This is a genomic window from Fortiea sp. LEGE XX443 (assembly GCF_015206815.1).
Taxonomy (GTDB): Bacteria; Cyanobacteriota; Cyanobacteriia; order Cyanobacteriales; family Nostocaceae; genus Nostoc_B.
Genome location: NZ_JADEXZ010000004.1, coordinates 115,344 through 173,014, shown reverse-complemented (window position 1 = coordinate 173,014; position 57,671 = coordinate 115,344). Strand labels below are relative to the sequence as shown.

Genomic DNA, 57,671 nt, shown 5'->3' with positions numbered 1-57,671 from the left:
TCTTTCCCACGAAGGGGTAAAAGAGTGCCTGCGCTTCATGTTAGCAGAAGCAAGTCGCAGAGCAGCAATGGCTGGTCTTTCACCTGTAGCACTTTCGCAGTTAAACTCTGGCAAAGATATTCTTGCTTGGTGCGAGGAAGCATGGAATAGCAGCAATAATCTAGAGTTACGCTATCTGTTGCGTGAGTTAGTGTTGTTTGTACGTGCTTATGGTTCTTATGGAGAGGCGATGTGCGGCGGACACTACCAAATTGATCATGCCACAGCCCGTGAGGGATTACAGCTGGCGGAACAGCCGATGGCTATCCAAACTCTCAAGTTTCAAGACTTACCACCAGCCCATATTCGCTTACCCAGTCCACCCCAAAGGCTACCAACAAAGCTATTACAAAACAGCTTCCCACTAATTCGCCGCGTCGATATTGAAGTCCAAATATCGCGGGAAATTTGGGATGTTACAGGTGCTTCAGAATTTATTCTGCTTGATTTTCCGGGGTTGGGTGCTGCTAATTCTGGTGCGAGGGATACTTTTTTATCGTTGCGAGAATTGGCAGAAGTTCAGACAATTCTGATATTGCTCAATGGTAAATCTCCGGGAAGCGATCGCGCCAATAAAATTTTCACCATGATGCAGCAGCAGCGACCGGGACAAGACCTCAAAGATTTAATTCTTGTGGCTGTCGGTCGTTTCGACCAGCTACCTCTAGAAAGTGAAGGTGGCGAACGAGAACTCGACCAACTCATCGCAGACAGCACAGCCAACACTCCTTTATATGAGGACAATGTTTGTCAAAAACTCAAAGTTCTCCAAACAACCATCGACGGTGCAGGTGCATTTACTACCCAAAAAGACCGCATCGTTTTGTTGTCCCCTCTATTAGGACTAGCGGAATTAGCTAAACGTTCGAGTAGTGTGAAAGCGGGTTCACCAGAATTTTTAACTAATTTAGACTATCCTAATTATTTGGAACGCTCAAAGCGATTACAACAAAAATGGACACGCCTAAGCGAGAGGCTATTAGAAACTGACGCACGCAGTCATTTAGGTAGACAACTGGGTTATTTTGCTCAAGACGGAGGTGTCGCCAAACTACGAGAATTAATTCAAAACCACGTTGCAACTCACGGTCTTAAGCAACTGTATGAAGATACTCGCCGCGCTGCTGATAGTGTCCGCCAACAACAAGAGAACCTAAAAAATATCATCGAAGAACTTCACGAACAAGGCATACCAACCATCGATAGCCCAATTTTAATTGAGTTGCGTAATGCCATTGATAGTTTAGATAAAACCTACCACAGCTTTCAAAAAGAATTAGGCAAAGAACCACTCAAAGACCGCCGGGGAATTGTTGTTAGTGATGTGGTGAAAGACGAACTCACTTTTAAAATTCTCAATTGGAGTCAGTGGACTTTATTATTTAACAAAGCTAACAATGGTGCTATCACCATCGCAGAATCGAAAGGTGCAGCCGGGAAGTTATTTGACAGAGGAAATAAAGTTAATAACGCTCTACCTACTAAAAGTGATGACTTTTATCCAGCCTTTGAAAAAACTGTTAAAGAAGTCGAAACATTTGCCCGCGATCGCATTCGTCAAGCAGTGGTAGATTTATTAAGTAAACTATCCAATCAAGTCACCGAAGCCAGAGACTATCTCAAGACAATTCTCACTCCCGAAATGGAACAAGAAATTGAAACGGCTTTCGGCGGAGAAGAAGCAGATTTATTTTACAAATTACTGTTAGGATGCGACCCTAATCAGTGGAAAGAAGCTATTATTTCGGAAATCAATAGTAAAGACAAAGAAATTGCTCCCGAAATCATGTTTCCCTTGGCACGTCAAGATGAAAAACACAACATTGGTCAAATCTTTGATTGGTCACCAGAAAGAAGCAAAAATTCACCCAGAGCAACACATCATCAAATGTTTGTGCTGCGCCTAAGAGATGAAATTACTGCTAGTGCCAGTTTACATCTTGTGCAGTATGTCAGCGAAGTAAATCAACAAGTAAACTCTGAAATAGAAGGCATTTTAGATCAAATTATTCCCACACTGCAAAATCTTTCCAAAAAAGAAGCATTGCTGAGACACCTTGCTGCTGGAGATGCGCCGCCTAAACTTGCTATTCCTACTTGGTTAAATATTCTCTCAGAAATAGCTACGATTTCGTATTCAGAATTTATTTAATTTAAAAAATCAAGGAAAAGCAAAAATGCCTGTAGAAATTCGGCTACCACCACGCTTTCAAATCCAAGTTAACGAAAACGAATACTTGGAACTTCCCACCATTCAATTAGTTGCTGCGGGGAATAATGTACCTCACATTGCTCGCATAAACTTCTCTGTTAAAGGTACTCCCTCTGAATTAGCAACACAAATCCAAAAAGCATATAAACCCTTCGACGCAGTTACACCAAAAATTTCGCAAATCGGGCAATTAGAACAATATCCTTGTAAATTAGAGCAGCCTTTAACAGAACCAATCAACTGTACATTACAAGTAATTGTTGAATATTTTGATTCTGATTTTTCTGGAGAACCACTACTATATGAAACTAAACAAATTAAAGCAGCTTGCTATTTATGGACTCCATCAATTACTGAGCAGCAAACAATTAAATCTGATATTTCAATGAACCCTTTCCAATTACCAAATTATCTAGAAAAAGAACAAAATAATCAACCAAAAAAAAGATTTCCCGGATGGTTCGCTTTAGATTTTGGTACATCAAATTCTACTGTGACACTTTTTGATCCCATCGAGATTCCCATTGCCGAAATTTTACCACGAGAACAAGAATTGCGATTGCGCGATCGCCTGGCAAAATGGCTAAATTCTCCTGCTTATGAAGCATTACCAGATATCAGTGAAGGTGAGTGGTACAAGTTCATTGCTGATATTAGTAAAAATTTGGAAATAGATCCCAGCCACTTAAGCGAAGTTTTTGAAAATGATAACAAAGAAAGATTCTTAGAAGCCATCCGTCAAATAGAATTATGCCTAGGTAATAGCGATAAATTTCGCCGTGCAGTCAGTAAAAAGCTTTATGAAATATACCACGAAGTCTTCCGCGTTCCCACATTAGAATCGCAGAATTTAATTCCAGTAGTTCTTGATATTGATCGCCGTGATACAGAAATTCCTAGTGAGTTAGAAATTGCTAACTTAGAAGTATTAAAACTTAGAATGGGTAGAGAAGCTAGAGATAACAGAAAAAAAGCGATCGCCCAAGGAACCAGCAGTTCTTTAAAAGAAATTATTAGCCGTTTTCATCACTCACCCAAACGCTATTTTGGTCAAGATAGAACATTCCCAGTAATTTTAGAAGCTGGTGAAGCTGCAATTAATGTTAACCAGTTAATTCAAGCAGCTTGGGCGCATTTAATTGAGTTAACTGAAGATTATCGCCAACGAGCTAGACGCAGATTTTCAGAAGGTGATTTTTTAACAGCAGTTGTTACCTATCCTACTGTTGCACCCCCAGTAGTACGTAAAGAAGTTAGGAAATTAGTTGAGCAATTGGGCGTTGATGATGTCCAAACAGCTTATGATGAAGCTGTTTCTGTAGCAATATTTTTTCTGTGGCGAGAGTTTGGCGGTAATCTCAATATTGGAATTGAATCTTTTAAAACCCGTTGTCATCGAGATGGCAATAAATGGTCACAAAATGTATTAGTTTTAGATATTGGTGGCGGGACAACAGACTTAGCCTTAATTGAATTAACTTTAGAAGATAAAACCCCCTTCTTCGCTGATCATGAAGACAGAGGTTTAGGCGGACGTTATTATAAATTGACTCCAAAATTATTAGGTTCATCGGGGCATTTACAGTTAGGTGGCGAGTTAATTACACTGCGAGTATTTAGGTTATTAAAAGTTGCGATCGCAGATTTTCTCTTAACAGCAGTTACCAGAGGTGATATCGACAGCGAAAAGCTAGAAGATTTAATTAGCTCTGAATTAAACGAGCGCTTTCTAGAACAAGGTAAATTCAAAACTGGCAGTTTATTGAAATGTTTAGATAGAGAAAATCCCGAAGGTGAAGCAGCTTATAAAGATGCCTTAGATACAGCCGAAAAAGTATTACCTACCCGTTGGCAACAAGCACCCCAACGCCTACAAACTTTTTACACTCTCTGGGATCATGCAGAAGTAGCTAAACTCAAACTTGGACAAAAATCACCAGCAGATAATTCACCTTTAACCTTTACAATATCCGAGCAACAAATTTCTGAAATTCTCACCCAAAGCGCGATTAAATTCCAAGCGCGAAACCCTGAAAGTATTTCTGTCACCCTAGATAATCAACAATTTGAACGCGTCGCTACTTCTGCAATTAAAGAAGCAATTGGTATTGCTAAAGGATTGATGGAAAGTCGTTTACGTCCCCAAGAAAGCACCACAGATTCTTTGAACACCCACAAAGTTGACTGGTTAATTCTATCTGGAAAAACTTGCAATCTCGACTTAGTAAAACGCCACATCTATCAAGAATTTAGCAAGTCTCCCTATTTCGTTTGGAATCCCGAACGCATTACCTTTGTTTTAGAATTCACAAAACTAGCCACCTCCGCAGGTGCATGTTATGCAGAGAAGTTACGCAGACTCAGATTTGATCCTGAAGAATCTAAAGGATTGCTAAGAAAAGGTGCTAACCAATTAGAAATTGATGTTAAAAATCTGTTTTATTATTTACCTTGCAACTTCAAACGTAAAACCCAAAGCAACGAACTCTTACCAATATTCAAAGCAGGACAAGAACTCTATCAACTTGCACCTTGGGAAACAGTAGCAAAAGTGCGTACAAACTGGCAAGGAATACAGTTAACTAATATTATCTATCGCCAAGATTATGAAGCCGGAGATTTAAGACTTTGGGGAAGCTTCGACGGTAAACATCTCATGGAAAAATTAGGGATGGATGAAGGAGAGTTTCTCAGAAAAATTAAAGTTCAGTTTGAGATTGACCAGACACTACAATTTAGTGTATTACTGTGTCAAGGAAATCCTCATTATTCAATTGATGTTCCAGGTATTGATGTGGGTTCAGCAATATCAGCAGCTTCTGAAACATCCACACTATTTGCTGACGGTAAATTGAAATGGAACATTGCCGTAGAACGACCAAATAAAGACTTAACTGATGGTGATATTGCCGTTAATGTAATTGAATCAGCAACGGTTGATCAACCAAATGCCTATCATTTAGTCTTTGAAGTAGACCAAAAAGATAGTAAATCCCTCCACGAATTTCACTATTTGCGGGATGGTTCACCCCAGCCAGGAATCGGTTTAATTAGCAACCCCTTACCTCCCTTCCCGCAAACGGCTCAACATACTTTTTATGTTTATCAAACCGACACCGAAACCAACCGTAAAAAATGGATACGCATTGGCGCACTCAGTAAGCCAGATATCACCACAGATTACCCTTGTCAATATCGCGTCACCCTTGATAACAAAGGTATCCTACGGATGCACCCTGGTGAGGTTCCTTACTGGACATCGACAAGTCAAGAATGCCTCAAGCAAGAAGGTTGTGTTTATCGTGCAGAATTAGAATTGCAGCCTAATGAAGTAGATAAAGAACGCGATCCTTTCTGTGGCATACATTAAATCACGCAAAGGCACTAAGTAAAAAATTTAAAATTCGTAGCGAATTTACTCTACGTTCCTCTGCGTTTAAATAAAACATTCTCCGCATCTCCGCGCCTCTGCGTGAGATAAAAAAAGGTGATATTCATGCAGCATCTACGTCAGCTATTAGAAATAGACAATTCAGAGTTAGCTAGATTACTGCGGTGTAGCCTGTGCGGACTAGAGGCTGCTTTAAATCAAGCATGTACAGAATTACCAGAAGATCCCGGTGTAGAGGTATGTAATGGAGTGCTGCAAGAAATTCAAAGTTTGTTGCAGCTTCCACAGCCAGAAATTGATGAAAAAGAATTGATTATCATCCAATCTCCAGATGAGTTAAAACTTAATCATCTCCGAGATGCTTTTGATTCTGATCCAGAACTAAGTTTATATTTAGGAAGTTCACCACTGCAAAGTCAGACGGACGCTGATTTATGGCATGAAATTCACCATAAGCTGCTGCGAGTTCCAGAAGATTTAGCTGCATTTTGGCGACAACAGACTTTAGATTTAGTTCAAGAAGTTGGCGCAATAGAAGATAACTCCAACCTCTATCAACTTCCCTTCATCCGAGATGAAATTATTTACCCCGGAGTTAGTGGTGCTGTTCATATTCAGGGTTTGTGTTTATCTCAGAAAACGCTATTAAATTCAGAATTTGCTCTAATTAATGACTCTGAAAATTTACAATTACTAGCTGGTTTCTTGAGTTTATATCTAAAATTTATCGAAATCGATCCAGACTTACATCATGCTTTAAAGAGTGTCTTTAGTTTTGATGTTATGCCTTTAAACTCCAAACTAGAACAGCGAATTCAATACATTGAAGCTCTAACAGACCGTTTCCACCGCACCCAAAAAGCTGAAGAAAATACCGAAGCCCTAGCAATTTTACGTGCTTGGATTGATATGGATGAAGCCATACATTCTTTAGTATTTGTACCACCTGCTGAACGTTATTCTTGGTGGGGCAAATTACAGCAAGAATCACGACGAACCCTCAAAAAAGTTGCTGACAAAGCAAATCAAGCTGGACATAATATCAGAATTCGCCAACTATCAGGACTCTATGCTGATATTTGTGCTTTCTCAAAAGATGATTTGCAACTAGACTGTGGTGGTATTCCTGGGGAAGTTTTAACTTGTCTGCGAGTCTATGCGCGAATTAATCAAGAAGAATCTCCAGGACGTGTAATATTTCGATCATTACGGTAGTTTCTAGAAAATATTGCCTACAGTTCTACTTCAATGCTTTATAGCAATAAGATTGAATTTTTCGTATTAATAACTTAGCTAGGTAATTCTTTCACTCTTTAAACTTCCAGAGTTTTTGTCTGCAATAACTTTAAATTAAATTCGGGTGTTTTGCTGATCACTCATGAATTAGCTCAATGTTAGTTTTGAGATGTGGCAAAAACAAAAAGTTTGGAAGAGACGCTCATGAATAGCAATATTGCTAAATTTTTATTCCCTACGGTAGCTGGTACTTTTATTGGATTTTCTACAATCCTAGGTTCATTTGGTACAGCATTTGCTTTACAGTCTACAGTTATCACCAGCCCTGTTAAACAGGCAATATCCAACGTTGTCCTTTATCTCCAAGACAGTTCAGGAAATTTTATTAAGGTAAAAGTAGATAATTTTTCTGCTCTTCCAGAGACTAAAACCTACGATCCGACAAGCGTTTTGCAAAAGTATTCCGGCTATACACTGGTAGCTTATACAGTCAAAGCCGGAAATAATAAGTCATCTGGTATGGGATCGGGTGAAGGAGAACTATTCATAATTAGTTCAGGAATACAACAGAATCAACTGCCAACGTACAATACTACTGATGCAAATACGTATCAATATAAGTCAGTTTATAGCACTACTACTGCTGCTAGTAGTACAACAGCTACTAATACTACCAGCGCTAACACAACTGCTACTACTACAAGCTCTGTTGATAGCAGCGTTAATACTGTTAGCTCAGAAACTAGCGGTAGTACACAACCAGCACCAGTCAATGAATCTACGGTTGTTAGCGCCGAAACTGGTAGTGAGACTCCATCAGCCCCACTCAATGAATCTGCGGTTGTTAGTTTAGAAACTAGCGGTAGCACACAACCAGAAGCAGTCAATGAATCTACAGTTATTAGTTCAGAAACTAGTAGTGACACTCAATCAACACTAGTCGCTAAATCCACTATTGTTAGCTCTAACAATATTAAAACAACTCAACCAGTTTCAGTTCCTGAACCTGGTACTATCACGGCAATAGCACTATTTGGTTTAGGTAGTTTATTCACCAAGAAGAAGCTAACATCATCTTCTAAATAGGTCATTAGATTTATGTCATTTGGAAAATTGCTGATTTTTTCAGTTGTGAATCTAAATGCTTTAAAATTCAGGGTTTGCTCTCCAAAATACTCTAGTAATCATAAATATAATTTACGTCCTCTTGCGTTGCGATCGCAAGGGGCGTTTTGCTTATAGACCAATAACCCTAGTTTTTATGTTTCACTATCAGACAAAAACTGAGGTAAGATAAACGCGGCAATAATTCCACCCAGTGCGATCGCCTCAATACAACATAATTATGCTCAAAAGTCCGCTTCGCTACCCTGGTGGCAAATCGAAAGCGCTAAAGCAAATTGCTGAATACTTACCAGATAATTTCTCTGAATTTCGAGAACCTTTTGTAGGTGGCGGATCTGTATTTATTTACTTAAAACAAAAATATCCTAATTTGAAGATTTGGATTAATGATTTAAACCGTGAGCTATTCCTATTTTGGAAAATTGCTCAATCCGATATATTTCAGTTAATTAAAGAAATATATCAAACTAAAGATAAATATACAGATGGTAAATTATTATTTACAGAATTAAGCAGTGTAGATGTAAACAGTTTATCTGATTTAGAAAGGGCAGTGCGCTTTTTTGTTCTGAATAGAATTACATTTTCAGGCACTATAGAATCTGGTGGTTTCTCGCAAGAAGCTTTTTATAAAAGATTTACATATTCATCCATTGAGCGACTGGAAACATTAGGCGGCATTTTAACAAGTGATATCAAAATCACTAATTTAGATTATAGTCATCTCTTGAATAATGAAGAAGAAAATGTATTTTTATTTTTAGATCCCCCCTACTTTAGCGCCACAAAATCAAAACTATATGGTAAAAGGGGTAACTTACATACTGCTTTTGACCATCAAAGATTTGCCGAAATTTTAAGCAAATGTTCTCATGATTGGCTAATTACCTACGATGATTGTCTACAAATCCGTGAAAATTTTAAATGGGCGAATATTTTTGAGTGGGAATTGCAGTATGGCATGAATAACTACAAACAGAATGGTGCTGCCAAGGGAAAAGAATTATTTATTACTAACTATGAAGTTCTGAGAAATTTAGAGAACAATAACCAAAGTCAAAATTATATGAATCCGGCTGTGCAGTTAAGTCTTGATATGTGAAACCAACTAATTTTTGATAGCGGCTCATTTTCCGGTAGGATAACTGCCATGTCCCCTTTTTCAGGAAGGTTTGGGGATAGGCGAATCGCTTTTCATCACACAAAATCTAGTTATGACAACTTCCCCAGAATTATCTACAAGTTGGTATATCCTGCTACAGCAATTAATAGATGGTCAATCTTTGTCTCGCCCCCAAGCCGCCGAATTAATGCAAGGTTGGCTCAGTGAAGCAGTTCCTCCAGAGTTATCAGGAGCAATTTTAACAGCCCTGAATTTTAAAGGCGTTTCTGCCGAAGAATTAACCGGCATGGCTGAAGTACTACAATCTCAATCTAAATCACTCAGCACTCAGCACGGGCTAAACGCCCCGCTTCCGCTAACAGCACTCAGCACTCTCATAGACACCTGCGGCACTGGTGGCGATGGTTCATCAACTTTCAATATTTCTACGGCGGTAGCTTTTGTTGTCGCGGCTTATGGTGTACCCGTAGCAAAACATGGCAATCGTTCCGCCTCCAGTCTGACAGGCAGTGCCGATGTTTTAGAAGCTTTGGGTGTAAACTTGAATGCCTCTAGTGAAAAGGTACAAGCAGCATTACAAGAAGTCGGGATCACCTTTTTGTTTGCGCCTGGTTGGCATCCAGCCTTAAAAGCAGTGGCTCAGTTGCGGCGAAATCTCAGAATTCGGACGGTTTTTAACTTACTGGGGCCGTTAGTTAACCCCTTGCGTCCGACTGGGCAAGTGGTAGGGTTATTTACACCCAAGCTTTTAGAAACTGTGGCTCAAGCTTTACATAATTTGGGCAAAGAAAAAGCGATCGCATTACATGGGCGTGAAAAAATCGACGAAGCAAGTTTAGGCGATTTAACTGATTTAGCGGTGTTATCTGATGGCAAGATACAGTTAACTACCCTAAATCCCCAGGAAGTTGATGTCACACCTGTTTCTATAGATGCCTTAAGGGGTGGAGATGTACAGGAAAATGCGGCAATTCTCAAAGCGGTGCTGCAAGGCAAAGGAACAACGGCACAGCAAGATGCTGTAGCGTTAAATGCTTCCTTAGCGCTACAAGTGGCAGGTGCGATCCCGCTACTAAATCATGCCCAAGGTGTGAGTGTAGCTAAGGAGATTCTAAAGAGCGGTAGTCCTTGGGAAAAGTTGGAACAGCTAGTTCAATTTCTACAGAATTGAGTTCCGATCGCAATTGGGGACGGAATTCGATCACATTACGTTTAATAGTGACATCATAATTGCCAAAAAAGTCATGTCCTAAAAGGCCGGTTTCCAATTCTACCCCAGCGATCGCTACTGGTACTCTGTTCACCCTGACCCCACTTACTGCCATTGAATCAACATAACCAACGGAAAATTCCACGGCTTTGGAACTGGCAGTGTTAGCTTTGGCTTTGCCCACAGGTATGATCCGCAAGTCGTTAGCCATCTGTTGAGTAATTACAGTCCCACTGGCTCCTGTATCCACAATCATGTCAAATTTCTGCTGACCGTTGAAAGTGACTTCAACAATCGGCGTACCACCAACTCGCCGTTTAATTGGGGCAATAAACACATCTTTTTCGGGAGGCAGAATTTCTGCTGAGGAAAAAACGCGCTGCTCTGGTGTCTGTCTTGTTGAGACAGTCGGCGGCGGCGTAAATTTGGGTACAGCTTTTGCTTGAGGAACTGCCACCACTATGTTTTGTGACCGCTGCGGGCTAGGATTAGCTTTTTGCAGGGCGTACTTAACTTGACGCTTGTATTCCGTGATTTTTCCTTGAGCAGACACAAAATTGGGACTTTGGCGGCTGACTTGTTCCATGAGAGCGATCGCCTCTTGAAACTGATGTGCCACTAAATTCCAATCCTGAAACGATTGAGCCGATTGACTAATACTCACGGCTCCTGCGGCTTTGTCCAGTCCCAGTTCAAAAGAACTTGGCTCAAGTTCCGACGGCGGCAATGCTTCAGGTTCTGGGCTAGTTGCTGGATCTGCTGATTCGACAGAAGACTGTACTGATAAATCGTCAGTCACCACGGATTGTTGATTACTAACAGTCTCAGTAGTCTGTTTATCTTCACTACAGGCAACACCCAAAACGGCTAAAGCGCTTGAGAGAAAAATCAAGGTTGTACGAGATAAAAAAGACTGAAGCATAATTGATATCTATTTTACCTACCCAAACAACTGCAAATCCACTTCTGCCACCGATAACCCTGAAAAAATTATGAAGTATGAATTATGAAGGATGAAGTGTAAGACTTTGCACTTGATGATTTACACTTCTTTAGATAAAGACTCAAAGTTGAGTATGAAGTATGAATATATAAAATTTCAGACTTCAGACTTCACACTTCATACTTTTCTAATCCCTAATCTATCGCTTATGTCTCTGTCTGACGCAATACCTGCTCTACTTGTCTTGGCAGATGGAACTGCTTACCGTGGTTGGTCTTTCGGTGCGACGGGAACCACAATCGGGGAAGTGGTGTTTAACACTGGTATGACCGGATATCAAGAAGTGTTGACCGATCCTAGTTACTGCGGTCAAATTGTCCTTTTTACCTATCCTGAATTGGGGAATACGGGCGTTAATCCTGAAGACGAGGAATCAGTGCGGCCACAAGTGCGCGGAGCGATCGCTCGCAATATTTGTCATAAACCGAGTAACTGGCGATCGGCACAATCCTTACCAGACTATCTCAAACAACACCAAATTCCAGGTATCCACGGCATCGATACCCGCGCCCTGACCCGCAAAATTCGCCAATTTGGAGCAATGAACGGTGGTATTTCCACAGAAATTCTGGATGAGGCGGAACTGCTAGAACAGGTGCAGGAATCTCCCAATATGGCTGGCTTAAATCTGGTACGGGAAGTCACTACCCCCACTGTTTATGAATGGTTAGAACCGACAATTGCCGATTGGGAATTTAACCCCGAATCTGTAAGCAATGGCGGAGAAACCTTTACCGTTGTAGCCATTGATTTTGGTGTCAAGCGCAATATTTTGCGTCGTTTGGCTAGTTACGGTTGCCGAGTAATTGTTGTTCCTGCCAACACACCAGCAGCAGAAATTCTCAACTACAACCCAGATGGCATCTTCCTTTCCAACGGCCCAGGCGATCCAGCCACAGTCACTGACGGCATTGAAACAGTCAAAGCACTTTTAGAAAGTCAAAAACCCATGTTTGGTATCTGTATGGGACACCAAATTTTAGGACAAGCTTTAGGGGCAGAAACTTTCAAACTCAAATTTGGCCATCGGGGTCTAAATCAGCCCGCGGGTTTACAACAACGGATAGAAATTACCAGCCAAAATCACAGTTTTGCCATCAACCCAGATACTTTACCTGGGTCATTTGTGGAAATCAGCCACCTCAACCTAAACGATCGCACCGTCGCGGGAGTTCGCCATAAGTCTTTGCCGATATTCTCAGTACAGTATCACCCAGAAGCCAGCCCTGGCCCCCATGATGCTGACTACTTATTTGAGCAATTTGTACAATCAATGCGATCACTACGCACAGTTACTAACGCTGAGGTTAGGTAAAAATATAAAAAGTGCCTGATGAGAGAAGTAAGGACTGTGAATTGAAGGTCAAAAGATGAAATTTCAGACTTCAGACTTCAGACTTCAGACTTTCCTCTTCCCCAGCAGGTTGTAGACAATGTGCATAAAAACCATTTATACTTGAGCGTTCACTTTAACCATGAGGAGGGAATTATTGCTGAGTCACTTAATCTAACCGTAAGCCTCAGAGGCACTCGTGAAGCCCGGGATAACTTTCAGCTATTCCGCCTCACAGGTTTGTTAGATGCCTTTTCTGAACCGACATTTCGCAAGGTACTGGGCAGTAAAATTGAAGAAGGCCCAAAGCATATTATTCTGGATCTCTCACAAATTGACTTTGTTGATAGCTCTGGCTTGGGCGCTTTAGTACAGTTAGCCAAGCAAGCTCAAACTGCTGAAGGCACCTTGCAAATTGTCACTAATGCCCGCGTCACTCAAACGGTCAAACTTGTCCGCTTAGAGAAGTTTCTCTCTCTGCAAACCACAGTGGAAGCGGCTCTAGAAAACATCAAGGACTCTTGATAGCTTGACCGGAGGGTGAGATTCAGCTATCCGATAGTTTATCTGGATAGCTTAATTTTTATCAAAGCTGGACGCTAACCTCTCTCTTCGTGGGAGAGGTATAAAAACCAGCACTATTGGCATATTAAACTTAAATTTTAGTCACTAAAACTTTCAGTATTGTGCTGATTTGATTGACATTTTGATTTCATCTATAAGGCATTCAAGTCATTTTGAGTGCAAAATAGCAATTAAAAAAATAAAATTAATTGAACAATTTTGATAGTATATATTGTGCTACGTAAAATTTTCAAAGCATTTTGAAGAAAAAATAAATCGCCTAAATGTATTGTGTTAAGGAATGATGAATTTGTGAAGTCCCAGGGGGAAGAGCCGTTAGATAGACAAGATGAAATTCCTGCATCTGATTCATCTTGGACTCAAACCTTTTTAGCAAACGCAGCACTAATACACCAACAAATTTCCCCAACACAAGTGCAACAAATTTCTCCTGCTGCTCTAGCATATGTAGGAGATGCAATTTACGAGCTTTATGTTAGAATACTGTATCTATTGCCATTACAACGACTAGAAACATACCACCGTTTGGTAGTAGCTCAGGTGAGAGCGGAAACACAAGCTCTACATTTGCGATCGCTAATTCCTCATCTGAGGGAAGCCGAATTAGAAATTGTCCGCAGGGGGCGTAATGCTGCCACAGGACGACCTAAACGGGTTGCTCCCGAAATTTATCAACAGGCAACTAGTCTAGAAACATTAATTGGATATCTGTATCTTACAGATATCCCGCGCTTAACCGAATTGTTACAAAAACTTCATCTCGAACAAGAGTGAGAAATTTGACCTCATAAGCAAAAAATTGGTGTTTTCGGTTTAGCATCTCAAAGAACTCAGGATGCCTCCTTAATAAGCTCATAAATTGAAACTCATTATGACTAGCAAACCCAAAAAGCTCCAGACATCTGGTGAACCCAATCGTGGGCGAACCGTGAAAATAAAAAGCAAGCGTTTGATTGGTAATCCGATTCGGAAGGCCAAACCTGGAGAGCGAGATAACTATTCGGCTCCCAGTAATTCCCACCCAAATCGTCACATCTCTCTTCCATCCCCTGTTCTCAAAAATCCACAAGATAGCGACCTGATCTACGGTCGTCATCCAGTCTTGAGCGCATTAGAAAATCAACGTGAACTGAATCGGATTTGGGTAACATCTCGGTTACGCTACGATCCCCGCTTTCACAATTTACTGCTACAAGCAAAAGATAGTGGCACAGTTATTGATGAAGTAGAACCCAAGCGCCTAGACCAGATTACAGAAGGAGCAAATCACCAAGGTATAGCAGCCCAAATTGCTCCCTACTCATACATCGAATTACCAGACTTAATCGCCAAAGCAAAATCCGTCAATGATCCCGTCATTGTAGTAGCAGAAGGGATTACCGATCCACACAACTTAGGGGCAATTATTCGGACAGCTGAAGCAATTGGCGCTCAGGGGTTAGTCATGCCCCAAAGAAGAGCAGTGGGGATCACTTCTACCGTAGTCAAAGTGGCCGCAGGGGCTTTAGAAAACTTCGACGTAGCTAGAGTAGTTAACCTCAGCCGCGCTTTGGAAGAACTCAAAGAAGCTGGCTTTTGGATTTATGGAACCGCCGCCACTGGTAGTGAACCCATACATACAGTGCGTTTTAGTGGCCCTGTGGTTTTAGTCATTGGCTCAGAAGGTGAAGGCTTGAGCATGTTAACCCAACGTGCATGTGATGTTTTGGTGTCAATTCCCTTACAGGGAAAAACGCCTAGTCTAAACGCCTCAGTTGCAGCAGGGATGGCACTTTATGAAGTTTATCGCCAACGATCTTTGAATACTTTGTATCTGAATAAGTTACAAAAACCTCTTTGAAAAAAAAGACCAAAAGAGTATAAAGAAATGTAAATCAAACAAAATAGCAACGTACTATCTAACAACCACTACCAGATTGATCAATCGGCAACTACCATGAAAACCATCGGGTACAACATGAAAGAAGCTTTAATCAACATATTTAATAGTTTCGGATTAGCTTGGTGGGTAGAAATTGTAACACAAAACCCCCGTTGCACTTACTACTTTGGGCCATTTCTCAGTTCTGCTGATGCCAAATTAGTCCTAAAAGGCTATGTGGAAGACTTAGAACTTGAAGGCGCACAAGGAATACAAGTAAATGTGAAGCGCTGTAAACCAGACGACTTGACTATTGCTGAAGACCTGGGGGAACGTTTTGACCGCAAAGTAAAGCCTGCCTTTAGCGGTCAGATGTAAGTTAGGCGATTGAAGTATGAAGTATTGAAGTATGAAATTACATCTTCACTTCATCCTTCATTCTTTTTGAGTTTCTTTCTTTTTACTTTTCACTTTTGCCTTATTACTTGAGGATGCGCTTCTAACCAGTGGTCAATGTCAGCCAATACTTGATGAGGAATTTCCCACGGGAAAAGATGTGCAGTATTGGGGTAGCATTGCCACTGGCTATCTTTTAGGTGTCTAGCAGTTTCTAAGCTAGATTCTACTGTGATATGGCGGTCTTCAGAGCCAGCTAGTATTAGACTAGGGCAATTAAGTTGCTCTATTTCTGTTAGACAATTGTATTTAGACCGTAAAGCAGTGAACAAGGCACTGGTAGCAGCAGAGGAGGTTTGCCAATAAGCGGGTACAGCTTCTTTGGCAATGTATTGATAGGCAGTAGCTGTATGTTGTTGAATGAGATAACGAAACAGCGATCGCTTACCGAATGTATCAATATTCCACTGCCAACTTGGTTTAATCAAATTTACTAGGCCAGCAATGCCTGTATAAAGGTTATCTTGCCATGTAATTGGGGGATGACTGCCATAAGGTCTAGCGGCTGTCGCTACCAAAATTAGCCCAGTGATGCGATCTGGCAACCTTAAAGCAAGTTCCATCGCCAAGATTCCACCCAGCGACCATCCCAATATCAAAAATTTTTCAATTTCAAAGCGGTCTAGAAGCGCTTCTAAGTCAGTTAAATGATCTGTCATAGCAAAATTACCTTGATAGCGACTTCTGCCGTATCCACGCAAATCTGGGGCAAAAGTTTGAAAACGTTTTGATAAGTGATTGGTAAATACTGAGAGACTACGACCAGAACCCGGATGACCATGTATCGCCAAAATGGGAAATCCTTGGCCTTGAACGTAGGTGTTAAGATTTACAGCAGCCCCGGTTTGAATGTAGCGATCGCTCATAATAATTATGTCAGATTAAAAATTTGTCATTAAGACCGCAGGGGGACAAGGAGCAGGGAGCAGGGGAAAATTAGATCCCCATTATTGTGTATCAAACATTTGGTGAAATGTTATGACTCCCGACTTTAACTTAGGTGACTTGAAAATTAAAGTTAAAACTAGCCCAATTATTCACATCTAACATGTAAGAATCGCTGGCTATGCCATTCGTCTCGTCTGTGGCTGTGCTGGCGTTATGTAAGTCTTGTAATAGAGTTTGGACTATTTCCCAAGGATTAACTAATGCTCCTATGGGTTGTTGATCACCTGTGGGATATTTAGCCATTTCTAAAGCTTTGAGGGTGGTGCTGAAAGGTGCGATGCTCAGAATTAGTTGGTGTTCGCATTCATAAGCTGGCCCTGAAATTGCCCATCCAGATGTGGCAGTATTGTGTGGTAAGGTGACAGTCTCACCAGGCGCAATTACTACTTGTTGGAGTAGAGGTTTAGTTTCTGAAGTATTTGGTTCTTCAGGGGTTTGCCAAGGATAGAAGGCGATGGCAGTTCGATGATTTTTCAAACCTAGTAGCATTAAGTATATTGAGCGATCGCCTTTATTTTGTATTCGGTATTGGATGCGACTCCCAATCGGTATAGTGGGAGTGCTGAGTTGAAAGTGCTGAGTGCTGAGTGATTTTTTTGCAAGTTTTGTGTCAGTAGTTCGCAAGGTTTCCCGTTGTACGATTACCTTGGGGGATATGCTGTTAACTATCTCTAAACTTCCCTTAACTGGTAGCCGCGAAGAACCCTCATTTTCTGTGAGTCGCCATAACTTTGCTGCTAGAAGATGGGGTAATTTCATTGCTAACCGCATGACTGCAACTTTTACTGCTTCCCCAACTTCACCTGTACTATTGGGAATTAGCTGTCCACCTGGAGTAAATAAACCGTAGCGGCTGGGAGTTTGCGCGAGTTTAGCAAACACGTAATCAGATGGTTGTTCTCCAGTCACAATACTAGCCATAGATGCCATTGCGGCAAAGGCGCTAGTAGCATCTACCCGTTCAATTCTTTCCAATCCAGAATCTAAGGCAATATTTAAATTGATATTTCGGGGTAAAACCCTGACTGCTTCTTGGACAAGTTGCCCAACTTCCACAGGATTTGCTGCTTCTAGACTAGAGATTTGAGCTTTTGCAGTTAACCCGGTGCGCGATCGCAATATTAGCTGTTTTCCACTGGCAGATGTTAACCGAGAATTTACACCGTAATATTCCAGCACTTGTGGTTGTAGCCCTCCTAACCACAATTGAACTGTTTTACCGTCTTCTTCTGTGGCGATAATTACTCCCTCTGCGCCAATATTTTGATCTAACAACAAATTTTCGTTAGTTAATACTTTTTTACTATTGACTAAACTTGGCTGCTGTTTGCTACCCAGTTTGTACATGGCGCTGTCTACATGAGAGAGGCTAAATTGAATCGTCGTGGCTGGGGTAGTTTCCCAGAGGTATTGAGTTAACGCATAAGTAAACAAGCCAGCACTAAATCCAGAAAACAGCGCTTCCTTAGCTACTTGTTTGGGATCGGAAGTGGCAGATAAGATGACAGCGGTGTTGAGTGAAGTTTTAGTTTTGAGTTGTTGGAGAAATTCGATTTCTGCTGTTGCTAACTGTGCTGTTGCTAACTCCTGACGAGCGCGAATTTGCAGCCCTGCTGGTTGAATTTGACTAGGAGCATCATAACTGGTATCTAAGACTGCTGTAACGCGTTCTGTAGGCAGCGATCGCAATAATAACAACAGAGTTTCTTCTAAGAGATAAGTGGCTATCTTCTCATCTTGAATTTCTAAATTTTCGTTTGTTGGCACTAAAGCGTTGTGTAGCGTATCCTCTGACTCATTTAATTTGATGCGAGTACCGTAACCGCTAAAGTGAAAAACGACGACATCATCAGATTTAACTTGTTTACCAAAATGATCTAAAAAAGCGGCCTCAATAAATTCCCGGCTGGCTTGTTCATCCGTTAATGTCAAAATATTGGCAGCTAAGAAGCCAAACCGATGAATCAGCAGTTCTTTTTGCAGTTCGACATCGGTGAGACAACCACTTAGGGGGGGACTTTTGCGGTATTGATTGATGCCTATTAATAAAGCTAATTTCCGGGGAGTGGGTTGTGCTAAAGCTTGGTAATAGCGAGCGCCCAAAGTCCACCACTCAGCCTCAGTTATACCCAATACTGCGAGTATTGAGCCAATCCTTTGTAAAAAAGTCCGACGCTTCATAAATTAGCTATCAGTCCTTAGCCTGTCAGCTAACAGCTTAAAGGGCAGAAGTCTTGAGTGTAAAGTCAAAGTTTTTACTATATTATCCCTTGAGCAACTACACCAGTGGCTAGTTTAGCTAAAATCTATCGGTGCAGACAGACTCAGAGAAGTGGAGACTTGGGGAAGAACTCTTCTGATCCCCGTGTCCCCCTATCTCCTTATCTCCGTGTCCCCTTACTAAATCAACGCCGGGACTGAAATTTGCATCGCCCGCGCCAATTCTGCTGCAACTTCCGGGCGGGAGAATTCTGGTGGTGGTAATTCACCCCGACGCAGCATTTCTCTAACTTTTGTTCCTGATAGGTGAATGCGTTCTTCTGGTTTGCTAGGACTGGTTTTAGTCGTCGCCATTTGCTTAGTACGTGTGCAGTAGAACGCGTGTTCAAACTTCATCGGGACAATCCCAATTTCACCCGGCTCAAATTCATCAAAGATGTATTGAGCATCATAAGTGCCGTAGTAGTTGCCAACACCTGCATGATCCCGTCCAACGATAAAGTGAGTACAACCGTAATTTTTGCGAACTAAAGCATGGAAGATGGCTTCACGGGGGCCAGCATAACGCATGGCGGCGGGATTGATGGCTAAAATCACGCGATCGCTAGGGTAATAATGCTCTAGCAAAATTTCATAGCAGCGCATCCGCACATCGGCGGGAATATCATCATCTTTAGTTGCGCCTACCAATGGGTGCAAAAATAGAGCGTCTACTGTTTCCAAGGCGCACTTTTGGATATATTCATGGGCGCGATGGATGGGATTACGAGTTTGGAAACCAACAATAGTTTTCCAGCCATTTTCCCGAAACATTTGCCGTGAAGCGGCGGGATCAATTTGATAAGCGGGAAACTGAGGATGAGGTTGTCGTTGCAACAGCCAGATATCACCAGCCAGATTTACAGAACCTTGGTTATAAATTACTTGCACCCCAGGATGATTTGCGTCATCGGTGCGGTAAACATTGACAGCCTCGCGGAGTTTATCGTAGCTATATTTTTGCGTCAGTTGTAAAACCCCAATAAATTGACCTGCGGGGTTATCTAAGCGGATCAAGTCACCTTCTTTGAGCGAAGCAGCCGCTTCTTCTGCTACAGAAAGTGTAATCGGAATTGACCATACCAGACCGTTAGCGAGACGCATTTCTGTAACCACGCGATCGTAGTCTGACTGGTTCATAAAACCAGTGAGTGGACTAAAAGCACCGATCGCAATCATTTCGACATCAGAAACCGCACGTTCATCCAGTTGTACGCGGGGCAGAAATTCCGCCTTAGAGAGAAACTCTTCTCTTAGTTGCGGCGTGGCGATGCGATTAACCAACTCTCCACCGTGCGGCGCAATGGCATCTTGATGGTGACTCAACGTAATCCCCTCTTAGCGATAACTGTAATTGTTGCAAACTATGTACTAACTTATCAAAATGCTGGTACAGAGAGAAAAAATAGTTTGGCGATCGCTCTTTGGGGATCTCAACACCAACCGCCCATGATTTTTTCAAATTTTAGGCGATCGTACTTCATTAAGTAGTGGTTCGAGTATTGCAATCCAACTGTTCGGGAAAAAAGATCCCCGACTTTTCAAAAAAGTCGGGGATCTGAGTAGAGACGCGAAATTTCCCGTCTCTACAAACCACGCAACGGAGTCCAGTTACCAGAAGGAAGAAAAGCCGCCCAATATTGCGGATGCTCATACTCCTGACTATTGAGCAAGTCTAACTGTGCAGAACGTAACGCTTCATGTCTCCCCTTACCCACTTTTAAATTCTGGTAATACTTCACCATTAAATCCTTAGTCGCCGCATCATCCACCAGCCACAGACTTAACACCTGAGTTTGGGAACCAGCAATTACCAAAGCACGACGCAAGCCATACACACCATCGCCAACTTTGATATCGCCCTTACCAGTATCGCAAGCCGATAGCACAACTAACTCAGTGGAACGCAAATCTAAACCAGCCACTTCCAACGCTGTTAGTACACCATCATCATTATTGTTTGTCGCTTGCTTACGTTGATTAAATCCAGCCAACGCCAAACCAGAACGTAACAAGGGATTTTCAACTTGTAGAATCTTCGGTTGACGTGGTGTTAATTCTAAATCTGATGATGCGTTGAGATTTTGTTCGACATCGGTAATGAAGAAACCGTGAGTAGCCAAGTGCAGAATACTCGGACTTTGTAGTTGTTTGACTGCGGTTTCTGTCGCATCTTTACCTAACAGCACTTTTGCATTGGGTAAAACCTTTTTAATGGCTGCGGCTTCTTCTTTAGTAGCAGCTAACGGGTCAAATATCAAGTTTGCCAAATCACCAGAGCGACGATTTTGTAAACCTCTCACACCAGATGCTTGAGCAGCAACTACAGTTTGTTTTTGGTTATTGTAGTCAATATCTGCCAGCACCACAGGCGCAGAAGCATTGTTAACATTTGACTGGAAGCCTAATAAATCTCGTCCACTGGTGAGGTAAGAAAAAGCGTAACGCTGAATCAGAAATTTATCTTGCTCATCCTTTAATGCTTCAAAGGGAATTAATGTTAATTGCCCATCGGGAGAGATTAAAATATGACTGGCATCACCTAATAAAGGACGGATGGGTGCGATTAATTTTTCATCTAAAGTGCGGGCGAGTTTTTTAAATGATCTTCCAGTGGCTAAAGCTGCACGGAAATCAATGGCTAATTTATCAATTTCTGCGGCTTCACCTAAATCAAGCAACTTCGGTTCACCTGTAGAGCGTAACACCGCCGCTGCATAACGCGGTTTCCCAAATTTTTCAGCATCTGTCTTGGCTTTGGCGTTGAATGGGTAATATTGGACAATTTCTACCAAAGCTGCATCTTTGGTTATTTTAGCTTGAATTGCTCCTAGTTCTACTGGTTGTGTTTGCTGACGGAACTCAGCACTTTTAGTACTGATAGCGGCTTCTATTTTTTCTCTTTCGGCTTCCAGTTGTTCTAGTTGAGTTTTCAGGTTAGCAGTTTGTTTTCCTGAATCAGAGAAGACTAATGCTGAGAGTTGCTGTTGTACTTGCAACCATTGAGTGAATAATTTTTGAGTTTCGGGGTTTTTGTCTAGTTTACTACGTAAGATTTGAATGCTGTCAGCTACAGCATCTAACACTAGCCCTTTGCGGCGAAGTACAGTTGTTAGGGCGAGAGATGCGGCGGCTGAATTATTGCGGGCTTCTTGTAGAGATAGGGAAACAGTAGTATTGGTTGTGTCTGAAAAAGTTCTAATGTAATCTTGTTTGCTTTTTTCGGAGCCGACTGCAAAAATTAGATTGAGATTTTGTGCTTCAACTTCTAGCCCACGCCGTAAGAAATCAACAGCACGAGTAATATCACCTTGTGAGAGATACAGGATAGCCAAATTATTCAAGCTAGTGGCAACATCAGGATGTTCTTTCCCCAGCACTTTCTCAAAGATAGCAAGAGAGCGTTGTAAAAAAGGTTCGGCTTGTTGATATTTCCCCTGTACGCGATACAGTTCTGCCAAATTATTCAAGCTTTGAGCGATGTCGGGATGTTGTTGACCCAGCACCTTCTTTCTTATAGCCAGAGAGCGTTGATACAATGGTTCGGCTTGTTGATATTTTCCCTGTGCATAATACAGTGCAGCCAAATTATTCAAGCTAGTGGCGACATCAGGATGTTCATTTCCCAGCACCTTCTCTCGGATAGCCAGGGAGCGTTGATACAATGGTTCGGCTTGTTGATATTTTCCCTGTGTGCTATGCAGAAAAGCCAAATTATTCAAGCTAGTGGCGACATCAGGATGTTCTTCCCCTAGCACCTTCTCAAAGATAGCCAGGGAGCGTTGATACAATGGTTCGGCTTGTTGATATTTTCCCTGTGCGTCATACAGTGCAGCCAAATTATTCAAGCTAGTGGCGACATCAGGATGTTCATTTCCCAGCACCTTCTCTCGGATAGCCAGGGAGCGTTGATACAATGGTTCGGCTTGTTGATATTTTCCCTGTACGCGATACAGTGCAGCCAAATTATTCAAGCTAGTGGCGACATCAGGATGTTCATTTCCCAGCACCTTCTCTCGGATAGCCAGGGAGCGTTGATACAATGGTTCGGCTTGTTGATATTTCCCCTGTGCGTCATACAGTTGTGCCAAATTATTCAAGCTAGTAGCGACGTTGGGGTGTTCCTTGCCAAATATCTTCTCAGCAATAGCGAGGGAACGTTGGAAAAGCGGTTCCGCCTGTTGATAATTATCCTGTGCTAAATAGAGTAAAGCCAAATTATTCAAACTAGAGGCAACATTGAGATGTTCTTGACCCAGCACCTTCTCCCAAATAGCTAGAGCGCGGAGATACAATGGTTCGGCTTGTTGATATTTTTCCTGTGCGCGATACAGTTCTGCCAAATTATTTAAGCTAGTGGCGACAGCAGGATGTTCCTTCCCCAGTACTTTCTTTCGGATAGCCAGGGAGCGTTGATACAATGATTCGGCTTGTTGATATTTTCCTTGTCTCTGATACAGAAAAGCCAAATTATTCAAGCTAGTGGCGACATCAGGATGTTCCTTCCCCAGCACTTTCTCTCGAATAGCCAACGCGCGTTCTGCTAAAGGGATAGCGGTAGTGTATTTACCTTCTTGATATAACTTATCTACCTGTTGATTCAGTTCATCAGCTTCCTGTAACGCTGCTTGCTCCTCTGCTGAATATGTCGGTGTCTGCTGTTGCGCTATTCCCTTGACTGGCATACTCAAAAATAACCCTGTTGTCATTGCACCTACTACTATCCAAGGTGCAAGACACATACCCGCAGCATTAATCGCACTGAGTAATTTTTTCACAGTCAACTCACAAGCTTGTATAGTTCAGTTATCAGTTATCAGTTATCAGTTATCACGGTTTCAGTTGGAGATTTGACTCTTGTTGACTACCACTTTTTAGAAGTGAGGGACTTCAAAATATATTGCTGATTACTGTTCACTGTTCACTGATTACTGTTAAGTAAATCATGCCGGACTCAGCACTTTCCGCAAAGCAATTGTGATAAAAGTCAAAAACTTTCTTATTTTTCTCTGCGCTTCTGGGCTTCTGCATGAGATGATTCAAGATACAACAACACCCAACGCAGAAAATTTCCTGACACTTCGACCTCAAAGCTTCACCTTTCACCCTTTGAACCTCAACGTTCAAGCAAAAAGCCTGAAATTTTACCCTCAGAACTCCAACATTTGAGCAAAAAGCCTCATCTTTTACTTTTTAAACCCCAACGTTCGAGCAAAAAGCCTGAAACTTTACCCTCAGAACTCGAACTTTCACCCTTTGAACATAAAACTTGAGTCTCAGAACTCGGAATGTCGAGTTCTGAGATGGCTTCTGATGATTGGTAATAAAATTGTCAAGCTGTGTGTGAAAGAATTGCCAAGGGCAAGAGCTATTGAAATAATCTTAATATGGATATTTGGAAGATAATAACGACTCGGAATAAAATTTTTTAGTATTATTGTTTGCGTTCGCTATTTTAAAACTATTGTTTTTCAGCGTGTAAATATTCCAGAAGCAACAACCGCAAATAATCTAACATCCTCAGATAATTTTTCATTTGTTCATACTTGTCATTACTGTCGAAGAAGAATCTCGCAACTTGAGGCACATTTAAAATTCGCATTGCGTGTAGTTGCTCAACTGCCTCGACTGCATTGGCTATTTGACCTGTGAATTGAACTTGACTTGCATAACCTCTGAGATTTACTGTTAAAAGTTCAATTTCTTCTAATAGTGAAAACTCTTCATCTTCTGGAGGAAACTGAGTAGTAATTTCTTGGCGATCGCTCTTTGTTTTCTGATAAGCATTTGTCAACTGTACTAATAATTGTTCAATGTTTTTTTTTGTCAGTTCTTGCTGATTTAAAATTGCTTCAGTCATCATTAACTCCATAAGTAATACCAATTCACGAAAATCTTGATACAAATTAATGGTTTTTAATTCTTTCCCCCTGCTCCCTGCTCCCTGCCCCCCTGCGACCTACTTGTATCAAACTTAAAGTGAAACGGTATAACTATCTTTTCAGTGCCATATTTATCAGGTCTGACAATTAGATATTCATTACCTTTACGATATACAGCCGAACCATCTCCACGATATCCAGTTTTTGGAACTCTGATAGCTCCTTTTTTATGAAAATTATGAGCTTTGCGTAGATACTTTAATGGCTCAATTCCTTTTCTATTAGCATGATCCAAGATACTTTGGGTAGTACTTGTATAAGTAGCCGCGTCCCATTCATTTATGTACTGTTGAATCTCGGCTGCTTCTGTCGAGTTATAGCCTTCTAATAGTTGTATTAAAAACAGGTCAGAGATTGGCTCGTCTTCTGGCATAATTATCTAATTAAAAAAAATTACTCTCCTGGCAAGCGAGGCTACGGTGTACACAGAAGTCGAATTACCCCCCTTAATCCCCCCTTGTCAAGGGCTACAGTGTACACACATCTCGGATGAGAAGCCAAAACTCGGCTTGATCCCCCTAAATCCCCCTTAAAAAGGGGGACTTTTGATCCTGTTCCCTCCTTTTTAAGGAGGGTTAGGGAGGATCGGTTCAACTTGTGTATACACGGTAGCTTGTCAAGGGGGGAAACCGGACAATCTAGTTCCCTCACCTTGACAAGGGGAGCCACTGCGCTGGGCGGCTCTGCCGACTTGTACCCCTACGGGGAAGCAAGCTACGCGCAGCGTCTCCGACAGGAGAAGCATGTGACGTGAGGGTTAGGGTGGGGTAAAAGCCAGATAAATCAAAATTTGGGTGGAATTTAACTAAACTGCTCAATAATTCCGCCGCCTAACACTTTTTCGCCGTCGTACCACACCGCTGCTTGTCCAGGGGTAATGCTGAACTGTGGTTCATCAAAAACTAAACGGACGCGGGAATTCTCCAAAGGTATTACCGTTACTGGTACGGGGTGAGAACGATAGCGGATTTGCACTTCGGCGTGAATTGGTGTGGCTGGTTCAGCGATGGAAACCCAGTTGACTCGGCCTACTGTACATTCTGGCTGAGTTACCTTGGTGCGATCGCCTACAACTACACGATTATTTACAGCATCTAATTCAATCACGTACAAGGGTTCAGCCGCCGCTACTCCCAAACCTTTGCGCTGTCCGATGGTGTAGTGATGAACACCATCATGCTGTCCCAAAACTTTGCCTGTGACATCGACAATATCGCCTTGTTTGGGGGCAAGATACTTATCTAAAAATGCCCGCATGGAACCGTTGCTTTCGACTAAGCAAAGGTCTTGGCTTTCTGGCTTGTCCGCGGTTTTCAAGCCGTATTCATTGGCGATGCGACGGGTGTCAGCTTTTTGCAATTCCCCTAAAGGAAATACAGAAGCTGCTAGTAAATCTTGAGACAAATCATACAAAAAGTAAGACTGGTCTTTATTGCGGTCAATTGCTCTTAATAATTGGTAACGCCCGGTTGCTTCGTCGTAGCTAATGCGGGCATAATGACCAGTGGCAATGCGATCGCATCCCAATTGTTCACGGGCATATTCTACCATCGGCCCAAACTTCACCGTTTTATTACACTGGGAGCAAGGCAACGGTGTAATCCCGACGCTGTAACCAGACACTAAATAATCAACAATATTTGTCTGAAAGACATCACGAATATCCACAACCTGATGAGGAATCCCCAGTTGTTCGCAAATATCAGCCGCGTCGATCATTCCTTCAGAGCAACATTGCCCTTTGCCTTTCATTAGCCAAAGGGTTAAACCAATCACTTCATAGCCCTGATTGTGCAGAATAGCAGCAGCGGTGGAACTATCAACGCCACCGGAAAGACCAACGACGACTTTTTTCATATCTCTAATTGTTTTAAACTAGCAGCTGCTGGTAACAGAGATTAATCCCAAATTTTCACTTTATTCAGCAGTAAGGCAGGACTCAGATTGCATACAACATGGCAGCTGCGTGGCTGCTCAATTGTAGCACATATATCTCGAACCCTTGCTAGTCAAGCACTTGAGTTACTCAGTGAATAATTCGGAATTCGTAATTGACTAAAGAAACTTGTTTTGCCGCGTCACCGCGTTTTTTTAACAGTGGCTGAAATTTTGTAGGTATGTATCCATTGCCACCTAGCTCTGCTGATTTTAAGCTTACATTATATAGTTTGAAAAATCTTGTTACTACTATGTCCATGCAGTTATCAGCTCAGTCTATCGCCTTGCCCATAACATCCCTATTTTTGGGAGGTTACTTAGCACTGATTTCCCAGAGTCAGCCAGCGCAAGGGCAAATCAACGGTAATAATGTTTTGGTGGCACAACAAACAGTGATTGATACCTTACCGCCACTGCCAGATGCCCCAATCATTTTTGATAATCAGCAGGCTTTACCCCAAGTACAACCAGAGCCAAATCCTTTACTTTACCCATCAACTGAAAATCAATTTTCTCAACCAGGGCAACCAAATCAGTATAGCCAGAACTTTGAACGCTACTTTGTCTATGTTGATAGTGATAATTACCAAGCTCTGCAACGAATCCGCCAAGTTGAACCAGGGGCTTACATCCGTCAATATCAAGGACGTTCTATCATTCAGTCAGGAGTGTTTAGCAGACAATCTAACGCTCAACAGCGTGTGCGAGAATTAGAATCAGTCGGTATCCGTGGCGCACGGGTTGTCAGCTTTGCTAACGGGCAGGAAATACAAAATTTTAGCACTAGCAGTAGTGGAAATTCTGAAGCTAGAAACAATAGATACTATGTTGTCATTCCTGGTAAAGTGCAAGACTTACCTGTAATCACTAACAAAATTATCCGAAATGTGGGAAATTCTGCCTTAATCCGAGAAAGACAAAAACCTTTCGGCCCCCATGTAGCCGTGGGGCCGTTTGCTGAACGTGGGGATGCGGACAGATGGAATAAATATATGCAGGAGTTGGGATTTGGTAATGCTAGGGTTTACTACAACAGGTGAGTACTAAGTGCTGAGGAGCCAGTTGCGTGGGCGGCTCTGCCGACTTGAGCAAACTGGCGTTGCTGAGTAAGGAGTTAAAAGTAAAGAGTGAAGAGTATATTCAAATCTCATAACTCTTAGCTCAAATCCTATCAGCCAATAGACTTGGGGCTTTAGAAGAATGCAAAACATTACACCATCCCTTGTGAATCAGCACTTTCAAAATAGGCAAGAACAAATTTCACAAATCGTAGTAAACGCTGGGCAAATGCGGGATATTGAAGGGCGTATCTTTGCCGCCGGAATGCCTGTAGCAGCTTTGATGGAAAAGGTGGCGGGACTGATTGCCCTTCGTATTCAAGCAATGTTTCCACTGTCTGTAAAAGCTCACCGTGTGGGGATTTTAGTCGGCCCCGGCCATAATGGCGGAGATGCCTTGGTTGTAGCCCGTGAATTACACTTTCGCGGGTATAAGATTTGGATATATTCGCCTTTTTCTAAGTTGAAGGAATTAACTGCACAGCATTTGCAGTATGTTCAGAGTCTGGAAATTTCTTGCTATGAAACCATTGAGCAGTTGCCAGATTGTGATTTTCTAATTGATGGATTATTTGGATTTGGGTTAGAAAGAGCGATCGCAGATCCCATCGCCTCGGCAATCAATCATTTCAATGAATGGAATCAGCCAATTATTAGTATTGATCTACCTTCGGGTTTGCACACCGATACAGGTGAAGTCTTGGGGATAGCGATTCGCGCCACACACACCTTTTGCCTGGGTTTATGGAAGCTGGGTTTACTGCAAGATCATGCTTTGGAGTATGTTGGCAAAGCTGAATTAATCGATTTTGATATTACTTTGGCAGATGTGGAGTCAATATTGGGTGATGCACCGAGAATCAAACGCATTACTCAAAAAACGGTACTCTCTACTCTACCCTTACCTCGTCCACCAGTTACCCACAAATATAAAGAAGGACATTTATTACTAATTTGCGGTTCGCGGCGTTATGCTGGCGGTGCAATTTTAACAGGTTTGGGTGCGCGGGCAAGTGGTGTGGGGATGCTCTCAATTGCGGTTCCTGAATCGTTGAAATCTATTTTGGTATCGCATTTACCGGAAGCGTTGATTATTGGTTGTCCAGAAACGGAGACAGGCGCAATTTTTCAACTACAATTACCAGATAATACTGATCTAAGTTCCTTTAATGCGATCGCTTGTGGCCCTGGTTTAACCCGCGAAGCCACTCCGATTGTACGTGAAGTGATTGAAAGCGATCGCTCTTTAGTTCTCGATGCCGATGGTTTAAATATTTTGGCACAGTTAGGAACTATCCCCACTTTACAACAACGGCAAGCCTTAACTGTACTGACTCCCCACACCGGCGAATTTCAAAGGTTATTTCCCGATATACCCGATGCCAAACATGACAGAATCAAAGCTGTTAGGGAAGCAGCAGCCCAAAGTGGTGCAGTGATATTGTTAAAAGGAGCCAGAACTGCAATTACCAATTCCCAAGGTGCCGTTTGGATCAATCCTGAAAGTACGCCAGCTTTAGCCCGTGGTGGTAGTGGAGATGTGTTAACCGGGCTACTTGGGGGTTTATTGGCACAAGCAGCCACAAAACAAATTGCAGTAGAAGATATTGTAGCTACTGCGGCTTGGTGGCATTCTCAAGCAGCTATTCTAGCAGCCCATGAGCGCACAGAGTTAGGTGTAGATGCGTTTACCTTGACACAATATTTGTCGAGAGTTCTAGCCATACCCATCTAATTACGAATTACGAATTAACCGAGTAATGCTACTCTACTCGTAAAGTTTGAGGTTATATCATGCTAAAGCTTTATCACAATCCCCTCTCAATGAACTCTCGGAGAGTATGGATTGCGCTGTTAGAAAAACAACTAGAGTTTGAATTAGTAGATATCAAACTGGATGGAGATCAACTGCAACCAGAATTTTTAGCGATGAATCCTTTCCACCACATACCAGTTTTAGCGGATGAAGACTTTAGCGTCATAGAATCATTAGCCATTTTAGATTACTTAGAAGCAAAATATCCTAGCCCTAGTTTACTGCCTAATAATCCCCAAGATTTAGCAATTGTGCGAATGGTAGAAATGGTGACAGTCAACGAATTAGTATCTGCAATGAACCCGTTAATTTCTCAGATGATGGGTTTTCCTGGTAGTGAAGACTCGCAGAAGCTAGAACAAGCAAAGCACAAAGTGTCTACAGGATTAGAATTTTTACAAAAATTATTAGGCGATCGCCCATATTTTGGTAGTGATCAATTAACCCTAGCCGATATTGTGGCTGGATGTTCAGTACCTTTGTTGCCTATGTTGGATTTTCCTTTAACTGAATATCAAAAATTAAATGCTTGGGTTGAACGATTGATACAGCGTTTTGCTTGGCAAACTACTCAACCCACACCAGAGTTAATTGAAGCGTTTAAATCTCGAATGCAAACTTTAATGGCACAGCGCCAGCATAATTTGTAATTAATAATTCGTAATTCGTAATTAAATCTTGAACTAAAAATTACGAATTACGTTAGCGTAGCGGTAGCCAGTCTGCGAACGTGATTACTAATTACAGCTTAATTTGTTGTAAATGACTGCGGGGATTATATGTACGTATAGCCCTAATTTTTTCATAATACTCGCGTTCTTGCTGGCTAAGTTCCTTTGGTGGAGCGATCGCCACCTTCACCAACTGATCGCCACGTCCACCTTTGGCTAAAGGCCAGCCTTTACCCCGTAAACGCAAGGTTTGACCAGAACGTACTCCCGCCGGTAGTTTAACATTCACATTGCCATCGGGTGTAGGCACATCAATAGCAGCACCTAAAGTCGCTTCATCGGGTGTGATTGGCACTTCACAAACTAAGTTATCGCCTTCAATTTGGAAGAATGAATGAGGTTGCAGTTCTACTTTTAAATATAAATCTCCCCGTTGTTGCGTCATCGGGTTGATTTGACCTTTGCCTCGCACCCGCAGACGAGTACCGGGTTTAGCACCAGCCGGGATGCGAACGTCAATGGTTTCGTTACCCAAACTGAAACGCTTCTGCACACCAGCAAAAGCTTCAGAGAAAGTCAAAGTAATTGTAGCTTCTGTATCTTGGGCAGCACCAGCACCAACATCTTGGAACCCAAAATCATTAAAGCCGCCGCTAAAACCACCTGCTCTACTTGAAGCAGTGCTGTAAGAATAACTTTGTCTGCCAGAGCGAGGAGTAGCACCGCTACCAAAACGCCCTAACAACTCATTAATAAAATCATCAAAACTACCGTATTGGCTGAAGTCGAAGCCACTCATATCAACACCAGCCGCACCGCCGCCGGGGAAGCCTTCGCCAACTTGTTTCCAATATTGACCAAATTGGTCATACTTTTTGCGCTTATCTGGGTCAGATAATACTTCGTAAGCTTCATTTACTTCTTTGAAGCGTGCTTCTGCTTGTTTGTTATTGGGATTAACGTCAGGGTGATACTTCCGGGCTAGTTTACGAAAAGCTTGTTTAATTTCCTCTGGACTGGCATTCTTACTCACTCCCAAAAGTGAGTAATAGTCTTTGAAGTCGGTTGCAGCCATCTACCAGCCTCCTGTAGAAATTTTCTTTAAGTTTTTTTCTAAGATATGAGATTTATGGTTTGCTAGGTATAATGCCAAGCAATTAGATTCTGATTTTAAATTAGCAAACAATACACAAAATCAAGTGTGGTTCTTGCTCACTCCACCAGCGCAATTTCCGTACTTCTGTTTGTCTGGACTTAAGCAACGAGATTTTTAGCCAATGCGTAACGATCGCCAACACCCCATTAAAAGTATTCAACCATGCACGAAACCTTAAAAGAGAGCTTGCGGAAAAGAAGCGATCGCCAACACCCCATTAAAAGCATTCAACCTGCTATACTTTTTCGTCAAGTCTGCATCTCGCAACGCCGCCAATTAATTTAGCAGTAATTTTACGCAAATTAATATATACCAAGTCCTAAGCTTGTTGATTGAGCTTATCTGCTTTAAGTTGCTTGCTGCCAAATATAAAAATTTACGGCGTTGCTGAATTTAGGGATGAAATAATGAACCGCAAAGTACGCAAAGCACGCATTCTCTACGAGAGGCTTCCGCCAACGCGCAGCGTCTCGTAGAGAAGAAGAGGTTTTGAGAGATAAATATAAGAAAATCATCCCGCATTTATGCAACACCAAATTTACTAGCGATCGCCAGAATTGATTAAATACAAATAAATTACCCATGCCACAACTGCAAACATCAGATTAAGTAAAAAGCGGCTCAGGATAAACTGCAAAATATCTGGATAAAAAAGCTGCGACAGACTTAAAGGGCTGAGAATTCTGGCTAAAAGAAACAACCCGAAGATACTATTTCCACCAAGGATAAGAGCAAACAAGACTAACCCTCTTTGCCAATAACGATGTTGGGGTGTACGTCCTGAAATTAAGGTAATCGGGGGTTTACCTTGGATTTTTCGCAGTAATTTTTCCAGTCGCCAAAACATCCATAGCAGAAAAGGAAATAAGCCATAGCTGAGAAAGTTTACTGGTGCTGGATAACGCCAAGCAATAGATAAAACATTCACCAGCGCATGACAGACAATAGAATTGAGTAAAGCTTGAAAAATCAACTTCCTGCCTCGATTTAATCGGATAGGTGAGGCAAGATAAATTCCTAAAGCATAACCCCAAGGTGCAGAGAAAATGGCGTGGACTGGCGTACCAATACTACGGTCAAGAATTGATGCTGTACCGTGGTAAAAATATACCCAGTTTTCTTCAGCAGTAAATCCTAAAGCCGCAGCGATGGTGAATAGCAAAATGCTACTGGCGCGTAGTCGATATCTGCTTTGGAGGTAAATTGTTGGGATAACAACTGCTACTAACTTACAGCCTTCTTCGATTGGCCCTATCTCTATAAGTTGCCGTAAGGCTACACCAAAAAGCGATCGCTGGATTTGCTGCCAATTTACAATCGAGTTAACTCCAATTTCAAATACCCATTGTAAGCTGAGGGCAACACCACCAGAAATTGCCCCGGCGATGAAAAACAACAACAAATGTGATAAAGCCGGAGCAAACGCAACACGGTAATAGTAATAACCTAAAAACAACAATGGTGGAATTACTGCCCACAGCAGTGATGCGAAATCAGCCACGCACCTGTGCAATGACAGTCCGGTGACGGGGGCTGTTGCTGGTGATAGTGGGAGTCTGAAAACCTGCTTCGATGAGAATTTGCTCAATATCTAAGGCGAAATACTCATCTAAATATGGTTCTGTACTCTTGAGCAGTGTCAAAATGTAGGTTGGCATTTTTTTGTAAATTTCAGATTTGGGATTCATATCCATAATTGCCAAGTAACCGCCAGGACGCAACAAACGCCGTGCTTCGGCAAAAATTTGACGGGTTGGAACTTGGGGTAATTCATGACACATCAGAAAAATCGAGACTAAATCAAATGAGGCATCTGGTAGCCCTGTAGATTCAGCTATAGCATGAACCCAATTGATATTAGCTTGACGCTGTTGGGCGCGGTAGTTAGCAACAGCTAAAAAGTAAGGAGATAAATCTAAGCCTGTGACTTTGGCTTGGGGATAAACTGCTTGCAATGCAAAGGTACTTAACCCTACACTGCAACCCATATCAATAATGTCTTGTGGTTCTTGAGATAGAGATTGTTTGAGAATATCATGATAACTTTGGCGGAGTTGGCGATCGCCCTGAGCCTCAGCACCAGGCCAAATTTTAGCATGAACAGCATGAGCAGCAGGTTCTACTTCAAAAGCAGCTTGCCAACTAAGATTACCATTTTCGTAGGCATGAAATGAGGTGAGGTAATAATCTGGGTAGGAAAGCTGAGGATTTTCTACTTGAACTAAATCCCTTGTCCAATCACGCTCTTGTAGTTTTTCTACTTCTTTTGTCCAAGGTACACCAATTTTTTCAGCACGTTTAATCATCATTTGCCGGGCTTGATGCTTGGCGAGGTTAGCTAAAGGCTTGATTGCCAGAATGCCGTTTACCAAGCGAACAACTAGGCTAGAAGAGTTTTGTACAGCAGCGGTCATAAGTTGATTTGCGTTTAACAGCCTTTTTTACTTATGACATAATTCTTGCAAACCAGTCTAGAAATAAATTAAGCTCAGATTCCGCAGGTGTGCGGAATCTGGGTTCAAATTTCTACATAGCCTTAATACACCTTGCTTAATTCTAAGCTGCTGTATTTAACAAGCCATTATGGCGTAGCAACGAAACTGTACTTGGTTCCCGTCCCCGGAAGGCTTTGAATATTTCCATTGGGTGTTGACTACCACCAAGCGCCAACACAGTATCTCGGTAACGTCTACCTGTGGCTTTGACAGCTTCTTCATCGTCTAAACCAGCTTCTTCAAAAGCAGCGAAAGCATCAGCACTGAGTACCTCAGCCCATTTATAGCTATAGTAACCTGCTGCATAACCACCTTCAAAGATATGCCCAAAAGCACACAAGAAAGAATCTTCTGGTAGGGGTGGTAAAACTGTTGTAGTTTTGGCGATACGGTGGCGCAATTGGGAGGGAGTTTCATCACCACCAGGATGATAGCGATCGTGGAGTTCTAAATCAACAGTGCTAAAGTGAACTTGCCGCAATGTGACACTACCACTCATATAGTTGCGTGCTGCTAACAGTTTTTGGTAATAATGCTCCGGCAATGATTCGCCAGTTTCGTAATGCTTGGCCATACCAAATAAAGTAGGGCGCTCATAACACCAGTTTTCCATGAATTGGCTGGGCAGTTCTACAGCATCCCACTCGACATTGTTGATACCAGCTGCACTACTGTAATCGACTTTGGTTAACATGTGATGCAAACCATGACCAAACTCGTGGAACAATGTCTCTACTTCATAGAAAGTCATTAAACTGGGTTTACCATCTATGGGCGGAGTTTGGTTACACACCAAATACGCCACAGGTAAACGGACAAATGTTGCATCTTTTTCTGTGGTTTTACTGCGGTTAATGCAGACATCCATCCAAGCACCACCGCGTTTTTCGGCGGGACGGCTGTAAGGGTCGAGGTAAAAGTAGGCTATGGGTTTACCTGTTTCATCCGCAATTTGAAAATAACGCACATCTTCGTGCCAAACTGGGGCTTGACCATCCGCAGCGGTGACGGTGACACCAAACAGCCGCTTAACTAGTCCAAATAAACCATCTAAAACTTGCGGTAAGGGAAAATAAGGGCGTAATTCTTCTGTGGTGAAAGCAAATTTGGCTTCCCGTTGGCGTTCTGCCCAGAAACTAATATCCCAGTGTTGTAAATCTTCAGCTTCTGATGCGCCTTTGGCAGCTGCAAATGCTTTGAGTTCTGCCAATTCTTTGGCAGCAGCATCATAACTAGCACTACGCAGTTCTTCTAACAGCGCTTCTACCGCTTTTACATTGGGAGCCATTTTACTAGCGAGGCTCAACTGGGCAAAATTTTTGTAGCCTAACAAATCTGCAAGTTCTTGCCGTAATTCCAAAATCCGTGTAATTAAAGGATTATTATCTAATTCCCCAGAGGAGGCACGGGTGATATAAACTTTGTACAGCTTTTCGCGCAAATCTCGACGGGTGCTGTGCTGCATGAAAGGGCCGTAGCTGGGAAAATCTAAGGTGATGCGCCAAGGGCCATTTTCTGGGGTGGCGTTTTCGTCACCAGCCGCACGGGCAGCTTGGGCGGCTAGACTAAGTAAACTTTGGGGTAAACCGTCAACATCTTCTTTGGCTGTGAGGGTTAAACTAAAAGCTTTGGTGGCATCTAATACATGGTTAGAGAACTTGGTAGACAGTTCTGCTATCTCCATTTGAATTGCATTGAAACGCTCTCGTGCTTCTCCTGATAAGCCTACACCAGACAGTTCGGCATCGCGGATGGCAGCTTCAACAATGCGCTGTTGGGCTAATTCTAAGGTTGACCAGGCATTACTAGCACGGAGTTCTTTAAAAGCATTGTAGAGAATTTGGCTTTGACCAAGCTTGTTGCTGAACTGTACTACCTGTGGTTGCACAGTTTCATGAGCTTCGCGCAACTGTGGGCTGTTTTTCACACCCATTAAATGGTTAACTATGCCCCAACTCCAGTACAGCCGTTCGGTCAGCTTTTCTAGGGGTTCTACTAAACCGTTCCAAGTCGGCTGGACATTAGCTTCCAAGGTGGTAAGCTGCTGATCAAGTTCTTTTAATAACTGAGTGAAGGCTGGTATTACTTGTTCTGGTTGAATTTCGGTGAAGGGCGGTAAACCAGAACCTTTAAGTAAGGGATTTTGAGGAATAGTAACTGCACTCATGATTTTGTGTTGATTGCTGGTGAGATATCTATGTATTTCTAATGTAGCGATCGCTGCGCCTTTTAGCATTGCCAGAATGCCGAAATAACCGAATGTAGGAACCCGACTAAAATAATTTTCTAATTTATAAATCGTAATTGCAAGATTACGATTTTTACTGGGTGTCTTCAGATGAAGTTATAGATAGGGAGTGGGAATGAAATAGGCCGGAGATAGAAGAAAAATTTTTTATTTTGAGCTATACGTAAGTTATCAGAAAAATCCTGACTCCCTACTCCCCTAATTATGCGTGCAATGCTTTTAGATGCACCACATCAACCTCTGCGCCTAGCCGAGTTACCAATACCGCAACCAAATTCTGAACAAGTTCTGATTCGTATTCATGCTTGCGCTGTTTGTCGCACAGATTTGCATATTGTTGATGGAGAATTGACTCATCCTAAATTACCTTTAATACTTGGGCATCAAATTGTAGGTACTATCGAGGCGATGGGGACAAATGTTGATAAATTTCATGTCGGTCAACGAGTGGGAGTGCCTTGGTTAGGTCATACTTGCGATCGCTGTCGCTACTGTCTCTCAGGTCGTGAAAATCTCTGCGATTTTGCTGAATTTACTGGCTATAACCTAGATGGCGGCTATGCAGAGTACACTGTAGCCGATTACCGTTTTTGTTTTCCCCTAGACTCTAGTTTCTCTGATTTGCAAGCTGCACCTCTGTTGTGTGGCGGCTTAATTGGTTATCGTGCCTACACAATGACAGGTAATGCTGAAAAAATTGGTTTTTATGGTTTTGGTTCATCGGCTCACATCTTGATTCAACTAGCTCGTTATCAAGGTCGTCAAGTTTTTGCTTTTACCCGTTCAGGAGACATTACAGGGCAAAAATTCGCCTGTCAACTAGGTGCAACTTGGGCTGGTGACTCAGACACACTACCGCCAGAACCCTTAGATGCGGCGATTATTTTTGCGCCTGTAGGTAAGTTAGTCCCAGCCGCCTTGCGTGCAGTGGCTAAAGGTGGAGTCGTGGTTTGTGCAGGTATTCACATGAGCGATATTCCTACTTTTCCCTATGAAATTCTCTGGGAAGAAAGAGTTTTGCGGTCTGTAGCTAATTTAACCCGCCAAGATGGCGAAGAATTTCTTGCACTAGCACCCAAAGTTCCTATCCGCACTGAGGTGAATTCTTTCCTTCTTACCCAAGCCAATGAAGCTTTAGATGCGCTTCGCAGTGGTCAGATTGAAGGGTCGGCTGTTTTAGTAAATAAAAAGGCGTAAGCTTTTAACTCACGCCTTTTTTTGATTTTCATCTATATATGTCATGGTTTACCAACTATCGGCTGTACCTTTTTTATAAGGTTCACCTGTAAAGGGTTGTACACCAATATTAGGATATTGGTCATCGGTAGGGCCAAAAATCCGCATTGCGGCTTCAGAAATATATTGGGTTATGTTAGCCAGGATTTTGGAAATAGCCATAGTCTGAGACTCCTTATTTTTGAGTCTGTTTAATAGTTATTTTTCTACTTTAATTCGATATTCTGACCGCTCTCAAATTTTCAACATATTGATAAATTATGTAACACTTTTTCAGATAGCTTTGTAATACTTTATGTTGGCAAAAATAGGTTAAGTTTTCTCTTCAATTCCAATTATAGCAAGGGGACATGTGACAGGATTAAAAGTCTTTTGTGTTCTAGGTTTTAAGTAAAAAAACACGTTTCTTGCAGACTAATTCAACTAAAAAATTTCTCTACACAACGGGCGAATATTTCTACACCCATTGGTAAGACTGTTTCATCAAAGTCAAATCGCGGGTGATGATGAGGATAAGCTAAGTCTTTTTCTGGGTTAGCAGAACCAAGGAAGAAGTAACAACCGGGGACTTCTCGTAAGAAGAAAGACATGTCTTCGCCGCCCATTGTTTGGCATTCTGGTACAACTCCTACAGGAGTTTCTACCACTTCTTCGGCAACAGATCGCACTAATTCTGCTATACCTGCATCATTAATTACTGGGGGATATAAACTACTGTATTCAAAGTTATATGTTGCACCTTGACTCTGGCAAATTCCGGCAATTATTTGCTCAATACGCTGTTTAAAAAAGCCTGCAAATGCTGGGTTAAAATACCGGACTGTGCCTTTCATATTAGCTGTGTCAGCAATCACATTATGTGCTGTACCGGCATGAAGTGCGCCGACAGTCACCACTGCGGAATCGATGGGGTTAACATTCCGGGCGACAATGGTTTGTAAGGCGTTGACAATCTGGGCTGCAACTACGATAGAATCAACTGTCTGATGGGGAATTGCACCGTGTCCACCTTTGCCTAAAATTGTGCAGTTGAATAACTCTACAGCCGCCATCAATGCACCAGCACGGACACCGACAGTTCCCAAGGGGAGATTATTCCACAGGTGTAAACCAATAATTGCATCAACATCAGGATTTTTTAGTACCCCATCCTCAATCATCGGTTTTGCACCTCCCGGCCCCTCTTCGGCTGGCTGGAAGATAATTTTGACTGTGCCAGCCAAGTCTTGCCGATGCTGGTGGAGATAGTATGCTGTACCTAATGCGATCGCTGTATGTCCATCATGTCCACAAGCGTGCATAATTCCATCATGCTGCGATTTATACGGTACTTCGTTCAGTTCTTGGATGGGCAAAGCATCCATATCTGCTCGAATTGCTAATACTTTTTCAGTGCTGAGTTTAGTACCTTTGATAGTGGCGACAATTCCAGTCTTAGCAATGCCAGTTTGATGCTCAATTCCCCATGCTTGTAACTTACTTGAGACAAACTCAGCCGTGAGTTTTTCTTGAAAGCCTAATTCTGGTTGTTGATGTAGTTGCCGCCGCCATTCTACCAATTGTGGTTGCAATGAGCGAATAGAGAGTCGCACACGCGATAAGTCAACAGAATAGGAATTAGGGAATGTGAAAACCATGATGGTGATAAACTGCTTAAAGACGACTGAGATTGGGTTATCTTTTCACGATAGAGACTTTATATAGGTACTACCTTTACAATCTTCTCAACTTCATCTACCATAACCCGCGACAGTCCAAACTTTTCAATAACCTTTGCATTCGTTGTGAGGTGGGTGCTGACATTCGCTACTTGATATTGACTTTCTTGTGTAGCCAAAGTCGCTGGTAATATTAACTGATCTCCTAAATGTTCATCCACTGGCGCACCTATTTGGTGAAACTTCAGCAGTTGTTCACAAGCGATTTCTGCAACTTTTTCGGATGACATGCGCCAACGCCCAAATCCACCAAATCCCGTCAAGCTGTTCTCATATTCAGCAGTGAGGAAAATACCTGCGCCAGCTGCAACACCTTTTTCTCTTAAAGCTTGTACAGAAACCTTTAATCCTACTGTGCGTAATATCTTCTCAGCCCGATTAGCCATGCGCTGGGGAATATGAGCAGGTAATTCTGTCACCACAGCGATTCCCCGTACTTGTCGTAAATCTCCCCGTTCTAGTAAGTGTATGCCACTGAGTTGACTACCACCACTTACCTGCATTTCCACCTCTCCCCCGCCTTGGGGATACCACCCCCACGCACCCAATTTAACAGATGCTTTTATGCCCATACGCTTGAGCATTGGTAAATATACTTGCTCAATATATGTCATTGTCGGGCTAAAAATCACATGGGTTCCACCGCGTAATGTTACCTGAGAGTCACCATTTGCTAAGGCTAAAGGTAAGAGAATTGTCTGTAAAACTAAAGTAATTGCGCCAGCCGAACTACCTTCTATCACTTCACTGACATCAAAGGTATAGTTTCCCGCCTGCACTGGAGTACTGGGAATGAATTCCAGCATCATCGAACCTAAAGTATCACCCTGTATTTGAGCCTGACAAATTCTAGCCGCAGCCCGAACTGCTGTGAGGTGTTGTGCTGCTAATCCCGGCTTTCTGCGCCCAGCGCGAATATTAGCAATCCGAATAGGTTCACCAGCGATCGCGGCTAAACTCAGGCAAGTACGGAGAACTTGTCCGCCTCCCTCTCCATAGGAACCGTCAATATCAATCATGAACAATGCTTGAATGATGGATGTTGGGTTATACCCACGGTTTTGACAATTAAACCACAGATAAACAGAAATAAACACAGATAAGTCGTCGGTGTTTATAGGATATTTTAAAAGTCTGATTTTTGGTAGCCAAAAGTTTTAGATCCCCCTAAATCCCCCTTAAAAAGAGGGACTTTGAATGATTTTACCCCCTTTTAAGGGGGTCGCCGTAGGCGGGGGGATCTGAATCTAGGACGAGCAACTTTTATCCCAGAAGTATTGCCTTACACTTTACATCCCTAAAACTCACCTAGTTCGTAACAACTGCACAAAAGTATTACTCACCGTATTGTCTTTAGTATCCGCCGCATATTGAATCAACTTTTCCCGCAGTTCCTTAGCCGCATCTAAAGGTAGTAAGCTTGCTAACAAAAAATACACACCACGAAATCGCGGATCGCCCATTCTATCAACTAATAGTCCTTCCGCTTCATCATTTTCGCCGAGGAAGTTCTGCACTAAGAAGAAGTCCATGATTTTATCGTGGCGGAAGTACCATTCTTTCTTGGGTTCGCCTTTTTCATCTTGCCATTGACGGCTGACTACCATTTTGTATTTCTCGTCTTCTAAAGACTTGACAACTTGGTAGAATTCATCGGCGGGTAAAGCTTGTTTGTCTTGCATTCGCATTTCGTAGACGGCGGCGGAGAATTTTTTTAAGGGAAATTCTTGATTCCATTCTTTGAAATATTCTGCTGCCATTAGATTGTATTGCTGTTCTTGTAGGCGGAATAAGTTGGGATGTTTGCCTTGGGATAACATCAGCGCGACTACGGTTAAATCCATTGGGTTAGAAAGAATGCGACGGGCGGCGTTTAATTCTTCTTCGGGTTGCTGGGTAGTGAGGACTTCTTTTAGATAATTAATGCAGGCTTGTTCGTAATCTTTACCTTGGACTGTGGCATCTTTGGGTAGTCGCGGCTGGCGGGATAGTAAAAACTCTTGAATTTGGGTTTGTTCCAGAGGTTGCAAGTAATAGGTTTTGGCGGTTGAGGGTGGTGTCCACTCTAGGGGCTGGGTAGTCATAATAATGTTGCCCCGGAAATAGCTTTCCACAAACTGGCAGATTTTGGCGCGTGTCTCGGCAGTGACTTCGTTGAGTCCGTCGATGCAGATGTCAATTGCACCACTATAAATCAGGTTTTTGAGAAATCCTGCATCTTGGGCTTGCCCGTGCAACTTGTCTTGAATGGCTTCAATTACGCCTTTATCGCATTTTTGGGCGGGGAGGTAAACCACAATGCGACGGGAGTTTGTTAACAGATGGCGGAGAAACATTGACTTGCCTAAGCCGGAATCACCTTGTAAGATGACTTGTCCGTGAATCTTGGGGAGGGCGGCGGTAACTGGGAGGATTTTTTCGGAAACGGGGACTTTGACCCTGGACTCTGGGAAGTATGATTGGTCATGAAAGTTATCTAACCTAGCATCGGCGAGTAGGGAAGGTTTGAAGGGTTCAAATAATTTGCGGCGGAAATAGGGAACCCAGGTGAGGAGAAAGCCGACGTAACCCACGCCTAAGATGCGGCGTACCCAAGGGTTCCAGAAGAAGATGGCTTGGACTTGGGGAAATTTGGGGTAGGCGAAGATGAGTGCAAGCCAAAAAGCAGCGTGAGTGAGGATGGTGATTCTGGCATTGAAAAACCACTGCCAACCTTTGAGGTTAACTATGACTGATTGCAGTGAGTCGGCTTCGTTGAATCCCGCTTTTTTGAGATTTCTATAGTGAGTTTCTAACAGGAGAATATCTTGGGGTTGCCAAGAAACTTTTCTCGCAACCACAGCGATTTGCTTGGCTAAATCTTGTTGTAATCTTGTAAAATCTTTGCTCGGTTCCCAGGCTTGGGCGAAAATTTGGAGAGTTTTCACACCTTGCTCATGGGTTAAGGAAGTGGGAATTGTTTTAGTTTCAGGAAAACCCAGCCATGTCATGAGTGTTTTGACTTCCTCAGTGCCACCACCCAGGAAATAGCTTAAAAACCGCCACTGTAAAAATTCTGATTGACCTGCATAATAAACGCTATCTAAAATTACAACAATAATATTCAGCTTAAGTTGTTCTATCTTACCCAATGCTTCTGCTGCATCTTTACGAAAATTTTTATCAATGGTTTCATCCTTAAAAAAGTCAAGGATGTCTTTGACGTAGGGCTTGGCAGCGTCTTTCATATTTCCCAATGCCACGACTGCACCGGAACGAATAGCTTGGTCAATGTTTTTATCTTTGAGGATGTCCACGATAGCTTTAACATAGAGTTTGCCAGCTTCCCTCATCCCCAGATTCGCTAAGGCTTCTGCTTTACCGAAACGAATTCTGGAGCCATCACCATAGATTCCAGAGTTAAACCTAGAAGTTTGATTCTTGAGGAAGTCGAGGATGTCTTTGACGTAGGGTTTGGCAGCATCCCCCAGATTTCCCAATGCCACTGCTGCACTTCTACGAACATTTGAGTCAACGGATTGATCCTTGAGGAAGTCAAGGATGTCTTTGACGTAGGGTTTGGCAGCATCGCCCAGATTTCCCAATGTCACTGCTGCACTGCCACGAACATGATATTCAACGGATTGATCCTTGAGGATGTCAGTGATGTCTTTAGCGATGTCTTTGACGTAGGGTTTAGCAGCATCGCCCGGATTTCCCAATGCCTCTGCTACAAGGTCACGAACATAATATTCAACGGATCGATCCTTGAGGATGTCAAGAATGTCTTTGATGTAGGGTTTGGCAGCATCGCCCATATTTCCCAATGCATATGCTGCACCGCCACGAACATTACTGTCAACAGATTTATCCTTGAGGATGTCAGCGATGTCTTTGACGTAGGGTTGGGCAGCATCGCCCATATTTCCTAATGCCACTGCTGCACCGATACGAACATTTGAGTCAACGGATTGATCCTTGAGGATGTCAGCGATGTCTTTGATGTAGGGTTTGGCTGCTTTCCCCAGATTTCCCAATGCATATGCTGCCGCAACGCCACGAACTCTTGAGTCCACCTTTTCATCTTTGAGGATTTGGGCAGCTTTCTTAGCAATATCTTCCGGCTTTTGATTGACAGATTTTAAGTTTTGCAGGTCATATTTAACTAATTGCTGTAGTGCATATGCCTTAACTTTGTCATGTCCATCATCAAGGGCGGCTAATATACCGTTAATCTGCCATGCTTCCGGCTGAGGCTTGGATGTTTCTTTGGCGCTTACCCAAGTCAAGGTGATGAGAAAGGAAAGGATGAAGGCTAAAGGATACAGGATAAAAGGTGAAGCTTTGCGGGTGCGGCGGAGAGTTAGCAGCATATTTGGGGCAAGCTGGCAGATTGCACTGATTTACAGGTATATTATCAAACTGGCAATTTGTAATTCCTGATTCGTAGTGAAAAAATCGGATTTAGTTTGACGTGAGTTCGCCGGATATAAAAACCCCTCTCCAAACCTCCCCATGGGGGGAGAGGCTTTGAAACTCCTATTTTTTGTGTAAAACGAGGAATATTTCTGCCCCTCTCCGCGTCGGAGAGGGGTTGGGGAGAGGTTCATTTACGAAATTCTAATACTCGCTTACCAGTATCAAATACTCTCACGCCAGTATTAAAGACTCGCCCACGAATATCAAAGACTCTCACACCAGTATCAAAAACTCGTTCACGAGTATCAAAGACTCGTTCATGAGTATCAAAAACTCGTTCACGAGTATCAAAGACTCGTTCACGAGTATTAAACACTCTCGCATGAGTATCAAACACTCGTTCATGAGTATTAAAGACTCTCACGCCAGTATTAAAGACTCGTCTACGAGTATTCAAGACTCTCGCGCCAGTATCAAACACTCGCTCACCTAAATATGGCACTGAAATCAGATCCCCGACTTCTCAAAGAAGTCGGGGATCTAATCTTGTACGTTAAATTACAACTTATGAATTAGATGCAGCTTTGGCAGGTTTACTCTTCATAGCTTTAAACCGTTCCCCCAACTGTTCAGCAACAGTTTTTAACCCTGGAGTTTTCTTAGCCGCAGTCTTGACGTAATCATAAACTGTTAAACTGCTCCCCATTGCTTCACTGCCAACTGCCAATAAAGTATCATCGACTTGTTCTGTGAGTTGTCGCAACCCAATTAACAGTTCGGTGAGGGTGCTGGCTAATTGATAATCCCGGACAAATTCATCGACATCAAAGCTGGCTGGTAAAATATCGCGGTTCGACTGGGCAGCAGTCAAGCTATTGTTGACGAAGGCTAGGCTTTTATCGCCCATTTTAAATAACTTGCGTCGTTCTTCAACACTCAAGGTTACAAGAAACAGCAACTTGGCTTGAATGGTTGCAAAGGCGGCTTTAATTTCTTGGATATCTTCTGAGGAAATGGAGGTGGTGATATTTTGGTAGGCCATTTTATCTTTACCGTGGTGAATTTCTGTTATGATGCCCACTGGTAAATGCGATCGATCGCACAACGTACAGATTCACAATGTATTTGGATCTAGTTGTTGAGTTTTACCTGCACAATATTCAGCCATTGCTTGGGCTGCTAAGAAAGCTAGTGCATCAGGAGAACTCTCAAAAGCTGCATCCCATTGCTGTTCATCTGCCAGTTCTTCTAAAATCATCTTAGCCATAGCATCTTGTTGGCTAACTGGTAAGCTTTTGAGTTTGATAATCGCTTGTTCAAGCAATTCTGTCATGGTGAATGATTATCCTCTGTTTTATTAATTTTCTCACAGAGTTCAGGGCTGAAATTTACTTGAAGCGATCGCATATCAGCATTTTCCGTAATATGTTTACTCAGGTAAATTTGCAAACACTTGCGCCACTAACTCTTTTGTCTTATTCTCTAGATGCTGCCAATCTACTTCACCCAACTCATCAATTAAACTAGTATCAATATCAACAGCTTCATTCTCCGGGCTGTAATTGGCAAAACACACTTGGTAACATAATTCCCACAAATCAACGCTGATTTTCTGCTCTTGACGTTGCAATTGCAAATGATATCCTGGATGGGGCATTGGCAAACGTGCAAGGGTATGGCGAATTTCGTCTGCTTCTTCTGGTGTGGCACTTTCTATTTCTTGCAACAGTCCAGTAACCAAGGCTTTCATTTCATCAGTGGTGCTAGGCGGCCAAATAAGTACATCTTGGTAAGTTCCCGTCCAAGCAGATGCGTCGAGTTGCTTACGAATATTATCTACAACTCTAATGAAAGCTGGTTGCATGAGAAGTTCCGCCTGTTGCCATGCAACTGGATTGGTTATTTTAGGTGGCATCGGTCGTCAACAGCGATATAGAAAGAAAAGTTAATAAAGGGTTTATAAAAAAGCTACGTAATTATTTCAAATCTTTTCTCAAGATAGCGGATTTCATGTAAAAAAATTTGGAGATATTTATTACCAGCTGGAAAATTAGGTAATAACTCTGGGGAGGGAATATGATCGGTAAGCTACTGGATAATCGTTACCAAGTAATTCAAGTGCTGGCTAAGGGGGGGTTTGGTCAAACCTACATCGCCCAAGATACTAGGCGGCCGGGGAATCCCATCTGCGTTGTTAAGCACCTCAAGCCTACCAGTTCTGACCCCAGAATTTTTGAAACTGCCAAACGTCTGTTCCATAACGAAGCGGAAACCTTGGAACACCTGGGAAATCATGACCAAATTCCCCGGTTGCTGGCTTACTTTGACGAAAACCAAGAATTTTTCTTGGTACAAGAATACATCGAAGGACATCCTCTAACCGATGAATTAATCTCTCGTCAACGCTGGAGTGAAAGCCAAGTTCTGCAAATGTTGCAGGAAGTTCTAGCTATTTTAGAGTTTGTCCATCAGCAAGGGGTAATTCACCGTGACATCAAACCAGACAATATTATCCGTCGCGCCTCTGACAATAAATTAGTTCTTGTAGATTTTGGGGCTGTAAAACAGCTAAGTTCCACAATGGTGACGGTTGGTGGACAAACTACTGCTACGGTGGCTATTGGAACTCCTGGTTATATGCCGACAGAACAAAGCCAAGGTAGACCACGCCCCAATAGTGATATTTATTCTTTAGGTATTATTGCGATTCAAGCACTGACGGGAGTACCAGCGACAGAATTACAAGAAGATCCAGATACTGGAGAAATTCGCTGGCAACATTTAGTACCTGTCAGCTATCGGTTGACAGCTGTCTTAACAAAGATGCTGTATTATCACTTCAAAGACCGCTATCAAACTGCAACGGAAGCACTGCAAGCGTGTTTGAATGTGATGAATCCTGTGTTGACACCTGCTGCACCGCCAGAACCAGCGATAAATAATACTTATTCTTCTTCTAAATCTGCCTCTTCTTTCCAGCCAACTCTCGCAGTTGCACCAGCAAATCCTGGTACTAGCAAACCCAGCCGCAGAACCTCTAGCAAACCTGATCCTTTACCGCTTTTAATTGGTGTACTTTTGGCTGGTAGTGCTGCGGCGTTGGTAGGCAATGTATATCCCAATGTGAGAAATATAGCAGCTAATTTTACAGGTCAAAATACCAGTGCGGGGAATAAGTGCTTGGCGATGATTACAGGTAATTCTAATATCCGTTCTGAACCTAGTTCGATTAATTCTGATAATGTTCTCAAAACTATTGGCGAGGACACACAATTTGAGGTGACTGGCCTGCGGACAAAACGGAATTGGATACAAGTTAAACTAAATTCTGGACGTTTGGCTTGGGCGTATGCAGATGTCATTGCCAATAATGACCAATGGAAGTCTTGTTTACGAGACAAAGGTATTGCAATTCAGACTGTGGATGATAGTAGCGTGATTGCAGCTAGACCACTTCCCAAGCTAAAACCCAAATCTAATACGGTTACTCCTTTACCAAAACCAGCAAATACCTCAAATTCTGTGGAAAAATCCGAACCAGCACAACCTAGTCAAAACAGTACTAAGGTTGTAGAACAAGCTAGGAAGAAGTATGAATCAGGAGATTTGGTTGGTGCGATCGCATTATTACGGTCTATTCCTGCTAATGCTTCTGCTAGTATTCAAGAGACAGGTAAGATAATCAACCAGTGGCAGCAAGATTGGACTAAGGCTGACGCACTGTTTAATGACATCAATAAAGCAATAGATGATGGTAACTGGGACAAGGTTTTAGATTACAAGAACCACCCTGAAAAGCTACCTGATACCCAATACTGGCGCAATAAAATCGAACCTTTATTTAAAGAAGCGGCTGAACATATCGGCAAACAGGCTTTTCCACCTGTAGATAAGCAAGACAATCAAAAAACTCCCAATCCTGAAAAACCAAAAACTACAGCCAGTCCCAATCCTGGAAATTGAGTGCTGAGTATAAATCTATTTGCTAGGTATGAATTTTGCCAGATTGTATAAGGTTTTATATTTTGTAATTTACACGAATCGGGGGCGGTTTTGCGCCCCTAATACGGTAATTTGTTATTCCCAACCTGCTTCTGCGTCTATATCTTCTTCTATATCGGAAGTTTCTGGCGATCGCTGATCCTGGAGTCTGTTTAACAGCGATAATACTTTAGTACCCCGTTCTATAGAACGGTCTTCAATAAAAATCACCTCTGGTGTCCGACGCAGCCTGACTCTAGCACCAAGTTCACTACGCACATAACCAGTAGCCGACTTTAAGCCTGCCATTGTTTCTGCCTTAGCTTCCTCTGTACCATAAATACTGACGTAAATTTTGGCGTGCTGCAAATCGCCAGAAACGTCTACATCGGTGACACTAACCATACCTGAACCCACACGGTCATCTTTAATACCGTTGAGTAACATTTGGCTAACTTCCCGTTTGATTAATTCAGCAACACGGGAAACGCGGCGATTTGTAGCCATAAAATCTTTGCCTCCGCACAGAGGTTATAAAACATCAATAGTTGAAATCTAGGAAGGACTCTAACAAAGTGGTGAGTGCTGTTAGCGGTAGCGGGGCGTTCAGCCCGTGCTGAGTATAAACCCAGTGGCTATCAGATTTTCGGCTATAACAACAGCAAAAGCCATAGCCAGAAGCTTTCCCAGCTTAAATTGTACTCAAGCCTAGCATAGCGCGTAGGGTCAGAGTCACAAAGGCCAGACTGCCCAGTAATAAGCCGACAACTGCAACTAAGGTGACTGGGCGTTTTAGCAAGGGCATTAATGGCTCAAATGTGTTCACCAAAAGCCCGACGAGGATAGTAATCAAGTAGCGGGGGTAGCGAAAAACGTTATCCCAAAATCCGTCAAACATGGAAATCTAAACTGCCTTGTTATGAACTGACGTTTGTTTTGATATGCTTTATCTACCCAATTGTAATCTATGCAGATGAAAAATACTCACTTAATATAGAATATGCGTCGTCAGTTATATCCTGTTATATTTATTAGCTTAATTTTAGTGAACTTCTTTGTAAATGGTTATTCAAATGCTTCCTGAAACCTGTCCGCGTCCATTTTTAAAATGGGCTGGAGGTAAAAGTAGATTAATTCAACAATATATTCCTTATTTTCCCAAGTTTTATCAGACTTACTACGAACCATTTTTAGGTGGTGGTGCTGTTTTTTTCTATTTGCAACCAAAAACGGCAATTTTAAGTGATATTAATGCCGAACTAATTACTACCTATCGCTGTGTAAGAGATCAAGTTGAAAATTTAATCTGCTTATTAAAATATCATAAACCTAGACATAATCGAGATTATTATTACAGTATTCGCTCCAATCCAGGCGTGAATGATTTAGAACAAGCTGCCCGTTTAATTTATCTGAATAAAACTTGTTATAACGGTTTATATCGAGTAAATTCTCAAGGTAAATTTAACGTTCCTTTGGGCAGTTATAAAAACCCTAATATTTGTCCAGAAGATTTACTCAGGACTGCATCTAAAGCTCTTTCATTGTGTGAGATTAAACAAGCAGACTTTATGAATGTACTAAATTATGCAACTAGTAGTGAGGATTTTGTCTTTTGCGATCCACCTTATCATCCTATTAGCAATACCAGCTATTTTACAGGCTATAATGGTAATTCTTTTGGCGAACAAGACCAGAAACGTTTACGAGATGTTTGTGCAGAACTAGCAAGTCGTGGCGTAAAAGTTATGGTATGTAATTCTGATTGTGCGTTTATAAGAGAAATATACAGTCAAATCAATTTTACGATTTATCCAATTACTGCCAATCGTTCAATTAATTCTAATACTAAAAAGCGAGGAATAGTTAGCGAATTATTAATTACTTCCTATTAAAAATTTTTATTAGCCCAGGCAATAAATCTATCTAAACTGTAAACTCCTAATAAGTTATGGTTTGACGTAACTTGTTGTCTGAGCCATTGAATAGCACCTTCTCGCATACCTTCACCACCAATTACAACAATCGTTGGTGCTGGATAATATTCTTGAATGTTCATGCTTAGATAAGGAAACTTTTCATCTACAGAACCACCACTTTCTTGCCATTTACATTCAATAATTAACCCTTTTGGAATGATTGGTAAGCCAATAACATAAAAATCAACTTTCAACAAAGTATTATAAATTCCAGCACCGATATAAACTTGTTTTGCATAGCGTTTTGATAATAAAGTAGCAGTTAGAAGATATTCCTTCGTGACGTGATTTCCTATTTGAAAATAATTATGTCCATTTAATGTTGCTTCTATATTACTTTCTAAAATTTTCCCTGCCTGATTTGCCCGTTTGCCTTGAGTCATCGTCATTCTCAAGTCCTCCACCAAACTTCCTATCTATTCTAGAATTTCATGGAAGCAGGGACATATAGACAGTTACTTAATATGAATTTTTAAACCTGAAATAAGTCGGATATTTTGGTACTTATGTACTAAAAACTAAAGGCAAATTTAACCACCGATGCACGCAGCGAAAAGTTTGCGAAACTCCGGGTTTCCCGGCGTAAAACTTTTCAAGACAGATCAACGCCAATAAATTTAGATGAACAAAAACTCCGCGTACCGTTGCGTTTACTCACCATTTGCGTAGCGTCTCCGATTAGGAGAAGTTTACTCCACAAAAGGAACCTCCGCACCGCAACTTCTCTCAGCAACACTCTGCGTTTCAACTCAACCCGTTTGCACTTCAGTATTACCGTTGCGAATTTCCCAAGCGATCTCTAGTAATTGAGTCCAGCGTTTTTGTAATTGTTTAGGAGTGCATTTTAAAGCCTTAGCGATCGCCTGATCACTATTTCTTGCTGCTTTTAACTGCAAAATTTCCTGCTGCTGAGGAGAAAGTACCTTAACAAAGGTTTCCCACTGCTGGGAGGACAAACCTAATTTTTGCTCTAAACCTGCACCTAACCATTGATGAACTAATTGCCATTGGTGATGCTTGGCGAACTTTTCCACATGATATTTGAAGCGCTGTTGCAAATAATCGCGCTGACGGCTAGTTAAACCAAGAATTTGGTCAATTTCGGGCGCAGAGAGGTCTTGGAGTTTCAGACTGAGGTAATCGATACAGTCAGATTGACCTTGAGATTCTAAATATTTTACTAATTCCGAGATGACGCGATCGCGTTCTGACTCTTCCGATAAATCAACATTACCTTGAGCAATCATTTTAGAGCGGATTTGCTGCACCGCAGGGTTACGTTGGTAAGATTCTGCTTCTTCACTCTTAGCAGAATCTACCGCCATTTCAATATCTACAGCCGTTTCTTGGGGTTGACGACGGGCAAAACCTTGAGCGCGTAAGATAATCAATTGTTGATTATTCCCACCAGGTAAATTGATGCGACGTTTGGCATACTGTTCTGTAAATGCCATATATTCAGCTAATTGCAGCTGAGTTCTGGGCTGGTAATCTTCAGCTAATTCATTTTCCCGGCGGAAAGCTTTAATCGCCTCAATATAAAAAGCTTGCAGAAAATCTTCAATTAGGTTGTAACGAGCTTCAAATCCGTACTCTGCCCCGGATGGTGTAACATGGCGATAAACCATCGCACCTAAACTACTGTGTAACTCTACCCGTCCTCGTCGGGAACCAAGTTGGTAGTAATGCAGACACTTGTGCAGACGATGTTTTGCTAAAGTTAGCTGCCAAGATTGAATCTCTCCAGATGTTTGGATGCGGGAACTTTTATCACAAATCCGTTTTACTTCTTTAGCTATGCGTTGGGCTACAGCTTGTATACATCCAGAACCAGCTTTAGCTTGCGCTTGTATTTCCTGACACAGCAGTTGCATCAACGTATCTGTAGCGGGAAATTCTTCAATAGCAACATTGCTTACAACAAAATTGGGTGTGGAAGTTGGTAGATTTACAAGGTTAGCTTTCATGAATTTTCCTAGGGTAGGGTATAGCACCGTAACTACAACGCAAAGATAGCATCTGAAAACGGTCTTGTCTGGAAAGTTATTAAGTATTCATCCATACAAGATTCATTGCCAGCACTGCTCATGTATATGACTGTAGAAAATTTAAAAAAGTTACAGTGAAAGTAATGTGTCGCTTTTTTTATCCGTAACCATAATGAGGGCGGCACATATAGATTAATCACGCCCACAACTGGTTAAAATGCTTGCTGGATAAACTTTTACTCCTATCCTGACTACCTACTCCCAGCTATTGTAAATATGACAATCACAAAACTGGAGCGTTTTTATTACATATTTCCGAAACCAAGATTTCAGCTTGTGAAGTATAGTGTTTATACCCAGGCCTCTACTGCTTCCCAACCTAAGCCTCGTCTCATAATCATTGGTTTGTCTCCCGTCAAGTCTAAAATTGTCGATACTTCATAGGTTGGTTCTTCTCCAGTATCTATAATCATATCTACTAAGTTATCCAGATAATCAAATAGCTCTACTCGTGATAGCCTAAGTTCAGCATCTAGTACAAATTGCCCATCATCGGCCTCGTTAGGCGGCAAATGTGCCGAAGTAGAAATAATCGGGTTTCCTAAAGCTTCTAGCAAAGCTAGGCATACGGCATGATCTGGTACGCGAATACCTGTAGTTTTCCGCTTGGGATTCTGCACTAGTCGCGGTACTAACTTAGTAGCGGGTAGCAAAAACGTGTAAGGGCCTGGGATAAGACGCTTCATTAACCGATAAGCTGTATCGCTGACAAACGCATAAGTCGCTACATTTGACAATGAAGGACACAAAAATGTTAATGGTTTATCATTTGCTAACTGCTTAATTTGCCTCACTCGTTCCACCGCTGACTTGGCATTTAAATCACAACCGATCGCATAGACCGTATCAGTAGGGTAAAGCATGACCGCGCCATTAGAGAGCGCTGACTTTATTTCCTCTATTCGGCGGCTTTGGGGATTGTCCGGATGCACTGTGAGAATTTTTGCCATAGAACACGGTATTTGGAGAAATGGAGCAGGGGGCAGGGAGTAAGGGGGAAAATAACTATGGACTGTTGACCATTGACCATTAACTAACCCATATGAGTAAAATAGCTTATCTTCAATGCCCAACGGGAATTTCTGGTGATATGTGCCTAGGAGCCTTAGTGAGTCTGGGTGTTCCTGTGGAGTATTTAACTACAAAATTGAATGGCTTAGGAATTGCCCAAGAGTACCATTTAAGGGCAGAATTTGTGCAGAAAAATGGTCAACAGGCAACTAAGCTGCATGTGAATTTAGTAGAGCATCATCTCCATGACCACGAACATGATCACCATCATGGCCGCCATTTGCCAGTAATTGAGCAAATGATTCTTCAGGCAGGATTGCCATCACGAGCAGAAGCTTGGAGTTTAGCAGTATTCCGACAATTAGCAGTAGCAGAAGGCGCTGTGCATGGAATTGCACCAGAAAAAGTACACTTCCATGAAGTGGGTGCTGTGGATGCGATTGTGGATATTGTTGGTACTTGTTTGGGGCTAGATTGGTTAGGAATTGATAGCGATCGCGCAGGATTTCCCTTATTATATTGCTCGGCATTTCCAACAGGAGGTGGTACGGTGCGGGCTGCACACGGTCAAATGGCAGTACCAGTGCCAGCAGTATTGAAATTATGGGAAATGAGGGGTTGTCCAGTTTATAGTAACGGCATTGAAAAGGAACTGGTGACACCAACAGGAGCAGCGATCGCCACTACATTAGTCCAAGGATTTGGTACACCGCCATCGATGACAATTAAACAAGTGGGATTGGGAGCGGGAACTATGAATCTTCCTATTCCCAATATACTACGCCTATGGCTGGGTGAAAGCACCAGCCTACAGGCAGATGTCGCAAATTCTCAAGAAACCAGCCCGATTATAGAAACAATATCAGTACTCGAAACTCAAATTGATGACTTAAATCCCCAGGCAGTTGGCTATGTATTTGAAGCGTTATTTGCCGCTGGTGCTGTGGATGTCTTTACCCAACCAATAGGTATGAAAAAGTCTCGTCCGGGTATTTTATTAACAGTCATCTGTCATCCAGACAATTTACTCAACTGTGAAGCAGTTTTATTTAGCGAAACCACTACCTTAGGCATTCGTCGCACTACCCAGCAACGCGCCATCTTACAACGGGAAATTCAACATGTGGAAATAAAATATGGCAAGGTGCGTGTCAAAGTTGCATGGCAAGGAGAATCACAAGCGAAATCCATTATCAATGTACAGCCAGAATATGAAGACTGTGCCGAATTAGCGCGAAAACACAATCTGCCTTGGCGCGAAATTCAAAGGTTAGCTCTTCAGAGTTGGTATTCATAAAAAAATCCAGGAGCCAGAATTTAGAATTTATTCTGGCTCCTAGATTCTGTACTTTACTCTAAATTAACTAGATTTTAGTCAATATTGCGGAGTGTACGATTTACGGAATCGCCTGTATCTTCAGCTCGTCGTTGAATGCTTTTAGCAGTATCTTCACCTGCACGTTGGACATTTTTTGTCAAGCCCTGAGTAGTATTCCCTGTGTTTTCCTTGATGTTTTCCAAACCGCGCTGAGTGCCTTTAACTACGCCTTCTACTGTTTCTTGAGCAGAACTACCAATATCTTCACCTAGGTTTTTTACCCTTTCACCCAAGGGTGTACCTTGGCGATAATTACGGGCATATTGCTCTGGACTGTCAATGCCCTTTTCTTCAACGTTTCTTTGAGCGTTTCTACTCAAATCTTCGGCTCTGCTTCTCGCAGATTTTTCAAATGTTTTTGCTCTAGGATCTACATCACTAAAGTTATTCATCCCGCCTTCAGGAGTGTTGAGATTGTAGGCTTTGGTGGGGTCGTAGCGTTCAGTATTTGGTGGTTGAGCGCTTGGCTGTGGTGGTTGACCTGCAACAGTAGGTCTGTTACAAGCTTGTGTCAGGATAAGAAACATCCCAGCCAAGAAAACGCTTAAAACTTTCAGAAGACGAATGTTTTTTACCCAATCAATTACTCTTTTCATCGTGTTACTCCTTGATTTTGCATAACTAAGTTCAAAATTGATGGAGATAAAATTTGAGATAAGTTTTTAATCTCCCGTCTCATAACAAATCAAAAATTCTATCTACCTACTGCCGGATTTTTTTGTAATTCTGGTCTAGCACTTGCTTCATCTGCTTTATCTTGTACAAAGCTAGAAGCATCTTCAAATTGTTCCTTTACAGTCTCAAGCCGTTCTTGCACACGAGTTCCTAAATCTGGTTCGTTTTGAATCAAATTACCGGGTTCAGGCTGTTGGAAGTTTTTCTTTGTAATTAGTGGCAATTCTTTTTCTTTTTCTAATCTGCCTGTAGGTGTCTCTGCGCCAGGATAGAGTATTTCTGATTCTGGATTTGTGGCTATTAGTGAGATAGAAGGTAGGTAAGCTTGATCGCGTAACTTTCTAGAATCTGTATTGTTTACTTTTGGATCGGTGGACATCCGATAATTAGTATATTTATCGCCTCCGTTCTTATAAGGATTGTTTGCACCACCAGCTTGCACAGCAGGATTTTTGGGATTTGCACCTTGAGCATTTCCAGGAGTACAAGCAGTACTAACTATCAACAATAGACCTGCCAAAAATACAGTTATAATTTGGCGCAGCCTTAGTTTTTTCAATAAAGCTGTTAAGTTTTTCATCAATGCCTCCTTTTCAACCATGAACAAGTTTTTTTGCTCATAATATTATTTAGATAAGCAAGCTAAATTCTTGTTTTAGTTGACTATTATTTAGACCAACAACTTCTTAACATTAATAACTATAAATGCATTTAACATCTGGCTTGAGTCGCATTATATTGCCTGAATATTCACCGATTTTATCTAACTGGGGAGAGATAAGAACAAATTTTTAAAGTCTGTTGTTTATTGAAAATTCTGATAAATGAAGTTTCTAGTTAGAAAATAAAATAAATAACAAATAATTCCCCTTTTAGGGGGATATTAAAATTAAAAAAATCATATATGAGCAGCAATACAAAACAAAGCTAATTGAACAAAAATCAATATATCAAAAAAGAACAATCTCAGTGTTTTTATAATAAATTGTTAAAAAAAATACTTAAAATCTCTCAAACCGAAAGAGTACTTTTTCAAAGGTTTTGGAATGTAACTGATGTAACATGAGATTTGAGATATTCAGCCCTTAGTGCTTGAGCTAGATAAATGACCAAAGTGATGAAGCAATTTTTACGCTGGTTAATTTTGGGCGGGACACTGTTTTTTTTAGGTAAAGCCCTGAAAGATCACTGGCTTGAGGTTATAGCTATCAAAATTGATGCAGCAGGATGGGCAATTTTAGCGATCGCAACAGGCGTAACTCTATTAGCACATACTTGGGCTGGCTGGATCTGGACTTGGGTTTTGCGCGATTTAAATCAACCTGTACCATCTGCACAATTCATTCAAGTCTACTTAAAAACTAACATCGCTAAGTATCTGCCAGGGAATGTTTGGCATTACTATGGGCGAATTGTTGCCACGAAAAATGCTAATGTCTCTCCTGGTGCAGCTACCTTAAGTGTGCTGCTAGAACCGCTACTGATGGCCGCAGCAGCTTTAATGATTGTTGTTGTATTTGGTGGGCAATTTGCTACGACTCAAACTAATTTAGCCCTACAAATATTGCAATTGCTGATTTTGGTTGTGATACTTTGTGGCGTACATCCTCGGTTTTTAAACTTAGTAATTAGCCTATTGTACAGGTTGAAGAATAAAAAATCTGCCAATAATACTCAGTCAAAAGTGGCTGTAAATCTTGAACACTATCCCTTACGTCCTTTATTAGGAGAATTAGGATTTTTAGGACTACGGAGTTTGGGATTTATCTTAACTATGTTTGCCTTCAGTTCTGTAAATATTAGCCAAATTCCTTTGTTAATCGGGGCGTTTAGTTTTGCTTGGTTGCTGGGGCTTGTGGTTCCAGGTGCGCCAGGGGGATTAGGTGTATTTGAAGCAACAGCGATCGCACTTTTACAGGATCGCTTTCCCTCGGCTGTGGTGATTAGTGCGATCACCTCATATCGTTTAATTAGTATCTTGGCGGAAACGGCTGGTGCAGCTTTAGCTTGGTTAGACGAACGTCTAGTTAATCCCAAAAGCTAAATTTTCAATTTTTACTTGAGACACTAATCTCAGTCCGCGATAAAATTCTCAAGCACAATAGCGCATTTCATTCTCATGCAAATCAACTGGGAATCTGTCAAAACTTACGAAGACATCCTTTATCATAAAACCGATGGTATTGCCAAAATTACCATCAACCGTCCCCACAAACGTAATGCTTTCCGTCCTAAAACTGTCTTTGAACTGTACGATGCGTTTTGTGATGCCCGTGAAGATACAAATATTGGAGTAGTTTTATTTACGGGTGCTGGCCCTCACACTGATGGCAAGTATGCGTTCTGTGCTGGTGGCGATCAAAGTGTGCGAGGACAAGCTGGTTATGTAGATGATGCTGGTATTCCTCGCTTAAATGTGCTGGATTTACAGCGCTTGATTCGTTCCATGCCGAAAGTAGTGATTGCCTTAGTAGCTGGATATGCGATCGGTGGTGGACACGTTTTACACTTGATTTGTGACCTTACCATTGCTGCTGACAACGCTATTTTTGGACAAACTGGCCCCAAAGTCGGCAGTTTTGATGGTGGTTTCGGCGCTAGTTATCTTGCCCGCAGTGTTGGGCAAAAAAAAGCGCGAGAAATTTGGTTTCTCTGCCGTCAGTACAATGCCCAAGAAGCCCTAGATATGGGCTTAATTAACTGTATTGTGCCAGTAGAACAACTAGAAAACGAAGGTGTGCAATGGGCGCAAGAAATTTTACAAAAAAGCCCGATCGCAATTCGCTGTCTCAAAGCAGCATTCAACGCTGACTGTGACGGACAAGCTGGTTTACAAGAACTTGCGGGAAATGCCACTTTACTGTACTACATGACAGAAGAAGGCGCTGAAGGAAAACAGGCATTTTTAGAAAAGCGATCGCCGAATTTTCGCTCCTTCCCTTGGCTGCCTTAACATGGCAAAAATCGCACCTTTGAGTCATACCAATTTGAGGATGGATAGTTTGGAATTGTCAGGAAACACTTTTTGATAAAGGCTTTCAATTCACAGTCCAAAATTGGTATGAGGTGCGATTTTTCGAGATGTCAAAGTTTACAGCACTAGCAATTTTCAAGAGAAATATTTTTTTTAAATGTCTATAAA

At 42.0% G+C, this 57,671-nt stretch carries 48 protein-coding genes (1 of these 48 only partly in view); 21 read left to right on the top strand and 27 right to left on the bottom strand.

Going from position 1 to position 57,671, the window contains the following annotated elements:
- From IQ259_RS03505 to trpD, 6 genes are all read left to right on the top strand, one after another.
- A protein-coding gene (locus IQ259_RS03505; protein ID WP_193880855.1) for a proteasome protein crosses the window boundary here: on the top strand, positions 1-2,191 show its 3' portion. The gene continues 359 nt to the left of window position 1, outside the view; only the last 2,191 of its 2,550 coding nucleotides appear in the window; its start codon lies off the left edge, out of view; it ends in the stop codon at positions 2,189-2,191.
- Positions 2,192-2,216: 25 nt separating this feature from the next.
- Positions 2,217-5,621, top strand: a complete 3,405-nt coding sequence (locus IQ259_RS03500; RefSeq protein WP_193880852.1) for a virulence factor SrfB — start codon at positions 2,217-2,219, stop codon at positions 5,619-5,621.
- Positions 5,622-5,747: 126 nt separating this feature from the next.
- Entirely contained in the window at positions 5,748-6,857 is a 1,110-nt protein-coding gene (locus IQ259_RS03495) for a hypothetical protein (RefSeq protein WP_193880850.1), read from the top strand.
- Positions 6,858-7,082: 225 nt separating this feature from the next.
- On the top strand, positions 7,083-7,964 hold the full coding sequence (locus IQ259_RS03490) for a hypothetical protein (protein WP_193880848.1): 882 nt from the start codon (positions 7,083-7,085) through the stop codon (positions 7,962-7,964).
- 259 nt (positions 7,965-8,223) lie between these two features.
- On the top strand, positions 8,224-9,105 hold the full coding sequence (locus tag IQ259_RS03485) for a DNA adenine methylase (protein WP_193880846.1): 882 nt from the start codon (positions 8,224-8,226) through the stop codon (positions 9,103-9,105).
- A 112-nt stretch (positions 9,106-9,217) separates the two neighbouring features.
- Positions 9,218-10,297: an anthranilate phosphoribosyltransferase gene (gene trpD, locus IQ259_RS03480; protein WP_193880843.1), complete on the top strand. Its 1,080-nt coding sequence runs from the start codon at positions 9,218-9,220 to the stop codon at positions 10,295-10,297.
- Here trpD and IQ259_RS03475 read toward each other — a convergent pair.
- Entirely contained in the window at positions 10,227-11,258 is a 1,032-nt protein-coding gene (locus IQ259_RS03475) for a TIGR02281 family clan AA aspartic protease (protein WP_193880841.1), read from the bottom strand. The genes trpD and IQ259_RS03475 overlap by 71 nt on opposite strands.
- Before the next feature lie 229 nt (positions 11,259-11,487).
- On the opposite strand from IQ259_RS03475, the gene carA reads away from it, so the two are divergent.
- From carA to IQ259_RS03450, 5 genes are all read left to right on the top strand, one after another.
- A complete protein-coding gene (carA, locus tag IQ259_RS03470; RefSeq protein ID WP_193880839.1) occupies positions 11,488-12,654 on the top strand; it encodes a glutamine-hydrolyzing carbamoyl-phosphate synthase small subunit in 1,167 nt (388 codons plus the stop codon).
- 141 nt (positions 12,655-12,795) lie between these two features.
- Complete coding sequence (locus tag IQ259_RS03465; protein ID WP_193880835.1) at positions 12,796-13,197, top strand: STAS domain-containing protein; 402 nt, start codon at positions 12,796-12,798, stop codon at positions 13,195-13,197.
- A 351-nt stretch (positions 13,198-13,548) separates the two neighbouring features.
- The gene (locus IQ259_RS03460) at positions 13,549-14,031 is read left to right on the top strand and encodes a ribonuclease III domain-containing protein (protein WP_193880832.1); all 483 of its coding nucleotides are present in this window, start codon (positions 13,549-13,551) and stop codon (positions 14,029-14,031) included.
- Between the two features lie 97 nt (positions 14,032-14,128).
- Entirely contained in the window at positions 14,129-15,097 is a 969-nt protein-coding gene (gene rlmB / locus IQ259_RS03455; RefSeq protein ID WP_193880829.1) for a 23S rRNA (guanosine(2251)-2'-O)-methyltransferase RlmB, read from the top strand.
- 96 nt (positions 15,098-15,193) lie between these two features.
- A complete protein-coding gene (locus tag IQ259_RS03450; protein WP_193880826.1) occupies positions 15,194-15,496 on the top strand; it encodes a DUF1816 domain-containing protein in 303 nt (100 codons plus the stop codon).
- A gap of 89 nt (positions 15,497-15,585) precedes the next feature.
- Here IQ259_RS03450 and IQ259_RS03445 read toward each other — a convergent pair whose 3' ends face one another.
- From IQ259_RS03445 to mnmA, 7 genes are all read right to left on the bottom strand, one after another.
- Positions 15,586-16,440, bottom strand: a complete 855-nt coding sequence (locus IQ259_RS03445) for an alpha/beta fold hydrolase (RefSeq protein WP_193880823.1) — start codon at positions 16,438-16,440, stop codon at positions 15,586-15,588.
- A gap of 130 nt (positions 16,441-16,570) precedes the next feature.
- Entirely contained in the window at positions 16,571-18,703 is a 2,133-nt protein-coding gene (locus IQ259_RS03440; RefSeq protein ID WP_193880820.1) for a caspase family protein, read from the bottom strand.
- A gap of 219 nt (positions 18,704-18,922) precedes the next feature.
- A complete protein-coding gene (gene sat, locus IQ259_RS03435) occupies positions 18,923-20,107 on the bottom strand; it encodes a sulfate adenylyltransferase (protein ID WP_193880815.1) in 1,185 nt (394 codons plus the stop codon).
- Between the two features lie 260 nt (positions 20,108-20,367).
- Positions 20,368-23,559 carry a CHAT domain-containing tetratricopeptide repeat protein gene (locus IQ259_RS03430; RefSeq protein WP_339383933.1) on the bottom strand — a complete coding sequence of 1,064 codons (3,192 nt, stop codon included), beginning with the start codon at positions 23,557-23,559 and terminating at the stop codon, positions 20,368-20,370.
- Between the two features lie 683 nt (positions 23,560-24,242).
- Positions 24,243-24,644, bottom strand: a complete 402-nt coding sequence (locus tag IQ259_RS03425) for a hypothetical protein (RefSeq protein ID WP_370567995.1) — start codon at positions 24,642-24,644, stop codon at positions 24,243-24,245.
- A gap of 53 nt (positions 24,645-24,697) precedes the next feature.
- A complete protein-coding gene (locus tag IQ259_RS03420; RefSeq protein WP_228014341.1) occupies positions 24,698-25,096 on the bottom strand; it encodes a hypothetical protein in 399 nt (132 codons plus the stop codon).
- 428 nt (positions 25,097-25,524) lie between these two features.
- The gene (gene mnmA, locus IQ259_RS03415) at positions 25,525-26,580 is read right to left on the bottom strand and encodes a tRNA 2-thiouridine(34) synthase MnmA (RefSeq protein ID WP_193880812.1); all 1,056 of its coding nucleotides are present in this window, start codon (positions 26,578-26,580) and stop codon (positions 25,525-25,527) included.
- A 338-nt stretch (positions 26,581-26,918) separates the two neighbouring features.
- On the opposite strand from mnmA, the gene IQ259_RS03410 reads away from it, so the two are divergent.
- From IQ259_RS03410 to IQ259_RS03400, 3 genes are all read left to right on the top strand, one after another.
- Positions 26,919-27,701: a hypothetical protein gene (locus IQ259_RS03410; protein ID WP_228014340.1), complete on the top strand. Its 783-nt coding sequence runs from the start codon at positions 26,919-26,921 to the stop codon at positions 27,699-27,701.
- A gap of 160 nt (positions 27,702-27,861) precedes the next feature.
- Positions 27,862-29,454: an NAD(P)H-hydrate dehydratase gene (locus tag IQ259_RS03405; RefSeq protein WP_193880808.1), complete on the top strand. Its 1,593-nt coding sequence runs from the start codon at positions 27,862-27,864 to the stop codon at positions 29,452-29,454.
- 59 nt (positions 29,455-29,513) lie between these two features.
- A complete protein-coding gene (locus tag IQ259_RS03400; RefSeq protein WP_193880805.1) occupies positions 29,514-30,185 on the top strand; it encodes a glutathione S-transferase family protein in 672 nt (223 codons plus the stop codon).
- Positions 30,186-30,276: 91 nt separating this feature from the next.
- Here the strand turns inward: IQ259_RS03400 and IQ259_RS03395 are convergent, their stop codons facing one another.
- The gene (locus tag IQ259_RS03395; RefSeq protein WP_193880802.1) at positions 30,277-31,281 is read right to left on the bottom strand and encodes a DnaJ C-terminal domain-containing protein; all 1,005 of its coding nucleotides are present in this window, start codon (positions 31,279-31,281) and stop codon (positions 30,277-30,279) included.
- A gap of 243 nt (positions 31,282-31,524) precedes the next feature.
- On the opposite strand from IQ259_RS03395, the gene IQ259_RS27490 reads away from it, so the two are divergent.
- Complete coding sequence (locus tag IQ259_RS27490) at positions 31,525-31,647, top strand: hypothetical protein (protein WP_255525232.1); 123 nt, start codon at positions 31,525-31,527, stop codon at positions 31,645-31,647.
- A 256-nt stretch (positions 31,648-31,903) separates the two neighbouring features.
- Here IQ259_RS27490 and IQ259_RS03390 read toward each other — a convergent pair whose 3' ends face one another.
- From IQ259_RS03390 to IQ259_RS03380, 3 genes are all read right to left on the bottom strand, one after another.
- On the bottom strand, positions 31,904-32,863 hold the full coding sequence (locus IQ259_RS03390) for a PrsW family glutamic-type intramembrane protease (RefSeq protein WP_193880799.1): 960 nt from the start codon (positions 32,861-32,863) through the stop codon (positions 31,904-31,906).
- On the bottom strand, positions 32,856-33,776 hold the full coding sequence (locus tag IQ259_RS03385) for a class I SAM-dependent methyltransferase (protein WP_193880796.1): 921 nt from the start codon (positions 33,774-33,776) through the stop codon (positions 32,856-32,858). Before IQ259_RS03385 ends, IQ259_RS03390 begins: the two co-directional genes overlap by 8 nt.
- 142 nt (positions 33,777-33,918) lie before the next feature.
- A complete protein-coding gene (locus IQ259_RS03380) occupies positions 33,919-36,024 on the bottom strand; it encodes a M3 family metallopeptidase (protein WP_193880905.1) in 2,106 nt (701 codons plus the stop codon).
- A 285-nt stretch (positions 36,025-36,309) separates the two neighbouring features.
- Here IQ259_RS03380 and IQ259_RS03375 point away from each other — a divergent pair, with 285 nt between their 5' ends.
- Positions 36,310-37,302, top strand: a complete 993-nt coding sequence (locus tag IQ259_RS03375; protein ID WP_193880793.1) for a zinc-dependent alcohol dehydrogenase family protein — start codon at positions 36,310-36,312, stop codon at positions 37,300-37,302.
- A gap of 48 nt (positions 37,303-37,350) precedes the next feature.
- On the opposite strand, the gene IQ259_RS03370 is transcribed toward IQ259_RS03375, so the two are convergent.
- The 8 genes from IQ259_RS03370 to IQ259_RS03335 all read right to left on the bottom strand — a co-directional run bounded on the left by IQ259_RS03370 (position 37,351) and on the right by IQ259_RS03335 (position 45,372).
- Positions 37,351-37,503 carry a hypothetical protein gene (locus IQ259_RS03370; protein WP_193880790.1) on the bottom strand — a complete coding sequence of 51 codons (153 nt, stop codon included), beginning with the start codon at positions 37,501-37,503 and terminating at the stop codon, positions 37,351-37,353.
- Positions 37,504-37,760: 257 nt separating this feature from the next.
- The gene (locus IQ259_RS03365) at positions 37,761-38,978 is read right to left on the bottom strand and encodes a M20 family metallopeptidase (RefSeq protein WP_193880786.1); all 1,218 of its coding nucleotides are present in this window, start codon (positions 38,976-38,978) and stop codon (positions 37,761-37,763) included.
- Between the two features lie 59 nt (positions 38,979-39,037).
- Positions 39,038-40,078: an RNA 3'-terminal phosphate cyclase gene (gene rtcA / locus IQ259_RS03360; RefSeq protein ID WP_193880902.1), complete on the bottom strand. Its 1,041-nt coding sequence runs from the start codon at positions 40,076-40,078 to the stop codon at positions 39,038-39,040.
- A gap of 285 nt (positions 40,079-40,363) precedes the next feature.
- The gene (locus tag IQ259_RS03355) at positions 40,364-43,411 is read right to left on the bottom strand and encodes a HEAT repeat domain-containing protein (RefSeq protein ID WP_193880783.1); all 3,048 of its coding nucleotides are present in this window, start codon (positions 43,409-43,411) and stop codon (positions 40,364-40,366) included.
- A gap of 233 nt (positions 43,412-43,644) precedes the next feature.
- Positions 43,645-43,959, bottom strand: a complete 315-nt coding sequence (locus IQ259_RS03350) for a hypothetical protein (RefSeq protein ID WP_193880781.1) — start codon at positions 43,957-43,959, stop codon at positions 43,645-43,647.
- 63 nt (positions 43,960-44,022) lie between these two features.
- Positions 44,023-44,499, bottom strand: coding sequence for a hypothetical protein (locus IQ259_RS03345; protein ID WP_193880898.1), 477 nt, complete (start codon positions 44,497-44,499; stop codon positions 44,023-44,025).
- A 72-nt stretch (positions 44,500-44,571) separates the two neighbouring features.
- Positions 44,572-44,790 carry a hypothetical protein gene (locus IQ259_RS03340; protein ID WP_193880779.1) on the bottom strand — a complete coding sequence of 73 codons (219 nt, stop codon included), beginning with the start codon at positions 44,788-44,790 and terminating at the stop codon, positions 44,572-44,574.
- Between the two features lie 96 nt (positions 44,791-44,886).
- Complete coding sequence (locus IQ259_RS03335) at positions 44,887-45,372, bottom strand: hypothetical protein (protein ID WP_193880777.1); 486 nt, start codon at positions 45,370-45,372, stop codon at positions 44,887-44,889.
- 161 nt (positions 45,373-45,533) lie between these two features.
- On the opposite strand from IQ259_RS03335, the gene IQ259_RS03330 reads away from it, so the two are divergent.
- Positions 45,534-47,420 (top strand): serine/threonine protein kinase, encoded by a 1,887-nt coding sequence (locus tag IQ259_RS03330; protein ID WP_193880775.1) that lies wholly within the window; start codon positions 45,534-45,536, stop codon positions 47,418-47,420.
- 114 nt (positions 47,421-47,534) lie between these two features.
- Here the strand turns inward: IQ259_RS03330 and rbfA are convergent, their stop codons facing one another.
- Both rbfA and IQ259_RS03320 read right to left on the bottom strand, forming a co-directional pair.
- A complete protein-coding gene (gene rbfA, locus IQ259_RS03325; RefSeq protein WP_193880773.1) occupies positions 47,535-47,945 on the bottom strand; it encodes a 30S ribosome-binding factor RbfA in 411 nt (136 codons plus the stop codon).
- Positions 47,946-48,129: 184 nt separating this feature from the next.
- Positions 48,130-48,336 carry a DUF751 family protein gene (locus IQ259_RS03320; RefSeq protein WP_193880771.1) on the bottom strand — a complete coding sequence of 69 codons (207 nt, stop codon included), beginning with the start codon at positions 48,334-48,336 and terminating at the stop codon, positions 48,130-48,132.
- Between the two features lie 163 nt (positions 48,337-48,499).
- Here IQ259_RS03320 and IQ259_RS03315 point away from each other — a divergent pair, with 163 nt between their 5' ends.
- Positions 48,500-49,333 (top strand): DNA adenine methylase, encoded by an 834-nt coding sequence (locus IQ259_RS03315; protein ID WP_193880769.1) that lies wholly within the window; start codon positions 48,500-48,502, stop codon positions 49,331-49,333.
- Here the strand turns inward: IQ259_RS03315 and IQ259_RS03310 are convergent.
- The 3 genes from IQ259_RS03310 to IQ259_RS03300 all read right to left on the bottom strand — a co-directional run bounded on the left by IQ259_RS03310 (position 49,330) and on the right by IQ259_RS03300 (position 52,415).
- A complete protein-coding gene (locus IQ259_RS03310) occupies positions 49,330-49,806 on the bottom strand; it encodes a PD-(D/E)XK nuclease superfamily protein (RefSeq protein WP_193880767.1) in 477 nt (158 codons plus the stop codon). The genes IQ259_RS03315 and IQ259_RS03310 overlap by 4 nt on opposite strands.
- A gap of 360 nt (positions 49,807-50,166) precedes the next feature.
- Positions 50,167-51,384, bottom strand: a complete 1,218-nt coding sequence (locus IQ259_RS03305) for a HetZ-related protein (RefSeq protein ID WP_193880766.1) — start codon at positions 51,382-51,384, stop codon at positions 50,167-50,169.
- A 371-nt stretch (positions 51,385-51,755) separates the two neighbouring features.
- The gene (locus IQ259_RS03300; protein ID WP_193880763.1) at positions 51,756-52,415 is read right to left on the bottom strand and encodes an L-threonylcarbamoyladenylate synthase; all 660 of its coding nucleotides are present in this window, start codon (positions 52,413-52,415) and stop codon (positions 51,756-51,758) included.
- Between the two features lie 92 nt (positions 52,416-52,507).
- Here IQ259_RS03300 and larC point away from each other — a divergent pair, with 92 nt between their 5' ends.
- Positions 52,508-53,773, top strand: a complete 1,266-nt coding sequence (larC, locus tag IQ259_RS03295; protein WP_193880761.1) for a nickel pincer cofactor biosynthesis protein LarC — start codon at positions 52,508-52,510, stop codon at positions 53,771-53,773.
- Between the two features lie 74 nt (positions 53,774-53,847).
- Here the strand turns inward: larC and IQ259_RS03290 are convergent, their stop codons facing one another.
- Together IQ259_RS03290 and IQ259_RS03285 are read right to left on the bottom strand one after the other, a co-directional pair.
- A complete protein-coding gene (locus IQ259_RS03290; RefSeq protein WP_193880759.1) occupies positions 53,848-54,450 on the bottom strand; it encodes a DUF6658 family protein in 603 nt (200 codons plus the stop codon).
- Between the two features lie 98 nt (positions 54,451-54,548).
- Positions 54,549-55,109 carry a DUF6658 family protein gene (locus tag IQ259_RS03285; protein WP_193880757.1) on the bottom strand — a complete coding sequence of 187 codons (561 nt, stop codon included), beginning with the start codon at positions 55,107-55,109 and terminating at the stop codon, positions 54,549-54,551.
- Positions 55,110-55,634: 525 nt separating this feature from the next.
- On the opposite strand from IQ259_RS03285, the gene IQ259_RS03280 reads away from it, so the two are divergent.
- Both IQ259_RS03280 and menB read left to right on the top strand, forming a co-directional pair.
- Positions 55,635-56,573 carry a lysylphosphatidylglycerol synthase domain-containing protein gene (locus IQ259_RS03280; protein WP_228014339.1) on the top strand — a complete coding sequence of 313 codons (939 nt, stop codon included), beginning with the start codon at positions 55,635-55,637 and terminating at the stop codon, positions 56,571-56,573.
- Positions 56,574-56,648: 75 nt separating this feature from the next.
- Positions 56,649-57,482 carry a 1,4-dihydroxy-2-naphthoyl-CoA synthase gene (gene menB, locus IQ259_RS03275; RefSeq protein ID WP_193880755.1) on the top strand — a complete coding sequence of 278 codons (834 nt, stop codon included), beginning with the start codon at positions 56,649-56,651 and terminating at the stop codon, positions 57,480-57,482.
- Positions 57,483-57,671 lie beyond the last annotated feature (189 nt).

What these genes read in the sequence shown, in the direction of transcription:
- IQ259_RS03500 (WP_193880852.1), top strand. Translation starts at nt 2,217, where the DNA reads ATGCCTGTAGAAATTCGGCTACCACCACGCTTTCAAATCCAAGTTAAC.
- IQ259_RS03495 (WP_193880850.1), top strand. Translation starts at nt 5,748, where the DNA reads ATGCAGCATCTACGTCAGCTATTAGAAATAGACAATTCAGAGTTAGCT.
- IQ259_RS03490 (WP_193880848.1), top strand. Translation starts at nt 7,083, where the DNA reads ATGAATAGCAATATTGCTAAATTTTTATTCCCTACGGTAGCTGGTACT.
- IQ259_RS03485 (WP_193880846.1), top strand. Translation starts at nt 8,224, where the DNA reads ATGCTCAAAAGTCCGCTTCGCTACCCTGGTGGCAAATCGAAAGCGCTA.
- trpD (WP_193880843.1), top strand. Translation starts at nt 9,218, where the DNA reads ATGACAACTTCCCCAGAATTATCTACAAGTTGGTATATCCTGCTACAG.
- IQ259_RS03475 (WP_193880841.1), bottom strand. Translation starts at nt 11,258, where the DNA reads ATGCTTCAGTCTTTTTTATCTCGTACAACCTTGATTTTTCTCTCAAGC.
- carA (WP_193880839.1), top strand. Translation starts at nt 11,488, where the DNA reads ATGTCTCTGTCTGACGCAATACCTGCTCTACTTGTCTTGGCAGATGGA.
- rlmB (WP_193880829.1), top strand. Translation starts at nt 14,129, where the DNA reads ATGACTAGCAAACCCAAAAAGCTCCAGACATCTGGTGAACCCAATCGT.
- IQ259_RS03450 (WP_193880826.1), top strand. Translation starts at nt 15,194, where the DNA reads ATGAAAACCATCGGGTACAACATGAAAGAAGCTTTAATCAACATATTT.
- IQ259_RS03445 (WP_193880823.1), bottom strand. Translation starts at nt 16,440, where the DNA reads ATGAGCGATCGCTACATTCAAACCGGGGCTGCTGTAAATCTTAACACC.
- IQ259_RS03440 (WP_193880820.1), bottom strand. Translation starts at nt 18,703, where the DNA reads ATGAAGCGTCGGACTTTTTTACAAAGGATTGGCTCAATACTCGCAGTA.
- IQ259_RS03425 (WP_370567995.1), bottom strand. Translation starts at nt 24,644, where the DNA reads ATGATGACTGAAGCAATTTTAAATCAGCAAGAACTGACAAAAAAAAAC.
- IQ259_RS03420 (WP_228014341.1), bottom strand. Translation starts at nt 25,096, where the DNA reads ATGCCAGAAGACGAGCCAATCTCTGACCTGTTTTTAATACAACTATTA.
- mnmA (WP_193880812.1), bottom strand. Translation starts at nt 26,580, where the DNA reads ATGAAAAAAGTCGTCGTTGGTCTTTCCGGTGGCGTTGATAGTTCCACC.
- IQ259_RS03410 (WP_228014340.1), top strand. Translation starts at nt 26,919, where the DNA reads ATGCAGTTATCAGCTCAGTCTATCGCCTTGCCCATAACATCCCTATTT.
- IQ259_RS03405 (WP_193880808.1), top strand. Translation starts at nt 27,862, where the DNA reads ATGCAAAACATTACACCATCCCTTGTGAATCAGCACTTTCAAAATAGG.
- IQ259_RS03400 (WP_193880805.1), top strand. Translation starts at nt 29,514, where the DNA reads ATGCTAAAGCTTTATCACAATCCCCTCTCAATGAACTCTCGGAGAGTA.
- IQ259_RS03395 (WP_193880802.1), bottom strand. Translation starts at nt 31,281, where the DNA reads ATGGCTGCAACCGACTTCAAAGACTATTACTCACTTTTGGGAGTGAGT.
- IQ259_RS27490 (WP_255525232.1), top strand. Translation starts at nt 31,525, where the DNA reads ATGCACGAAACCTTAAAAGAGAGCTTGCGGAAAAGAAGCGATCGCCAA.
- IQ259_RS03385 (WP_193880796.1), bottom strand. Translation starts at nt 33,776, where the DNA reads ATGACCGCTGCTGTACAAAACTCTTCTAGCCTAGTTGTTCGCTTGGTA.
- IQ259_RS03380 (WP_193880905.1), bottom strand. Translation starts at nt 36,024, where the DNA reads ATGAGTGCAGTTACTATTCCTCAAAATCCCTTACTTAAAGGTTCTGGT.
- IQ259_RS03375 (WP_193880793.1), top strand. Translation starts at nt 36,310, where the DNA reads ATGCGTGCAATGCTTTTAGATGCACCACATCAACCTCTGCGCCTAGCC.
- IQ259_RS03370 (WP_193880790.1), bottom strand. Translation starts at nt 37,503, where the DNA reads ATGGCTATTTCCAAAATCCTGGCTAACATAACCCAATATATTTCTGAA.
- IQ259_RS03365 (WP_193880786.1), bottom strand. Translation starts at nt 38,978, where the DNA reads ATGGTTTTCACATTCCCTAATTCCTATTCTGTTGACTTATCGCGTGTG.
- rtcA (WP_193880902.1), bottom strand. Translation starts at nt 40,078, where the DNA reads ATGATTGATATTGACGGTTCCTATGGAGAGGGAGGCGGACAAGTTCTC.
- IQ259_RS03355 (WP_193880783.1), bottom strand. Translation starts at nt 43,411, where the DNA reads ATGCTGCTAACTCTCCGCCGCACCCGCAAAGCTTCACCTTTTATCCTG.
- IQ259_RS03345 (WP_193880898.1), bottom strand. Translation starts at nt 44,499, where the DNA reads ATGGCCTACCAAAATATCACCACCTCCATTTCCTCAGAAGATATCCAA.
- IQ259_RS03340 (WP_193880779.1), bottom strand. Translation starts at nt 44,790, where the DNA reads ATGACAGAATTGCTTGAACAAGCGATTATCAAACTCAAAAGCTTACCA.
- IQ259_RS03335 (WP_193880777.1), bottom strand. Translation starts at nt 45,372, where the DNA reads ATGCCACCTAAAATAACCAATCCAGTTGCATGGCAACAGGCGGAACTT.
- IQ259_RS03330 (WP_193880775.1), top strand. Translation starts at nt 45,534, where the DNA reads ATGATCGGTAAGCTACTGGATAATCGTTACCAAGTAATTCAAGTGCTG.
- rbfA (WP_193880773.1), bottom strand. Translation starts at nt 47,945, where the DNA reads ATGGCTACAAATCGCCGCGTTTCCCGTGTTGCTGAATTAATCAAACGG.
- IQ259_RS03320 (WP_193880771.1), bottom strand. Translation starts at nt 48,336, where the DNA reads ATGTTTGACGGATTTTGGGATAACGTTTTTCGCTACCCCCGCTACTTG.
- IQ259_RS03315 (WP_193880769.1), top strand. Translation starts at nt 48,500, where the DNA reads ATGGTTATTCAAATGCTTCCTGAAACCTGTCCGCGTCCATTTTTAAAA.
- IQ259_RS03310 (WP_193880767.1), bottom strand. Translation starts at nt 49,806, where the DNA reads ATGACGATGACTCAAGGCAAACGGGCAAATCAGGCAGGGAAAATTTTA.
- IQ259_RS03305 (WP_193880766.1), bottom strand. Translation starts at nt 51,384, where the DNA reads ATGAAAGCTAACCTTGTAAATCTACCAACTTCCACACCCAATTTTGTT.
- IQ259_RS03300 (WP_193880763.1), bottom strand. Translation starts at nt 52,415, where the DNA reads ATGGCAAAAATTCTCACAGTGCATCCGGACAATCCCCAAAGCCGCCGA.
- larC (WP_193880761.1), top strand. Translation starts at nt 52,508, where the DNA reads ATGAGTAAAATAGCTTATCTTCAATGCCCAACGGGAATTTCTGGTGAT.
- IQ259_RS03290 (WP_193880759.1), bottom strand. Translation starts at nt 54,450, where the DNA reads ATGAAAAGAGTAATTGATTGGGTAAAAAACATTCGTCTTCTGAAAGTT.
- IQ259_RS03285 (WP_193880757.1), bottom strand. Translation starts at nt 55,109, where the DNA reads ATGAAAAACTTAACAGCTTTATTGAAAAAACTAAGGCTGCGCCAAATT.
- IQ259_RS03280 (WP_228014339.1), top strand. Translation starts at nt 55,635, where the DNA reads ATGACCAAAGTGATGAAGCAATTTTTACGCTGGTTAATTTTGGGCGGG.
- menB (WP_193880755.1), top strand. Translation starts at nt 56,649, where the DNA reads ATGCAAATCAACTGGGAATCTGTCAAAACTTACGAAGACATCCTTTAT.